Below are 57,671 nucleotides of genomic sequence, written 5' to 3' on the forward strand. Positions count from 1 at the left end.
CGGTCGATGGTTAGCCAACCATCCGAACAGCCATCCTCCTCACCCCAGCCCAAATGGCGTTCTATATCTTCAACTTCGGGGTCGGTGCCATAGGTCACCACCAATACTTTTGGCTTGACTGTCCTGCTCATGAACTCCGAACGTAAAGCTGAATTTACTGGTTCATCGCGGAAAGAATATCCAACGATGACCCAATGATCGGATTCCTTGAGCCCTTTTGAAAACATGCTATACGCTAAACTGAATGGAAACTCAGCGGCGTCTTTAGTTTTTTGGTTGCTGCTCGCAAGGACCACTGTAGGGAGCGCACTTGACTTTTTGTGAGAAGCGGAGAGGCTTCTAAATGACTCCCACGCGGAACCATCTTTTAGTAGATCTTTTGGTACCTTGAAATATGCGCCGCTTTCAGTGCTTTTCCAATAGGTGAGAGAACCATGAAGATGCAAGAGTCGAACGCGGCGGTCATCCGGGAAATCACTGGTTGACCGGCGCAATTCGGACATGTCCCTTTCGCGACCACAAAAATCAACTTTAGTGGTTCTCCAGCCATGACCCATATCAGCAAATTCTGTTTTGCAGCTGTCAATCATCGCGGCGAGTAGGACGGTGTCGTAGTTGAGATTTCCAAATGTGACGTTTCCTTGAAATGCACTCTTCGCTGCATTGACCAGTGCATTTGGCACAGTCAAATTGTGTGGACGCGCAATTGATCGTTCTGCAATAACTTCAAGCACATAAGAGGTTCCGGTATCTCTGATTTGGCGCGCGAACTGTCTAGTAAGTTTAATTGCTTTCTGGATTTCTAAATTGTCCGGATCGGCCAACTTCGCGAGCGAGTTTAAGTACTCTAATGTTGCTGTTTGGGTCCCAAAGGCGCCTACGAGTTTCTCGAAGTCTTCATCACTCTTGTTTCCGTCTGGAAGCGTGTTAGTTGCAATATTCTTGATTGCTTTTACAATCTCACCGCCAGAAGCATCCTCGATTCTCTGAAGGACTTCATTGGTGATATTGGATAGATTCAGATCCAAATCTGAGGCGATCGACAGTCCATTACCAACTAGTAAAGCTGCATTTCTCTTTTTCATAGGTAGATAGCCTCGTTGAAACGTAGATTTCCGTTTCATATTTTTACAACTCGGTTCTGAATGCCATGCTAGCTGCATAAATATGAAGTAAGCGTAGTTTACCGATTGAGTGTATCAGAGATGAAGCATACGGGTGTCTTGTTACGGGGGTAAGAGCTCCCGCTGTGAGTTCTGGCTATCAGCGACTTGAATTCAGGCGAATTTCGTTGGAACGCCGAGCCATAACAGCAACAAGCAATAAAAAATGGCCAATGACTGTCGCACGGACAATCACTGGCCTGGCACCATTACTTGGCCGGGTGCCATCGCCCACCCCGTCGGCGGGCGTCACCGACAAGCAGCCATCACGACTTAGCAGTCGTAGTACAGCTCAAACTCCAGTGGGGTAGGGCGCTCACGCACCGGCGCGATTTCGTTGTCCCACTTGTACTTCAGGTAAGTGTCCAGCAGGTCCTCGGTGAAGACGCCGCCTTCCTGCAGGAAGTCATTGTCTTCCTCCAGCGCGTGCAGTGCCTCATCCAGGGTGACCGGTGCCGATGGGATGCCTTCAGCTTCCTCTGGTGGCAGTTCGTACAGGTCCTTATCAATCGGCGCCAGTGGCTCGATGCGGTTCTTCACACCGTCCAAGCCAGCCATCATCATGGCGGCGAAGCCCAGGTATGGGTTACCCGTTGGGTCCGGCGCACGGAACTCAATGCGCTTAGCCTTCGGGTTAGAACCGGTGATAGGAATACGCACCGCAGCGGAGCGGTTACGCTGCGAGTACACGAGGTTAATCGGTGCTTCGTAGCCCTTAATCAGACGGCGGTAAGAGTTCAGCGTTGGGTTGGTGAATGCCAACACTGCGCCGGCGTGCTCCAGGATGCCGCCGATGTACCAGCGCGCCACATCCGACAGGCCGCCGTAGCCAGCTTCGTCGTGGAAGAGTGGTTCGCCGTCCTTCCACAGTGACTGGTGCGCGTGCATACCGGAACCAGCCTCACCGACCAGCGGCTTAGCCATGAAGGTGGCGGACTTGCCGTTGCGCCATGCCACATTCTTCACGATGTACTTGAAGTTCTGCAGGTCATCGGCTGCAGCAAGCAGGGTGTTGAAGCGGTAGTTAATCTCCTGCTGACCACCGGCACCGACCTCAGAGTGGGCGCGTTCCAGGGCGAATCCTGCTCCGGCGAGCTCCTGGCACATTTCATCGCGCAGGCCCTGCAGGTGGTCGTATGGCGCTACTGGGAAGTAGCCGCCCTTCGGACGAACCTTGTAGCCACGGTTACGCTGCTCACCGTCGAGCTCAAATTCCTTGTCGCTGTTCCACCATGCGCCGTTGGAGTCGACTTTGAAGAAGCTGTGGTCCATGCGGGAGCCGTACTGCACCTCGTCGAAGACGAAGAATTCAGCTTCTGCACCGAAGAAGCAGGTGTCGGCAATGCCGGTGGACTGCAGGTATTCCTCAGCCTTGCGGGCGACGTTGCGTGGGTCGCGGGAGAACGGCTCGTAGGTGAACGGGTCGTGGACGAAGAACTTCAGGTTCAGCGTCTTGGCCTTGCGGAACGGGTCCACCATGGCGGTCGACAGGTCCGGCAGCAGGTTCATGTCGGACTCTTCGATGGTGGTGAAGCCCTTGATGGACGAACCATCGAATGCGAGGCCTTCCTGCATCGCATCCTCGTCGAACATGGACGCTGGAATGGTGATGTGGTGTTCCCGTCCTGGCAAATCGGTGAATCGGACGTCCACGAATTCAATGTTTTCGTCCTTGATGTACTTTTCGATTTGCTCTGGGGTTTCGAATCCCACGGTTTCTCCCGGTATTTCGATGACAAATGAGTAGTGCTACCGATCAATTGTAACGAAAACTGCAGCAGCAGGTGTACACCCGTTACGGCTTTGCGCCAACACCCGTTGCGGTTGCGCGCCGCCGCCGCATTAGGCTAGACGCATGAGTCAAAAGAGCAGCTGGCTTGATGGGCCGCAAATCCCCGGGCAAAACACCGATCCGAACCGCCCGGATAACTACCCCGGCCAAACTCTGGGCCTTCCGCAGCGCGGCCCCGGTTCCATTGTCACGGTGCTCCGCCGCGTCGGCGGCCTCGCCATCGACTGGATCATCAGCCTCGGTATCGCCGCGGTTCTCTTCCCGTTCTTTGGTCACACCCCGGAAGAAATGGAAGCGCTGGGCCTGAGCCCGCTGACCACATGGGGTTCCTTCGCCTCATCGTGGGCGATCGTCGTCTTTGTGCTGGTGGGGACGGTGTCCGTGTGGGCAATGGGCCGCACCCCCGGTCAAGCCGCATTGGGTATGGGCGTTGCGCGTATTGACGAACCGGGCGTCGGCGTCGGGCTGTGGCGGGCGTTTCTACGGAGCATTTTGACGGCGTGCCTCTTCCCGCCGGTTATCCAAGACTCTGACGCCCGCGGCCTACATGACCGCATCACGAACACTGCCGTGATCCGAGGCTAACAAGCCGCGGTCCAACCTGCGCTGTCGCGGCTAGATCAGCGCCACGATGAGTAGCTGCGCGAGGATGATTTTCGCAATCATCGCCATCGGGTACACCGTGGTGTAGCCAATACTTGGCAGCTCATTTTTCGAGGTGTCGTTGACGAAGGTCAGTACCGCTGGGTGGGTTTGCAGGCCAGCCAAAATGCCGGAAACCTGACCAAACGGAATCTTCAGGACCTTGTGGCCAATAAACAGGGTGAGGAATGCGGAGGCCACTGCGATAACTGCGGCTAGGCCCAGCACGGTCAGGGACTCCGGGTCAGACAGCGCGGCTTTAAAGCCTGCACCGGCAGTGGTACCAATACCAGCCAGGAAGAGCGCCAACCCAAGTTCGCGGAACGCCAGGTTCGCCGAATACGGCATCTGCCACACCACTGGGCCCGTGCGACCCAACGCGCCCAGAATCAGCGCCACGACCAGCGGACCACCAGCGGAACCCAGCTTCAGTGCGGTGCCGCCAGGCATTGGGATTTCAATCATGCCGATCAGCACACCGATGGCCATGCCCAAAATGAAAGTCGCCAGGTTCACGTCCGCTAGGCGCTTGTAGGAGTCACCGAAGAACGCGGATACTTCCGGTAGCTGTCCTTGACGAACCACGACACGCACACGGTCACCGAGCCGTAGCGTCATTTCTGGGGAAGCAACCTCATCGCGGTCACCGCGACGGATACGCGTAATCACCATGCCCGGGTGGCGCTGGTACAGCTGCTGCAGCGGAATGCCGACCACATCCGGGTTCGACACGAAAATGCGGCGGAACTCTAGCCGGGCATCTTCAGTTGGGTCACCGGCGAGCAGCTCACCGATCTGCTCAGCAGCATGATCGATTTCCTCATCGGTGCCGACCACGGCCAGTACATCGCCGCGTTCGATTTCATCGCCAAGTTCTGGCACGAATAGGCGGCCGTGGTGTTCAATTCGGCTGATGGTGATGTCCAACCCGAGCTGATGTGGCAGCTCCGACACAACCGGCAAATCATCGCGGTCCACCCGAATCCGCTGCGTCGACAGCGGTAGCGACGCCACTCCGGCTTCAAGTGCTTCTTTGTCGTGGTCGACTTTGAAAATCTTGTTCATCACGGCAATCACCAAAATGACTGCCAGCACACCAATCGGGTAGGCCAGCGAGTAGCCAATCACCGGCATCTGCTGCGCTTTAGACAGGGCCTCCGGATCGTCAAAAAGCCCAGGTAGGGACTCAACCACCGCGGACAGCGCCGGGGTGTTGGTCAGCGCACCGGTGAACATACCGGCGCCTTCTGGGCGGTTGATGCCGGTGGCGGTGATGACGAGGAAGCCGAGTCCTGCCAGCGCGGAGAGCATCAGCAAACCGAAAATGTTGTGTTTGATGCCGGTGGACTTCAGCGACCGGAAGAAGCCTGGGCCCGATTCCAGCCCAATGGTGTACACGAAGATGGCAAGGCCAATGATGTACACAATGTGCGGCAGTTCAATTGCCGGTTCCAGGGTCGCCAACCCAAGGCCGACGAATAGCACCGCGGCGACGCCCAGCTTAAAGCCGCCGATTTTGATTTGGCCGAGGACCATACCGACGGCCATGATGACCAATAAGGCTAACAGGGGAGTGTCAACAAGAATTTGCACTCCTCCATGATCGCACGAGAATAAGAAAGCCGCTACTAGCCCAAAAGTGGGTCAGCAGCGGCTAAGTGAGGCAAGTGAGCCTCACGTGGCGGGGAAGGCTGTCTTAGTTCTTCTTCCCGCGTTCAGAAGCGCGGCGCGCACGACGGTTCATACCGCCCATATTCTGTGGATTCTTCGGCAGCGGACCACCCGGCAGGCCAGCGCGGCGCCGCAGCTGGTCCATCGACTCAATCCGGTTCGCCAGTGCTTGCGCCTGGCCCTTGTCCATATTGCGTGGCAGCTTCGTAATTTCGCGCTGTAGGTGCTTCGCCGGCACCTGACCTTCGCCCTCACCGACGAAGAATTCGTAAATTGGGGCGGTACCAGCAATTCGGCTCATCTTCTGCTTCGTCTGACGCATCATGGGCTTGGTGCGGGACAAATCGCCCTCAGCCACCAGCACCACACCAGGGTTACCCACTAGGCGGTGCACCGCGTCCATATTCTGGTTCGATGCCACCGCAGCTTCATAAGCCCAGTACATGCCTGGCACCTTACGGTCAGCGAGCTGCTCCAAGGTCCACGCACCGGCACCTGGCTGGTCACCGATCTCGTCATACATGGAGTTCTTCAGGCGGGAGGTAAACAGCCACATCGCCAGCAGCAGACCCACCGCAACACCCACCGGCAGCAGGAACCACTGAATATTCCAAATCAGCCCCAGCAGGAAGAACAGCAGTGCGGGCACCAGCACCGCGGCCACCATAATCGGGATCAACATCTTGTCCCGCTTGCGCTGCATATTAAATGCCTGCACAAACTGACCGCGCGTTTGCTTACGCTGTGCCTTCTTCGCTGCGCGCTCGGCCTTCTTCTGAGTCTTATCCTGATCCTTCGCCATAGGGTTAAGAATAGGCTATTGCTCAGACAAGGCGTGCATTTGCCTTAGTGTGCGCCAGTTAACGTGCCACCGGGGTTTCCACCGACTGGCCATACTTTTCCAGCAGTGACTTCGCTTCCTGCGCCGTCGAGCCCTGGTCAGCTTCACCGAGGTGTGCCAGGTTCTCCGGCAGCTCACGGCCCTTTGCCTTCATGGTCTGCGCGTACAGGCGACCCGCACGGTAGGACGAGCGCACCAGTGGGCCAGCCATAACACCGCTAAACCCAATCTCGTAGGCCGCATCGGACAGTTCCACGAACTCTTCCGGACGCACCCACCGGTCAATCGGGTGGTGCAGGTTCGACGGCCGCAGGTACTGCGTGATCGTCAAAATGTCGGTGCCTGCGTCATGCAGGTCACGCATGGTGTCCAGGATTTCTTCCTTGGTTTCACCCATCCCGAGAATCAGGTTCGATTTCGTCAACAAGCCTGCTTTTTGGGCGGCAGAAATGACTTCCAGGGAGCGGTCGTAGCGGAACGCTGGGCGGATGCGCTTGAAAATACGCGGAACCGTCTCAACATTGTGCGCGAACACTTCCGGCTTGGAATCGAAGACGGCCTGTAGGGCATCCGGGTCGCCGCGGAAGTCATCCACCAGCAGTTCCACACCAGTGTGTGGGTTGAGCTGGTGAATTTGGCGGCACGTTTCAGCGTAAATCCAAGAGGCGCCATCGGGCAGGTCATCGCGGGCGACACCAGTGACGGTGGCGTAGCGCAGCCCCATTTCCTGCACCGACTCGGCGACACGTCGTGGTTCGTCGCGGTCCAAGGCGGTTGGCTTACCGGTAGCAATCTGGCAGAAGTCGCAGCGGCGGGTGCATTCGTCACCACCGACAAGGAAGGTCGCCTCGCGGTCCTCCCAGCATTCGTGCATATTTGGGCATCCGGCCTCTTGGCACACCGTGTGCAGGCTGGCGCCGGACACGCGCTGTTTCATCGCGCGGTATTCCGGACCAACTTTGGCGGTGGTGCGAATCCACTTCGGCTTATGCTCAATCGGGGTTTCCGCATTGCGCGCCTCGACTCGCAGCAGCTTGCGTCCTTCAGGTGCGATAGTCATAGTCAATACCCTACTCGGAAAGTAAGAATCAGTGCTTTTCGACGTTTATGCTGCCGTCAAGTGCAGCAAATAACGCGTCGACCACGGGATTTTCCATCTCTTTCACCGTCACATCGCGGCCGAGCTCTTCGGACAGCGTGGTGGTGCCGGCATCGGCAATCCCGCACGGAACAATGTGGTCGTAGTACTCCAAGGTGTTGTCGCAGTTCAGGGCGAAGCCGTGCATGGCAACACCGCGAGTGATGCGCAACCCAATGGCGGCGATTTTGCGTTCTGGTTTTGGGGTGCCATCGAACCAGCCGGCAGGCAGCCACACTCCGGAGCGGCCGTCGACACGGTCAGCAGGCAGGCCAAGGTCGCGACATACTTTAATGAGCGCATCTTCAATGCGGCGAACGTAGTCAATGACGTCGATGGGGTCAGCCAGTTTGATGATGGGGTAGCCGACTAGTTGGCCCGGTCCGTGCCAAGTGATGCGGCCGCCGCGGTCAACATCGACAACCGGCAGACCGTTGGTGGGGCGGTCTTCGGGTTGGGTGCGTTTGCCGGCGGTGTAGGTCGATGGGTGTTCCAGCAGCAGCAGGCGGTCGCCAATGGCGTCGTCGGCGCGTTGGTTCGCGAGGTCTGCCTGCAGATGCCATGTGTCGGTGTAGTCGACAGTGCCGAGGTCGTGGACTTCGACAGGGGTGGGGTAGCTGGCGCGGATAGATTGACCGGATTGCATGCTATCCAGGCTAGCGCTGTTGCTGAATAAGCGATCACTTTGGTCGAAGAAACAAAAAACTGCCCTGGTGCCCAACCACTTTCGTGGCGGGAGACCAGGGCAGCTAAACGCGGTGCCTAGTGCGCGCTAACCGGGTTTACAGTCCCAGTTCGTCGTCGAAGGCGACCTGCTCCAGGCGAGCCCGGATGGTGGTCAGGAAGCGACCTGCATCTGCGCCGTCGACCAGGCGGTGGTCGTAGGTCAGTGCCAGGTAAGCCATGTCGCGGATAGCGATAGCAGCATCGTCGCCACGGCCAGTGACCACTGGACGCTTCTCGATGATGCCGGTACCCAGGATGCCGGACTGTGGTGGAGTCAGGATTGGGGTGTCGAACAGTGCACCGTTGGAGCCCAGGTTGGTGACGGTGAAGGTGGCACCAAACAGGTCGTTTGGCTTCAGCTTGTTGTCACGGGCGCGTGTTGCCAGCTCGTCGATTTCCTGAGCCAGTTCCGCAATGGACTTGTCCTGTGCCTTGTGGATGACTGGGGTCAGCAGACCGCGTTCGGTGTCCACAGCAATCGCCAGGTTGACGTCCTCGTGGTAGGTGATTTCGCCCTTGTCTTCGTCGATGGACGCGTTGACGTTCGGGTGCAGCACCAGTGCTTCGATGATGGCCTTGACGAAGAATGGCAGGAAGGTCAGCTTCACGCCGTGCTTGTCCTGGAAGTTCTGCTTGACCTTGCCGCGCAGTTCCCACACGGTGGTCATGTCGACTTCGTGGACCTGGGTCAGCTGTGCAGAGGTCTGCAGCGCTTCGCGGGTCTTCGCAGCGGTGACCTTGCGGATGCGGTTGACCTTCTGAGTGGTGCCGCGCAGCTCTGCGAGCTCTGGGCGCACACCTGGCAGGGCAGGCTTGTCGGCAGCCTTCTCTGCCTGTGGCTCGGCCATTGGGCCGGTGCCAGATTCGCCCTTAGCTGCAGCCATGACATCCTGCTTGCGGATGCGGCCGCCGATGCCGGTGCCGGTGACCTTGGACAGGTCAACGCCGTGCTTCTCAGCGAGCTTGCGCACCAGCGGGGTGACGTACGGCAGGTTGTCGCCGGTGTTCACTGGCTCCGACTTGTCTGCCTTTGGCTCTTCCTTAGCTTCAGCCTTTGGAGCAGCCTTCGGCTCTTCCTTCGGCTCTTCCTTCTTTTCGGCCTTAGGTTCAGCCTTTTCTTCTGCCTGTGGTTCTTCCTTGGCTGGTGCTTCGGATGGGGCTGCGTCTGCGTCGCCAATGCGGGCGATGACTGCGCCGACGTCGACGGTGTCGTCTACTTCAGCCAGGATTTCTACCAGGGTGCCAGCTACTGGAGATGGGATTTCGGTGTCGACCTTGTCGGTGGATACTTCCAGCAGTGGTTCGTCGACCTCGACGGTGTCGCCGACTTCCTTCAGCCAGGTGGTGATGGTGCCTTCGGTGACGGATTCGCCGAGTTCTGGCATTTCCACGTCGGTGGCGTCGCCGGAAGCAGTAGGCTTGGATTCCTGCTTGGCCTCAGCCTTTGGCTCTTCCTTCTTTTCAGCCTTAGGCTCAGCCTTTTCTTCTGCCTGTGGTTCTTCCTTGGCTGGTGCTTCGGATGGGGCTGCGTCTGCGTCGCCAATGCGGGCGATGACTGCGCCGACGTCGACGGTGTCGTCTACTTCAGCCAGGATTTCTACCAGGGTGCCAGCTACTGGAGATGGGATTTCGGTGTCGACCTTGTCGGTGGATACTTCCAGCAGTGGTTCGTCGACCTCGACGGTGTCGCCGACTTCCTTCAGCCAGGTGGTGATGGTGCCTTCGGTGACGGATTCGCCGAGTTCTGGCATTTCCACATCGGTGGCGTCGCCGGAAGCAGTAGGCTTGGATTCCTGCTTGGCCTCAGCCTTTGGCTCATCCTTAGCTTCTTCTTCCAGCTCTTCTTCGGCAGCTTCATCTTCTGCCTTGTCGTCACCGGAGTCGCCTGCTGGTTCTTCGCCCTCTTCGCCAATGACTGCGATGACTGCACCGACGTCGACGGTGTCGTCAACTTCCGCCTTGATTTCCAGCAGCACACCTGCGACTGGGGATGGGATCTCAGTATCTACCTTGTCGGTGGACACTTCGAGCAGCGGCTCGTCTACCTCGATCTTGTCGCCGACTTCCTTAAGCCAGGTGGTAATAGTGCCCTCGGTGACAGATTCGCCCAGTTCGGGCATCTCAACGGAGATCGCCATGTGATTGACTCCTAGACAGTTGAATAATGAGAGAAATCGTTACCTACGACACTACCGCGTCCCACACGGCAATGCTGTTGTCTCCCCCCCCAAATCATTGCGTTTAGGCAACAAATCATCTTCACCGGGGGCTTCGCTACACTCGATCGCGTGTGGAAGCTGTTTGGACGAGGCAAAAAAGGATCAACCGGCGGCGGAGGTCTGACCGGTCGGAAAGGTCGCGTCCCTCGGGCGCCCCGCAGCCCCGACGGTACCATCCGAGCCGAAGACCGCGCCTACCTGACCGCTTGGGCCGCCGAGCGCGCCATGGTTGAGGCCTACATTGAGCCGGAAACGTTGGTGAATGAGATGTCCGTAGTGCTTGTTGACGAAACGGGGGACTGGACTCGGAGGCGCATCGGCGGGCCAAAGGGAATTGCGGACGTCCAGCATCTGCTGGCAGTACCAACCTTCTTCGTCGAAGATGCCGGATATCCGCAGCGGATGCGCGACCGGATCGAACACGACACCAAGATGCGCAAACGCGAAGAGCAGGCGCAGCGACGCAAAGAACGCGCCGCACAACGCCTGCTCTCCGAACTGGAGTCGGAACTCGAATCAGACCTCGACGATAAGCCTGGAAACTAGTTCGGCCTCCCGGCTACTGCTCCGCTAGGTCCGTCAATACCTTCGCAATGGTGCGCACTGGCACACCGGACGCCTTCGCTGGGGTGTATCCCCACGGCTTGGACGTGTTGTAGGACGGGCCAGCGATATCGACGTGCGCCCACTGGACATCGTCGCCGACGAATTCGCGCAGGTATGCCGCCGCAACCATCATGCCGCCAGCGCGGTCATTAGACACGTTCCGGATATCAGCCACTGGAGTCTTCAACCCCTCGGCCAGCTCTGCTGGGATTGGCACAGCCCATGCGTCTTCGCCGACAGCCTGGCCAGCTTCAGCGACCTGGTCGCGGAACTCATCAGTGCCCATAACACCAGAGGTGCGGTTACCCAGCGCCACAATCTGCGCGCCGGTCAGGGTAGCGGTGTCGATCAGGTAGCTCGGGTTGTCTTCACAAGCGCGAACAATCGCATCGGCCAGTACCAGTCGGCCTTCCGCATCGGTGTTCAGCACTTCGCAGGTCTTGCCACCGTACTGGGTGATCACATCGCCCGGACGGTAGGAGGTTGCCGATGGCATGTTTTCTGCCATTGGGATGGTCGCCGTGACATTCAGTGGCAGCTGCAGAGCTGCAACCAGCTGCATCGAGGCAATAATCGACGCGGCGCCACCCATATCGGAAATCATGTTTTCCATGTGGGCTGGTGGCTTCAGGCTAATTCCGCCGGTGTCGAAAGTGATGCCCTTGCCGACCAATGCCACATCCACAGCATCGGAGTCTGGCTTACCGCGGTAGTGCATCCGCACCAGACGTGGGCCGCGAGCCGAACCACCGCCGACGGCCGTCAGACCGCCGTAGCCGCTCTCGGCCAATTCGTCGTCACGCAGCACTTCGGTGCTCAACCCACTGGCATCCGCAACGGAGGCAGCGACCTCCGCAAAACGTGCCGGGTAGAGGTGCGACGACGGCGTGTTGACCAAGTCGCGGGCCAGCGCCACAGCAGAGACAGTGGCCACAGCGCGGTCAAAGTCAGCCTGTGCGTCATCGCCGCCGACAACGGTCAGCTTGCCCAGTGGCTGCTTATTCGCTGGCACCTCGTCGGACTTCAGACCGCGGTAGCTGTAGCCGCCCAGGCCGAAACCTTCGATTGATTCAGCTAGGCCGAAAACTCCCACGGTGGTGGCAGCGTGTTCCACGCCGGTTAGGGCGCGGGCAGCAGTTCCGCAGGCCTGACGGACCTGGTCAGCGGTGGTTTCGTCGCTGTCGCCCAAACCAACTGCCAGCACGGACGCTGCTTCGATGGCCTGCGGTGCTGGTACGCGGGTCAGCTCGCCGTGTGCACCGGTCGCGCCGACCAGTTCCAGGGCTGCGAGCAGTGGTTCGGCAACGTCGGCGGTCAAACTGTCGGTTGGCAGTTCCAAACCGTCCTCACCAGTGAAAACCGGTACCACGAGCACGTCTACGTCCTCCGGCAGGGCGGTAGCCAATTCGAAGGCTGGAATGTGGCCAATGGCCGGAAGTAGCTTAGCTACTGTCACGTCAATAGTCCTTTCTAGGTGAAAACTAAAACCAGTTGTTCATTTTTTACCCTAGCCGTGGCGAATGAGTCATGGTGTCGGGCGCGTCAACTAAGCTGCCTACCATGGCTACTCTCGATTTTTCCGTCACCCCCAATCCCAACCCGGTTTCCGACGCGAAACGCGCCGAGATTCTTAGCAACCCCGGCTTCGGTGACTACTTCACCGACCACATGGTCACCATCCAGTACACCGAAGGCCAAGGCTGGCACGACGCCGCGGTGGTGCCATACGGTCCGCTGAGCATGGACCCAGCATCGATGGTCTTCCACTACGGCCAGGCGATTTTCGAAGGCATCAAGGCCTACCGCCACCCAGATGGTTCCGTCGCAACCTTCCGCCCGGGCGCTAACGCGGAACGTTTCCAGCGTTCGGCAGAACGCTTGGCCATGGCGCAACTGCCAGTGGAACTTTTCGAAGAGTCGCTCAAGCAGCTACTTGCCGTTGACGAAAAGTGGGTGCCGGCCGCCGGCTCCGAGGCATCCCTCTACCTGCGTCCATTCATGATTGCCCGCGAGGTTGGCCTGGGTATTTCCGCATCGGATACCTACACCTACCTGCTCATTGCTTCGCCAGCTGGCAACTACTTCGCCTCCAACAAGACCGTGTCGGTGTGGCTGGGCCAGGAGTACGTCCGCGCCGCCCCAGGTGGTACCGGCGCTGCCAAGTGCGCCGGTAACTACGCAGCGTCTTTGGTTGCCGATGCCGAAGCTCGCGCTAATGGTTGCGACCAGATTGTGTGGCTGGATGCGGTGGACCGCGAACACATCGAAGAGATGGGCGGGATGAACCTGTTCTTCGTCTACGGCAATTCCGATGACGCCTCCGACATCACCCTGGTCACCCCATCGCTGTCTGGCTCACTGCTGCCGGGCATCACCCGTGACAGCTTGCTGCAGGTTGCGCAGGACCTCGGCATGAAGATTGAAGAGCGCCGCATCACCTGGCAGGAATGGCGCGATGATGTGGCTGCCGGCAAGATGACCGAGACTTTCGCCTGCGGTACTGCCGCGGTCATCACCCCAGTTGGCCAGCTGAAGTGGGATGGTGGCAGCTTCGCCATTAATGACGAAAAGCCAGGGCAGTGGACCGTGAAGCTGCGCGAGACCCTCACTGGTATTCAGCGCGGCATCGTGGAGGACAAGCACGGCTGGACTTTCCAGCTCACCGCAGCGAAGTAAACCAGCGCTGGTGTGGGGTTCCGGCCCCACAAAAGGTTGCGCCCCGCTGTTGTCGATTGTGCTTTTCGACGATAGCGGCGCGTTTCCTTATTTAATACTGCTCACGAGCACTACTTATCAGTGGCGCCTGGTTCCGACGTGAACTTATTGTGGGCACCCGAAACGAACGACTGCAGCTTTTCGGTTGCAGCCTGCAGCACATTGCTGCCTTCTTCATTTGGGTATTCCGAGGCATCGCCTTCAGGCTTGTATTCCTTGTACGCCGTTGGGTTCGATGTTGGATCATCGTCGTCGTCAGCTGCGGTGAAACCACGCTTCTTCGCATCGGCGTACTTGTAGGCCGTCGGGTTGGAGGTTGGGTGGTCGTCATCGTCAGCTGGAGTAAATCCACGCTTCTTTGGTTGTGGCGTTTCGTCGGCAGTCGGTTCGAATGGGGTCTGGTTCATGGCTGTTACTGCGCCTTTCAACGGGCAAAACTGCAGGTACCAGCATTAGTTTAATCCGCAAACCTAGTTTGCGCTGGTTAAGAATCTGCAGCATCCGGCGCTGCAGTCAAATCGTCGGCAAGCTCTTCGCCCTGTGGTTCAGCCGGCTGGCCACATAGCGCCACTGCTGTTTTCACCAACTGCAATGCCACCGTCGCCCCGACGCCCTCGCTGCCGCTGCTTGCCAGATCCAGCACCGGCTGCAGCTCCAACTGGTCTAGTGCAACCCGCTGTGCTCGGTGCGCGGAAGAGCTGCCCGCCCGCCACCAGGCTTTCGTTTTCGGTTCCAGCTCATGCGCCAGCATCGCCGCCGCCACCGTCACTGGGCCATCAAGGAGCAGCGGGGTGCGGGTAGTGGCCGCTTCCATCAACATGGCGGTCAGCGCCGCGATATCTGGGGTGCCGATAGTTCGCAGCAAACCCAGTGGGTCATGCCGCAGTCGGCGTCCGTGGAACATTGCATTTCGAGTGGCGACGGTGCTGCGTTTCCATTCATCAACATCGACATCAGCTGGACTGTCCACGAGCAGCACCGGCTCGGTGCGGGTAAGTACGCCAATAATCGCAAGCGCCGCAATCTCGCTGGTCGACGTACCGCCAGCTACCACTAGACAGTCGGCGCCTTCAGCGACCGCGTTTTGTACCGCGGTTGTGCCCGCATTCATAGCTTGGGTCAGCTGCAGACCAGTCATCGGTTCAGTCGCCTCACCCACAGCAATGCGGCGCACCTGAGCGCCGGATGCGTCCGCAGCGACCGATAGTGGTTCCAATCCGTCACTAAGTACTGGGTCCGGGGCGGAGGACACCGCAAGGATGTCGCATTGCGCCAGTGGCCGCGGCGGGAATACTCCCTGGCAGGCGGCGACCCACGCGGCAAGTTCGCGGAGCGACCCTAAAGATGCAGGTAGGGAAGCTAAGGCTTGCTCGCGGATTGGCTCCGATGGGGAAGTCAGTGCGGAGGGGGTCACGCCGGTCATGCGCAAGCCTTTCAGGTCGTCGGACAGGTGCATCCGAAAGTCTAATCTAGACCGCGCCGACCGGCCGAGAATGGCGGCCGAGACCACCGGTGGCCTTAAATGCGGCCTTCCACACGGCCTTAAACGTTCGCGCCGACCTCAACCTGTGGTCGGGGTGCCCGCAGCCGACGCAACTGCGCCGCCCGCTGGTAGGCGTAGAAACCGGTGCCAAAACCGATGCGCTCCTTGGTATCTGGGAACTTCGCCCGGACAGCCTTATTCGCCCGACGCGCCAGCACCACACCTTCGATGAAAATCACGACCAGCACCACCATGGTGATGGACGACAAAATCGCCGCGACCTGCGGCCACGCCTGCCCAATAATCAGAGTGAGTAGCAGCACCAGCGCAAACGGCATAAACAGGTTGTTAATGAAGCGGCGCGAGTCAATCCAGTCGCGGATATAGCGACGTTCCGCGCCGCGGTCACGCTCCAGCAGGTAACGCTCGTCGCCTTCCATCATCCGCTTTTCAGCTTCCTGACGGGCCTGCTTCTTCGCGCTCTTCTCCCGAATCTTCGCAGCCTTAATTTCCGCCTTCGACATGGACGATTCCATCTCTTTGCGCTTGGCTTTGGCCTCCTTGCGGGTCAGTGGTGCGGACACTGGGCCCTTCAGCGTGCCCTGCGCGCGCTCCACGTCGGCACGTTTCGGGGTTGGGCGGCCCTTCTTCGGGGTGTAGCCCTTCGGCAGCGGCTTGTCCTGGGCGGCCGACTGCTCGGCAGCAGGCGCATCAGCAGCCGACGGCGCAGAGGCGTTCGCGTCGGTGTTGTCAGAGTTTTTCCACGGCATCTTCACAGTGCTTAGGCTATTGAATAACGCGCAGGAGGGGAAATTTGCCCCCACCTAACGCCCTACCTCGCCGCCGACTTAGCGACCCTTGAACTCCGGCGCCCGCTTCATCGCCAACGCCATGAGCGCTTCGTGCAGGTCCTCCGACGGCAAGAACGCCGAATTCCACACCGCCACATACGCATTCGACGCATCCACTGACGGCTGCCGCACATGATTGAGCACATCCTTGACCCCGCGCGCCACCAACGGCGGTTGCGCCGCGACTTCCGCCGCCAGTTCTAGGGCCGCCGCCAGGAGGTCCGCGCCGGGCTCTTCGGGCTTAGTGACGGTTACCTGCCGACTGATCAGACCCAACCGCAACGCTTCTTCGGCGGTGAAGTCGCGCCCAGTCAGTGCCAGTTCTCGGGTAGCGGCGTCCCCAATGATGTGTGGCAGTCGGGCCAGGGAACCCATGTCGGCAACAATGCCGAGGCGGATTTCGCGGACGGAGAACTTCGCGGTGTCATCTGCGATGCGGATATCGGCGGCGGATACAAGATCGACGCCGCCGCCAATGCACCAGCCGTGCACAGCCGCAATGACCGGGGTGCTTGCCTTTTCTAGGGCAGTGGCGGCCTGCTGCATCTGCCGGATGAGGTCCAGCAAAGCAGTGCGTTCGGCGGCGAGTCCGGCTGCGGCAGCATCACCGGACGCAGCGCCCATAATCATTTTCGGCGGATCCATAATGTCCAGCCCGAAAGTGAAGTTCTTATCCGAGCCCGACACCACAATCGCGCGAACGTCGGGGTTATTGTCCAGCTGCGCGATTGCTTCGGGGATTTCACGCCACATGGCCACACCCATTGCGTTGCCCTTGCCGGGGCCGGTCAACAGAATGTGGCCTACATGGTTGGCTGGGAAGGAAATTTCGAGGGACTCAAAAGTTTTCATGTCCCAACCATTCCAGAATTATTACTGAATTTTGGCGGTTTTCGACGACCAGGCTTCGTCACGAAGCACATTCTTTTTCACCTTGCCGGTGGAGGTCCGCGGCAAGTCATCAACCACCACAATGTCCCGCGGCACCTTATAGCCCGCAATATGCGTGCGGCAGTGCGCAATGATCGCTTCGGTGAGCAGGGCAGGGTCCACGTCACCTTGCACCTCGGTGCGCAACACCACATAAGCGCGGACGCGTTCGCCCCACTTATCGTCTGGCACACCGATGACGGCGCAGTCGGACACATCTGGGTAGGAGACCACAGTCTGTTCCACTTCCACGGTGGAGATGTTTTCGCCACCGGAGACAACAATGTCTTTTGCGCGGTCGAGCAGCTGAATGTAGCCGTCTGGGTGCATGACGCCAAGGTCTCCGGTGTGGAACCAACCGCCGCGGAAGGCCACCTCAGTGGCTTCTGGGTTGCGGTAGTAGCCCTGCATGACGCCATTACCGGTGAGCACAATCTCACCCATGGTCTTGCCGTCGGCAGGCACATCAACGAGGGAATCGTCATCATCGTCGGTCAGCTGCACAATGCGCACATCTTCATTGGTGAGCATGGCAACGCCCTGCCGGGCTTTGAGCACCGCGCGGCGGCGAATCGTCATGTCATGCCAGTCTGGCTTTGGCTCGCAGACCGTGAACGGCCCATAGGGCTCAGTCAGGCCATAGACGTGGGTGACCTCCACACCGATGTTTTCGCAACGAGTAATAATCGTTGGGCTTGGCGGGGCGCCAGCCACCACTGCCGACAGATTGGTGACGCGGCGCTTAGCTTCCGACTCCACCATGGTGGTGAGCACCGCTGGGGCGCCGCACATTGCGTTGACACCTTCATCTTCAATGAGCTGCCACATTTCATCGCCACGCACCGCTCGCAAACACACCTGGGTACCGGTCGCTGCCATCACAGCCCAGCCTGTGCACCAGCCGTTGCAGTGGAACATCGGCAGAGTCCAGAGGTAGACCGTGTCGCGGGAGAAGTTCTGCGTTGAAATCGCGCCGAGAGCATTCAGGTAGGCACCGCGGTGGGAATACACCACGCCCTTCGGCTGGCCCGTTGTGCCCGAGGTGTAGTTAATCGAAATCGGGTCATTTTCGTCGGCCACGGTAAACGGCAGCGGTTCATCCGAGCCATCGGTGAGGAAATCACTGAAGGTGCGAGTGTTTTCTTGACCGGACACATCAGGCTCGAGGCCGTCGCTTTCAGCGCCCACAATGTACTGGGTGACAACGCCGGAACTATCCAGAGTTGGGCGGACGCCCGCGAGGAGGTGATCGTCACCAAGCAGAAAGTGGATGTCGGCATGCCGCACAATGAAGTCGACCTCGGCTGGGGCCAACCTGGAGTTAATTGCCACCAACACGCCACCAGCGAGCGGTACCGCGAATTGGCTGAGCAGTGCCTCGTAACTGTTGGTTGCGAGCACACCGACACGGTCCCCGGGAGCGAGCCCATTGGCGCGCAAAGCTTGTGCGAAGCGGGTCGCATCGGTGCGGAAGCGAGCGAAACTAATGCGGCGTGGCCCATCAACGCAGGCCAACATGTCCGGATGGACGTTGGCACTGCGTTCTAGAAAGCGGAGCGGAGTGAGGGGGACGTTGAGGCCAGTGCGCATATTTCCTCTCAGAGGTGGGATCGACGGCTGGAGCTGTAATCCAGATAACAGTGATTAACTTAGCGATGTGTTTGCCATAGAAAGTAGGTTTCGGAAAAATTGCGCCCACAGATGACGAAAAGTCCCACCGGCGGAGTTAGGCAGACCTATGTTGATAGGTGTACATTGGCGGCTAATCGGGTTGACAACATTGCGGGAATAGAACCCGCCAAGTAGTTGTTTTCCGGAGTAACCACGCTTATACGAGGAGACAAAATGACTACAGCCCAGACCAGTGGCGTAACCATGACCGATGCCGCAGCTGCGAAGGCTAAGGCACTGCTGGAGCAGGAAGGCGAAACCGACTTGGCGCTGCGTATCGCCGTGCAGCCAGGTGGTTGTGCCGGTCTGCGCTACCAGCTCTACTTCGACGACCGCAGCCTCGACGGCGACGTTGTCACCGAATTCAGTGGCGTCAAGCTGGTGGTTGACCGGATGTCCGCCCCATACCTGATGGGCGCGAAGATCGACTTCGCCGACACCATCCAGCAGCAGGGCTTCACCATCGACAACCCGAACGCTGGCGGCTCCTGCGCCTGCGGTGACAGCTTCAACTAACCGTGGAGCTTCACTAGCTGCGGAAATGTGGCCGTTTCTGCATGGACACCGACAGCTAAAAGACCCAATCACCTGTGACCATGACGGTCATGATGATTGGGTCTTTTTGTGTGTCTAGTTACAGTTCGACTGGGTAGTCTTTGCGCTCAATCTGCGGATCAATGCGCTTTTCGACGAAAATGCCATGCCACACCATAAAGGCCAACACGGTCCAGAGGCGACGAGAATTGTCCTTCTCCGTCGGATGATGCTCTGCCAGCATCTTTTCCACTACCTGCTTGTCGAAGAGGTGATCCGTTTCGGACTCGGCAATAATCTTCGCGGCCCAATCATGGAGCTCGTCACCAGCAAGCCAGTGACGAATTGGCACTGGGAAGCCGAGTTTGCGGCGGTGCAACACATGCGGCGGCACAATCTGCTCCAGCGCGCGGCGCAGCGCATACTTCGTCGTGCCGTGCGAGACCTTCAGTTCCGTCGGCAGCGTCTGCGCAACTTCGAAGACGGCCTTATCCAGGAATGGCACCCGCAGCTCCAGCGAGTTCGCCATGGTGATTTTGTCTGCTTTGACCAGAATGTCCCCGCGCAGCCAAGTGAACAGGTCCAGGTGCTGCATGCGAGCCACTGGATCCCAGCCCTTCGACTCAGCGTAAATTGGGGCGGTCACCTCGCGGTGGTCCATGTCGGCGCTCGCCCACGGCAGCACTTCGAGCAACTGCTCAGTATTAAAGGAACGGGCGTTGCCGTAGTAGCGGTCCTCGATCGGGGTGGTGCCACGGAGTAGCAGCGACTTGCCGCGCATCCCTTCCGGCAGCGCTTTGCCCACCGCGTGCAGACCCTTCAGCAGTGGAGACGGCACCTTCTCAAACGGTGCCAACGAAATTGGCTCCTTATAAATGGTGTAGCCGCCGAAAAGCTCATCGGCACCTTCGCCGGACAGCACCACCTTGACATGCTTGCGGGCCTCCGCGGCGACGAAGTACAACGGCACCAACGCTGGGTCGGCGACTGGGTCGTCGAGGTACCACATGATGCGGGGTACGGCTTCGGCGAACTCATCTGGGTTCACAACTTTGACGATGTGCTCCGCGTCAATTGCTTCAGCGGACTCAGCTGCGACATCGATTTCACTGAAACCGTCGCGTTCAAACCCCGTGGTGAAGGTCATCAGATCCGGGTTGAAGCGCTTGGCTAGTGCCGCAATGGCTGTGGAGTCAATGCCGCCGGAGAGGAAAGACCCGACAGTGACGTCCGCGCGCATATGCTTGGCGACGGAATCAGTCAGCGTGTCGGCAATTTTGTTGTAGACGGCCTGTTCATCGCTGACCGGCTTGATAGGGAAAGTCGGGGTGAACCAGCGGGTTACCTTGAGCTCATTGCCCGGAGTGAGCGTGGCGTAGCAGCCCGACTCGAGACGACGAATCGACGCATGCAGCGATTCTGGTTCCGGCACATACTGCAAATCCACATAGTGGGCGACGGCGCGGCGATCCAATCCGTCATCAAGCCCTAATTCCGGCTGCAACTCCAGCACACACTTCTTCTCGGAGGAAAACGCGGTGCCGGCGGCGGTGGTGGCGTAAAAGAGTGGCTTAATTCCGAACTGGTCGCGGGCGAGGAATAGCTGCTTGGTGACGGAATCCCAGATGGCGATGCCGAACATGCCGCGCAGATGCTTGACGGCATCTGGCCCCCAGTGATGGAAACCAACGACAATTGGTTCGCCGTCGCCTTCAGTATTAAATGTGTAGCCAAGAGCGGTGAGCTCTTCGCGCAGTTCCACATAGTTGTAGATTTCGCCGTTGAACGTCATGGTGTAACGCTCTGGCTCATCCGCCGGGCCCCACGTCAGCGGTTGCGCGGAGTGGGAAATGTCAATGACGGACAGGCGGTTGAAGCCGAACACCATCTGGTCGTCATGCCACGTTCCGGAATCGTCAGGGCCGCGGTGGTGCATAAATGGCAATGCACGTTCGATGGCCGGGACTAGCGTCGCTGCAGTTGCTTCGGAGGGCAGCATGCCGAGAAGACCGCACATACGGTGAAAACCTCTTTCTGGCGGAAACTTTGTTACCCCGCCACTCTACTTGTCGACCCAGATGCAACACAGTTCAGCGATGCAAAACGGTTCGGCGGCAGTTCGTGCGTCGCGCTTGTGCCCCCTGTCTAGGGGTTTAATGGGGGAGAGGCTTCTAAGGCTTCTATTAGGGTGTTTATAATTCGGCTAACCCCGTGGACCATGTCGCGTATGGCTTCCGCGGAGAAATCAGCTACTCTTCAGCAGTAGTAAAAACCAAGAGTTCTTAGGTTTTAGAGAATCAGGAAGGCTTATTCACGTGGATCAGCGTAAAAAGCGTGGTCTTGCTCGCAAAGTCGGCATTCTCGGCACCCTGGCTGCCAGCGGTGCACTTCTTGCCGGTTGCGATGTGAACCCACCAGAAAACGGTTTCTTCAAGCTGCTGCGCTTCGGTTGGCCAGAAGGCATTACTCCGGAAGCTACTGCCATGGGTAACTTCTGGGTATGGACCTGGGTTGTCGCTTGGATCATCGGTATCATCATGTGGTTCCTGATGATCTTCTCGATGATTGCGTTCAGCGCTAAGCGTGCTGAAAAGGCAGGTAAGGGCCCTTACCCACGCCAGACCGCATACAACGTTCCACTGGAACTGATTCTGACCGCTGTCCCAATTCTGATCGTCATGGTGCTGTTCTTCTTCACCGTGCAGACCCAGGACAAGGTCACCGCAATGGACAAGGACCCACAGGTCAAGGTCGACGTGACCGCATACCAGTGGAACTGGAAGTTCGGTTACGACTACGTCTCCGGTGACGTGATGGGCGGCTCCGACTACAACGGTCGCCAGGATGATCGTAAGCAGCAGGACACCCTGGAAGGTGCCTTCGACAACGTTGAAGAGCAGAAGCCAGGCCCAGTCCACGGTCGTTCTCAGACTGACCTGTCCTTCCTGAACTACGACGAGATTGAAACCGTCGGTACTTCTGAAGAGGTTCCAGTTCTGGTTCTGCCAACCAACACTGCTATCCAGTTCGACTTGGCTGCAGCTGACGTCGTGCACTCCTTCTGGGTGCCAGAGTTCCTGTTCAAGCGTGACGCGTTCCCACACCCAGAGGCGAACAAGTCGCAGCGCACCTTCCAGATTGAAAAGATTGAGCAGGAAGGCGCCTTCGTCGGTCGCTGTGCAGAAATGTGCGGTACCTACCACGCGATGATGAACTTCGAAATCCGTGCGGTTTCCCCAGAAAAGTTCAAGCAGTACATCGAGTTCCGCAAGAACAACCCAGAAGCAACCAACGCGCAGGCTCTGGAAAAGATTGGTGAAGCTGGCTACGCTACCTCCACCAGCCCATTCCTGACCGGCCGTAAGGACACTCGGGGCGACGTGAACACCGTCGACCTGAATGCGAAGTAAGCAGCTCGAGTAGGAAATCAGAGGATAAGAAATGAAATCCGCAGCAAAGATGTTCTACGGTCTGACCGCGTTCTTCGTGTTCATTACTGTGGCGTACATCTACCTGACCATTAACCTTTCCGACACCGGTAACGTCCGGGCGCTGGAGTGGGCGGGCGGCACCGCACTGGTGATGGCCACCCTGATGACCCTGATGCTCGCTGGTTACCTGCACATCACTGAGCGCAGCGCTGACATTGCGCCAGCTGACTGGGAAGAAGCAGAAGTTTCGGATGCAGCAGGCACCCTGGGCTTCTTCTCCCCGAACTCCATCTGGCCATTCTGGATGACCGTGGCCATCCTGTTCATGGGCTTCGCTATCGCCTTCTGGCAGCTGTGGCTGCTGGTTCTGGCTGCAGTCGGCTTGATTTTCGCCACCGTGATGCTGTCCATGCAGTACTACTGGGGTCCTGAGAAGCACTAAAACCCCTCCGGTGATGGGCCGGTTAACTCATCGCAATAAGAACTCTTGAAACCGCTGTTACCGAAAGGTGACGGCGGTTTTTCTCTTTGGTGCGGCTTTTGTGCAAGAAAGTGACGGGGGTGTCATTCCTGCAGCCACGGGGGACATAGGTAAGGCTACCCTTACCAATGGCGGCCTTTTTCACTAACGTGAACACGTCCATTCATCCGTGATCAAGGAGAAAAGTTGAACCGCCTTAAGGCTCTAACCCTCGGCTGCGCCACCGCAGCCGCCCTCATGCTGTCCGCCTGCAGCGCCCCGTCCGACACCGGAAGCGGAGACCCCGCCAAAAATGGCGCCACAAACGCCTCCAGCGGGTTGACAGTCACCGACGTGAAGGACCGCACCGTCGAGTTCGACAAAGCCCCAGAACGCATCGTGCTCGGCGAAGGGCGCGGTATCTTCGCCACCGCCATCTTGAACAAGGACAAGCCAGCCGACAAAGTTGTCGCAATGGGCACCGACCTCGCGAAAGCAGCTCCGAGCTACTACGAGAAGATCACCACAACCAACCCAGAGCTCGAATCCATCCCACAAATCGGCCACATCGGTAAAGGTGACGTCACCATCGAAGAAATCGTCTCCTTCAAACCAGATGTCATGGTCATCTCCGCCGACCAGTATGACGACATCAGCACCACCGGCATGAAGGACAAGCTGGAAGCCGCTGACATCAAGTACGTGGTCACCGACTTCCGGCAGCATCCGATGGAAAACACCACCAAGTCCGTCGACATCCTCGGCCAGCTCACCGGCCAAACCGAGTCCGCGGCGGACTTCAATAAGGAATGGACCGAGACCGTCGACCTGGTCCGTGACCGTGCCAGCAAGGCGAAAGACCGACCAAAAACCTTCCTCTGGCGCGCTGCTGGCCTGAAAGACTGCTGCGCCACCGTCAAGGAATCGAACCTCGGCGAAATGGTCAACCTAGCCGGCGGCGATAACCTCGCCGATCACGTCCTCGCCACCGAGGAAGGCTCCATGACCCCCGAAAAGCTCATCGCTGACCAGCCAGACGTCATCATTGCCACGGGCGGTTCCTGGGCACCAGACCCAAAGAAAAAGCAGCCGCTGCCACACACCACCCTCGGCTACAAGTCCGAATCCGCTGACGCCGCCCGCACCCTCACCGGCCTGCTCAAGACCCCAGGCTTCGACCAGCTCAAAGCCCCTAAGGACGGAAAGTTCTACGGCGTCTGGCACCAGTTCTACGACTCCCCATTCAACTACGTAGCCCTGCTGCAGTTCGGCAAATGGCTCCACCCAGAGCTTTTTGACGACATCAATGTCGATCAGAAGTGGAAAGAGGCGCATGAAAAGTTCACTCCATTCGACGCCTCCGGTACCTTCTTCACAGCTCAGAAGTAGTCCCCGCAGACAAATGGCAGTTTCAACATCTTTGGCAACAGCAACTCTGGATTCAACTCCGCCGCCTGAGCCAACAGCCGCCGATGTCTTGCGTAGCCACCGGCGTGTGGTCATTCGGCGCATCGCCATCATCGGGGTGCTGACTGTCGGGGCCCTCGGTGCCTTCATCTGGTCTGCTGCAGTCGGTGCCCTTGACCTCAGTTTGACTGAAGTCCTTCGCGGGATGCTCTCTCCCAACAGTGTTGACGAGCAAACCCGAACCGTGCTGTGGAAACTTCGGCTGCCGATGTCCGTGATGGCACTGCTTGTCGGTGTCGCACTGTCACTGGCAGGCGCCCAAATGCAGACCATCCTCGGCAATCCGCTGGCAGAACCATTTACCTTGGGTATCTCCGCTGCGGCAGCCTTTGGCGGCGCGGTCACCATCGTGCTCGGCACCACAATTTTCCCGGTGTCCCAGTTCAATCTGGCCGCGATGGCTTGGCTATTTGCCATGCTCGCCACTGCCATCATCGTCGGGGCTGCTCTCCTCCGCGGTGCTACCTCGGAAACCATGATTCTGCTGGGCATCGGATTGGTGTTCTTCTTCCAGGCGATGCTGGCTCTTGTGCAGTACATCGCCACCACGGAAGCGCTGCAACAGATCGTGTTTTGGTCCATGGGCTCGATGACCCGGGCCACCTGGACTGGAAACCTCGTCATCGCCTTGTCACTTGCGGTGTGCATTCCAGTGTTCATCGGCCTAGCGTGGCGCTTGACGGCGCTGCGTCTTGGCGATGACCGCGCGCTAGCCATGGGGATCAATGTCTCCCGGCTCCGGATTGTGGTGCTGGTTTTGGTTTCCATGCTTGCCGCTACCGCTGTGGCCTTCGCAGGCATCATTGGCTTCATCGGACTAGTTGGTCCACATGTGGCCCGGATGCTGGTGGGGGAGGACCAGAAATTCTTCATTCCCGCGTCCATGGCCGCCGGTGCGCTGACTATGTGCACCGCTCATGCACTCAGCATGATTATCGTGCCGGGTGTTGCTATTCCAATCGGCATCATCACCGCGTTTGTTGGGGTGCCATTCTTCCTCGTCATCGTCATGACAAATCGGAGGGCGTTGTGGTGACACATTCCAACGAACTAGAAACCACTTTGGACATCACCGGTCTGCAAGTGCGCTACGGGCGACGCAACGTGCTCGGGAACTACACCCTGCAGCCGCTGCGTGGTGGGAGACTAACCGCGCTCCTCGGTCCGAACGCGTCGGGAAAATCGACGCTGATTAAGAGTGTGGCGGGTGTCGTCAAAAAGCACAATGGGACGGTAACCGGCCACCTCGCCGGCCGCGAACTGACCGGCAAAGCTCTGCGCATCCGAACCGGCTACATGCCGCAGGACTTGCCGCATAGTGCCGCACTGTCGGCATTCGAAGCGATTGTTGTGGCGACTAAGCAGGGGCGCGCGGCATCGGCACGGGAAACAGCAGCCAACGTGATGGAGCAACTTGGCATCACTGGGTTGGCTCAGCGCTACCTCGCGGAGCTGTCCGGTGGGCAACGGCAACTGGTGGCATGCGCCCAGATGCTCGCCACGAATCCGGACTTTTTGCTTTTGGACGAACCGACCTCCGCGCTGGATCTGCGGCGGCAAATGTTTCTGCTTAAAGTCGTGCGACAGCATGTTCAGCAACGCGGCGCAGTCGCGCTGATTGCAATCCACGACATCAACTTGGCAGCACGGATGTGTGACGACATGGTGTTGATGCGCAATGGGAAACCGCTTGCGCAGGGCACGCCTAACGATGTGCTGACGCCGGAACTCATTCGCGAAATCTATGGCATTGACGCTGAAGTGCTGACCCACAATGGTGTGCCAGTGGTATCACCAGTGGGGTAGGGGAGCGCGACTCCGTTCAGTAAATAGGCAACGAAAAACCGCCTCGGGGAGAATCCCTCGAGGCGGTTTTTGTGAGCGCGTGAAAACTAGCGGCTAGGAACTAGGAACCTAGTCCTTCTTGTTTTCGATCTCTGCGCGGTTTGCGCGCTGCAGCTCGTTGAACATTGCCTTCTGCTCAGAGTGGTTCTGCTCATCGATTTCAGCTGCACGCTGTGCGATGGACTCATCGTCAGCGGAGAAGAAACCACCGCGGCCTGGTTCACCGGCGTAGCCCAGCGAAGCCATGTTCTTAGGAACCTTGGCACCCTGGTAAGCCAGTGGGATGGCGTGGCCGTGCTCGTCGACTGGGCCCAGCGGCTGGTGGACCTCAATGAAGGCACCGTTTGGCAGCTGCTTGATGATACCGGTTTCGATACCGTGCTCCAGGATTTCGTGGTCTGCACGCTGCAGGCCAACGCAAATCCGGTAGGTCACGAAGTATGCGATTGGAGGCAGAATCAGGAAGCCGATGCGGCCAACCCAGGTCATTGCGTTCAGCGAGATGTCGAAGTGGAACGCAATGAGGTCGTTACCACCAGACAGGGTCAGCAGAGCGTAGGTGACCAGAGCCATGGCGCCCAGACCGGAGCGGACTGGAACGTCACGTGGACGCTGCAGAATGTTGTGGTTCTCGTCGTCGCCGGTGATCTTCTTTTCAATCCATGGGTAAGCGAAGACCAGGACAACCAGGACACCCAGCAGGATAGCTACCCAGAACACTGCAGGGATGGTGTAGTTACCGAGGTACAGCTCCCATGCAGGCATGATACGAGCAGCACCGTCAGTCCACAGCATGTAGATGTCCGGCTGGGAACCAGCGGAAACCTGCGATGGGTTGTATGGACCAATGTTCCAAATACCGTTGATCTGGAAGACACCTGCCAGGAAGAACAGGAAGCCGAAGACCACGAACATCAGGGAGATGGCCTTGGTTGCGAAGACCGGCACAATGCGGACACCGACAACGTTGTTCTCGGTGCGACCAGCGCCAGGCATCTGGGTGTGCTTCTGGAACCAAACCAGCGCCAAGTGAACGGCGATGAGACCCAGAATCAGAGCTGGCAGCAACAGCACGTGCATGATGTACAGGCGGTCAATAATCAGGCCACCTGGGAAGTCGCCACCGAACATGATCCAGTGCAACCAGGTACCAACAACTGGCAGGCCGACCACAATCGCGGACATGATTCGCAGACCCACACCGGACAGAACGTCGTCTGGCAGGGAGTAGCCCATGAAACCTTCAGCAATGGACAGCACCATCAGCAGGGAACCGATGATCCAGTTTGCTTCGCGTGGGCGACGGAATGCACCGGTGAAGAAAATACGCATCATGTGCGCCAGGATGGACACAGCGAACAGCAGTGCTGCCCAGTGGTGGACCTGGCGGATGAACAGACCACCGCGCACCTCGAAGGAGATGTTCAGAGCGGTCTCGTATGCGCGGGACATTTCCACGCCGTTCAGTGGTGCGTAAGCACCGTCATAAATGACCTTGGACATCGATGGGTCGAAGAACAGGGTCAGGTAGATACCCGAGAACAGCAACACGACGAAGCTGTACAGGGCGATTTCACCCAGCAGGAAGGACCAGTGGGTAGGGAACACCTTGTTCAGCTGCTCACGCAGGAAGCCTGCTCCGCCGAGGCGGGAGTCAGCTTGGTGTCCCATCTGTGCAAGACGTGATGGCTTAGTTTGAGTAGACATTAGGACTTACGCTCCCAGAAGGCTGGGCCGACTGGCTCAATGAAGTTGCCCTTGGCAACCAAGTAGCCTTCTTCGTCGACGGTGATTGGCAGTTCTGGCAGTGCACGTGCGGCTGGGCCGAAGATTGGCTTACCGTACTGCAGCGCGTCGAACTGCGACTGGTGGCATGGGCACAGAATGCGGTTGGTCTGAGCCTCGTAGAGCGAGGTAGGGCAACCAATGTGGGTGCAAATCTTGGAGTATGCGAAGTAGTCACCGTAGTGGAACTCTTCCTGGCCCTTACGCAGCACGGCGCGCTTTGCGTCAGCGGTACGCAGACGGATGAGCATCACCGAGTTACGGGAACCATGAATCGAGTGCATGTGCTGCTCGTAAACTTCGCGGTTCTTGTCGTACTTGTCGCCGTCGTTCACCACGTTCTCCAGCAGTGGGAACACGGTTTCCATGGAACCTGCGGACAGGTCTTCTGGACGCAGGCGAACCAGACGAGAAACACCCTGAGTGGTCATGTGACCGTCGTGCTTTTGTGCAACTGCACCAGTGTCGCGGCCGAGGTAAATCTTGCCCTTGTACTCCGGGTTGTCGAAGTTCGACCAACCGGTGGTCCACAGGGTGCCGTCACCGGTGACGTCCATCTTGTACTCGCGCCATGGGTTCTTCACGATGCCGCCCAGTGGCAGCAGCATAGCTACGCCACCGAGGACTGCGGAGGTGCCCAGCAGGCCACCGAGGACCTTGCGGCGACCCAGGGTAGAGGTTTCCCAAGAGTCGGTCAGCAGGGCGCCGATGGTCTTCTGGTCAACTTCGGAAGATGGGCCGTCGTGACGGACCTGAACCGCGATTTCTTCTGGCACGAAGCGCTTGATGTACTTCACAGCGCCGATACCCAGAGAAAGCACGGACAGACCCATGGTCACACCCAGCAGTGGGGTGTAGAAGATGTACCACCACAGGCCATCTTCACCGAGGTACTTGTACTCCCATGGCCAGAAAATGTAGATGGCCACGAATGCCAGCGCCAGAACGATGGACAGGGTCCACCAGAATCCGACATCCAGCACAGCACGCTTTTCCGCTGGGTCATCTTCGATAGGGAAGCGTTCCTTGCGGTAAGCAATAGTCACGCCGTCGAGTTCAGCACCCAGGCGCGCCAGTTCCTCGTTGCTCATTGCAGCGAGTTCCTGGGAGGAGTAGTTCTTCTTATCACTCATGAGCGAGATCCAATCCACATAGCAGCGCCAACCAGAGACAGAATGCCGACAGTCCACATTGCGAGACCCTCAGCAACTGGGCCGATACCGCCCAGTGCGTAGCCGCCAGGGCCAGGGGTTTCCTTAGTGGACTTGATGAAAGCGATGATGTCCTTCTTCTCGTCAGCAGTCAGCTGACGGTCAGAGAACTTCGGCATGTTCTGTGGACCGGTGAGCATTGCCTGGTAGATTTCCTGCTCGTTTGCAGGGTCCAGAGCCGGTGCGTACTTACCGGAGGACAGTGCGCCACCACGACCGGTGAAGTTGTGGCAGGATGCGCAGTTCAAGCGGAACAGGTCGGAGCCACGAGCAACGTCCTTCGGGTCAATCTGACCGTCGAAGTTTGAGCCGCGCAGCGAATCCATGGCGATTTCGCCATTGTCGTCGCGGACGATGCCTGGGCCACCGCCGTTAGCCTGAACGTAAGCAGCAATCGCGAGGGTCTGTTCCTCGGAGTAGCGAGGTTTCTTACGGCTAGCCTGAGCTTCGTTACGGAGCATAGGCATACGACCGGAGTGCACCTGGAAGTACACTGCACCTTCGCCGACACCAACCAGGGAAGGACCGCGGTCCTTAACGCCCTGCAGGTTAGCGCCGTGGCAGGTGATACAAGCGACATCGTAGATGTCCTTGCCTTCCTGAACCAGGGCAGCGGTGTCCTTGTCTGCGGTTGCTACTTGAGCATCTGGGGTGAGGGCGCTGGCCAGCAGGCCGGCGCCGGTAAGGCTCAATGCCAAGGCTGCGCCGCCAGCAAGGGTGCGTTGCACCTTGCGGCGAGTCTTAGCGTTCTTTGGGGTTGAAACCATCATTTTCCCTTAATCGAAATTGCGGAAAGTGAAGGGCTGTAGGCCGCGCGGCGCGTTCACCAAGCGGCGGCTACGGCCTACTGGATGAAGTAGATCGTGATGAACAGGCCGATCCAGACAACGTCAACGAAGTGCCAGTAGTAAGACACAACGATGGCTGCGGTGGCCTGAGCTGGGGTGAACTTTGCCTTGGAGATGCGGAGGATAACCACCACGAATGCCAAGACACCTGCCAGAACGTGTGCGGCGTGGAAGCCGGTGGTGATGAAGAACACCGAGCCGTACACCGAGTTCTGGATGGTCAGACCGTGACCGACCAGGGTGAAGTACTCATAGCCCTGGCCGATCAGGAAGATCGCGCCCATCAAAGTGGAGAGGGCGTACCAGCGGCGCAGACCGTAAAGGTCACCACGCTCCGCTGCGAAAACGCCCATCTGTGCGGTAAAAGACGACAGCACCAGGATGGTGGTAATCGTCAAAGCAAAGGGAACGTTGAGGTGGGAAGTGCCCCACTCCCAAGAACCCTGCTGGCCATTCGCTCGTGACACGAAGTACATAGCGAAGAGTCCAGCGAAGAACATCAATTCCTGAGACAGGAACACGATGGTTCCCACACTGACCATGTTTGGTCGGTTCAGTGTGGCAACTCGTGGTGCCCCTGCCATACCTGTGTTTCCAACTGCGCTCGTCACAGGGAACAGTATGGCCTTTATCTAAGAAATAGTCATCTATTGACCCCCGTAATGGGCGTGTCAAAATGCAAAACCCCAGGTCAGTGACAGGCGAACCTGAGAATGGGGGAAGAATGCGGGGTTACCGGGAACTTTTTCCGATCAAATCCGACGGTCGGATAATTTTCGGGATTTTGTGGCTTCTTTTCGCTCGAGGCGGGGACTGCGTGCAACCGCTCCGTCGGCGTATGGCGCCCACCATGCCGTCAATAAGCAAAATGCTAGCCCATTTTGGCCACGTTGCGGGAGTTGGGTGCGCGCAGGGGGTAACTGCCGTACTAAGCTTCGGTCAATCCCTGTCGATAGTTTCGGAACCTGAAAGGAGTGCGCATGAGCGACCACCACAACCACACACTTCCGGAGATTATCGACTGGCAATGGACCCTGAACACCCTCGGTGCCGGTGCGGAACTGCCACCGGAAGCAATGGCCTTCGCCATGGACTCCATCATGGCTGGGGAAGCGAGCGACGCACGCATTGCCGCATTTATATATGGCATCTACATCAAAGGCATCACCCCGGCCGAACTCGATGCTGCTGCCGACGCAATGCTTAGCTTCGCTACCCGACCGCACCTTACTGGCACCCGCCAAGCCCTCGACCTTGTCGGCACCGGCGGCGATGGGCACCACACTGTCAATATCTCTACGATGTCCTCCGTCGTCGTTGGCGCCACAGGTGTGCACGTGATGAAGCATGGCAACCGGGCGGCCTCCTCGAAGTCTGGTGGCGCCGACATGCTCGAGGCCCTTGGCGTGGACCTAGGTGACGGTCGCCTCCGCGTGCCGGAATACCCGGAGTTCAAGCTGACCTTCTTATTCGCCAGGAACTACCACCCGGCAATGAAGTTCGCGGGTCCAGTCCGCTCGCAGCTCGCCGCGCCCACCCTGTTCAATTTGCTGGGCCCACTGACCAACCCAGCCCAGCCCGGCTCTAGCCTGATTGGCTGCGCCTTCCAGAGCCAGATGGAGACCATGGCGCACACCTATGCGCGGCGTGGGCAGCAGGTGTTGGTGGTCCGTGGCTGCGACGGGGTCGACGAAATCACTATTGCCGGCCCATCTGATGTTTACGTCGTTGCCGACGGTGAGGTCCGCCATGAAGTGCTCGACCCGCGCGATTTCGGCTTCACTATCGGTCAAACCTCCGATCTGCGGGGCGGTGACCCAGCCTTCAACGCTGATGTGGCGCGGCGCGTGTGGTCGAATGAACTGCACGGCCCAATTCGCGACGCCGTTGTGCTGAACTCCGCCGCCGCGTTGGTTGCGCACCGCGGCCTCGGCGGGCAGTCGCTTATTGACGCAATGACCGCAACGGTTGCTGAAACTGATCAGATTCTGGCCAGCGGGGTGTGCTCCGACATTATTTCGGCAGCAGTGAGCCAGTAGCGCCCATAGTTTATCGGTCGCGCTCGCCATCTATTTGCCGGTGGCGGCACGGGCTTGCGCTGCCCAGGCGGTATGCCGCCCAGCAATGAGCGGCTCCGACCAAGTGCCGTCCACAGGGCCGATGCGTACACCGTCGCGGCCAAGCCACTTCGCAATGGTGACCAGTTCATCTTGGTTGGCGCCGTGGAAAGGCCCGCCCTCATCTATTACTGTCGCCGCGCTCGCTTCCACCAGCGATGCCATATGTGCCGCGCCGGCACCTCGGGGCGAGTGCCCAGCCCCGGCGAGCCGTCCATAGCGAATCACCGCTAGGTTCCAGCCGCCATTGCCGTCGGGTGCTGCTGCTTGAAGCTGCGCAAGTCGGGCTAGAGAAGTGAGTCGGTGGAACCGCGAGACTACTTCAATGAGGGTGGCGGTCGCGTCGCGGAGCATGGCGGCGCGTTTGAAACGCGAGTGGGCGGCTAGGTCAGTGATGTGCGCGATGATGCGCTCGATGGGGTCGGCTCCAGAGGCCAAGCCAAGCAAGTGCCCGATGGTGGCGTCGTAGCTATCTGTGGTCAATTGCAGCGCTTGGAAAATGACGTCGGCATCGGTGCGGTTGCGGAATGGTCCTAAAGAGCGGCCTGCTCCTGCGGCGATTCCGGGACTGCGCGCGACCTTAGGCCCGGCCTGACCAACGGGCGGCACAATCCACCACCCGCGGTTCGGTTCGGTGCTGCGCCGGTTGTAGGGCGGTCGGTGGGCGGCGATGAGTTTTGCTTCCCGTACTTCAGCATCAAATCCGTGGACGCACGGTACGGTCTCCACTCTTTCGGTCAGCAGCACCATTTGGTGCATGCGGGTGCGTTTTTCAGACTGCGTGAAGTAGCTGCGCACTCGGCGTCGAATATTTACCGCTGTCCCTATATATAGAGCCTCGTTTCGTGCGCCACGGAAGATATAGACCCCGGGTCCGTCGGACAGGTCATCTGCCAGGTGTGCTTTGGCGCGAACCTTTGGGTCCACTTTCGGTGAATAGGCGGTGAGTTCATCGAGAGTGCTGACGTCTGCGGTGCCTAGCCGGGCAATGAGTTCGTAGAGGACTTCGGCTGTTGCTGCGGCGTCGTCTAGTGCGCGGTGATTCGGGGTGACTTCGGTGCCGATGAGCCGGGCAAGCTCGCCCAGTCGGTAGCTGCGCGCTTCTGATGGCGCAATGACGCGGCGGGCAAGGGCGAGGGTGTCGAGGACAGTGGGTTCTGGCCACCGCAGGCCTGTGTCGGTGCAGGCGGCGCGCAGGAAGCTGATGTCGAACTTCGCATTGTGCGCGACTAGGACGGCGCCTCGGGCGAATTGCAGGAAATCGGCTAGGGCAGTGGCGATTTGGGGTGCGCCGATGAGGTCGTTGTCAGTTATATGGGTGATTTTGGTAATCACTGCTGGCAACGGCACACCGGGGTCGACGAGTGTGTGAAAACGGCCGAGCTCTTCACCGCCGCGGGTTTTGACGGCGCCAATTTCAATGATGTGGCAGTTCGCTGGACTCAGTCCGGTTGTTTCCAGGTCAACCACCACAAAAGTTGTATTCCGCAGCGACGTGTCCGCCGCTCCGCTGTCGGCGGCAAGCGAATCGAGACTGAGTTGGGGATCGGTGGGGTTCATATCACTGCGATGGTGTCATACCGGTCAGACAAGGACGGTGCTTATTGACGGTTACGGGGAACCGAATGGCGAGAATTTGTTGTCATCTCACGAAAAAACTGGCCGAAAAACGTCAATGTGATGAACGTCACAGTAAGACTTTCTGGCTAAGTTTGAACCTGTCTGTCTAGTGGAGTGTGTGTCAATGTGTCACTAACTGGAAAATGGGGTCTATATGCGAAAACTATGTGAAGTTATCAGGAAGGCTGCAAAACCGTCTCGAAGATAACGGGAAGATAACGGAACGAAATCAAAGTTGATAACAGGATGATTACGGCTTGGTTTCGGCGCGTCATCTGGACAACGGACCGTTACCTTTCGTAATCTCCTTGTGACATTGAAACGAGGGCAACGTTCCCGAGTTCCAACGAATGAAAAACAGCCTAATCCTTTTCGCCAACGAAAAGGAGTCGGGGACCCAGTTACTTTGGGGTGAATCCTTCGCAAGAAGGTAGGGGAGCTTCCGCACTCGAACCCGTCAGCTAACCCGGCCGGCATAACAGGAAGACATTTGGAGATTTTCAATCGTGGGTAAGCACACCGCTCGCAAGACCAACACCGCCACCAAGCTCGCTGCAGGTACCGCTGCAGTTGCCGCACTGACCGTCGCAATGCCAGCAACCGCTGCTGCAGACACCATCACCATTGGTGGCCACAAGGTTCACGTGGACGGCAAGATTATGGACCAGGCACGCAGCCTGGGCATCAACCCAGAAGCTGCCGGTGGCAACGTCACCCAGCAGGCCACCATCAAGCCAGCTTCCTCCGCTAAGCAGGCTCCTTCCAACAAGGGTCAGGCAATCGTGGACGCTGCTATGTCCAAGATTGGCTCCCCATACGTGTGGGGTGCAGCTGGTCCTAACTCCTTCGACTGCTCTGGTCTGACCACTTGGGCACACCAGCAGGCTGGCATTTCCATCCCACGCACCTCCGGTGCGCAGGCATCCGCTGGTAAGCCAGTGTCCCGTGGCAACCTGCAGCCAGGTGACGTTATCTCCTACTACGGCGGTAACTCCCACGTTGCTATCTACATCGGCAACAACAAAGTTGTGCACGCTATCAACTCTGGCACCCCTGTGAAGGTCACTTCCATGGACTACATGCCATACACCACCGCAGTGCGCTTCTTCTAAGTCCGCATAGCTTTCTCGACGAGACCCGCAGCTTCCTGCTGCGGGTCTTGTTGTTTTGATGGGCACGCGCGGCTGCAATTTCGGCGTGAAAACTAATTTCTACACAATTCGCAACGCTACAAATTTCACTTGTGTCACACCCGACACAAATGGTCTCAAAGTCTTTTCCGTTTGATTACGATCTGATATAACTGCTTCAGTATCGTTATCTAAAAGCAGGTATTTTTCTGTGAACGCACGTTCTCTCCACCGCACCCGTATTGCAGCGGCCACCACCGCATTTGCAGTCCTTGCGGCCATCGCAAGTCCACTGCCAGCACAGGCCCAGGACGACCCAGCCAAGCCCGCAGCTGACACCGCCATCAGCGACATCAAACTAACTGATGACATGTCCACTGAAGAGCTCATCAGCACCTTGGAGAAGGTCTCCAAGAAAGCTGAAGCACATTCCGAGGCTGTCAACAAGCTAGAAGTTGACATTAAGGCACAGAAGAAGACGCTCAAGTCCGCCCAGAAGAACGCTGCGGACACGAAAAAGGCAGCTGAAACAGCTCGCGAAGCTGCCGACGGGAAGCGGGAAGCTGCCACCCCGATTTACCGCGCATCGCTGAACAATGTGCAGACCGACCCGCTGACCGCTGTGCTCGGCGCCACCGATCCGCAACAGGCAATCGACCGTACCGCCTACTTGAACTCCATCAACCGCGGTAACACTCAAAATTTGAAGGCAGTCAGCGAGACCACGTCGAAAGCCGGTGAACTGCACGCCCAGGCCGCTGCGCACGAAGCAACCGCTAAGTTTGAGCTGTCGAAGCTGACCATCCAAGAGAACAAACTCAAGGATGAGCGCAAGAGCCTCGACAAGCTCATCGACACCATCAAAAAGCGCATCGACGAACTGGAACCAGCAGAACTCGCCCAGTGGCGCGACCGGTTGGGGAGCATCGACCCGAAGCTCATTAAAGCTGACGCCTCGAACGTCCTAGCTGCAGGTATGACGAAGATCGGTTCGCCTTACTCGTGGGGCGCCATTGGTCCGAACGAATTCGACTGCTCCGGCCTCGTCATGTGGTCCTACCAGCAGACTGGCAAAACGATTCCACGTACTGCTGCTGCGCAGGTAGCCGGCGGCACTCCAGTTTCCCGCGCAGATTTGCAGCCAGGTGACGTGGTTGGGTTCTACTCGCCAGTGAGCCACGTCGGTATTTACGCCGGTGACGGCATGGTGCTGCACGCCTCTGACTACGGCATTCCGGTGCAGGTCGCGCCGCTGGATTCCATGCCATTTACTGGCGCCTCTCGCTACTAAAGCAACACATCCGCTACCGAAGCACTGCGGCCGCTACTCAAGTGCTACCGCACGACTAGCTGTCCGATTGGCGACGTCGCAGTCGCTACCATGAAAGCATGCGACGTACCCTGTTGGTCACCAACGACTTTCCACCGCGAATCGGCGGCATCCAGTCGTATCTCCGTGGCTTGTGCGCCTTACTGCCGCCAGACCGCATCGTGGTCCTCGCCTCCAGCTTCCCCGGCGACCTCGACTACGACCGCACCCTGCCGTACCCGGTGGTCCGGATGCCGACCGAGACCTTGCTGCCAACCCCCGGTGTGTTGGCCAAAATCAATGGGCTTATTGACGAATATGGCATCAGCTCCGTCTGGTTCGGTGCCGCGGCGCCGCTCGCTATGCTCGCGAAACCGTTGCGCGCGCAGCATCCGCATCTGAAGCTGGTGGCGTCGACCCACGGCCATGAAGTGGGGTGGTCGATGCTGCCAGGTGCGCGGCAGATTTTGGGTCGCATTGGCCGCTATTGCGACACCGTGACCTACGTGTCGCGCTATGCCCGCAACCGGTTCGCCAGTGCCTTTGGCGCTCATGTTGCGCTGGAGCCGCTGCCAGGCGCAGTGGATACGGATGTATTCGCCCCGCAGCCAATTGCACAGCCAATCACAGCAGAACCATCCGATTCGAAACCGCCGACTGTCATTTGCGTGTCCCGGCTGGTGGCCCGAAAAGGCCAAGACATCCTGATTCAGGCGTGGCCGCAGGTGTGCGCCGCCATTGCTGACGCTCGCCTGCTCATTGTGGGGCAGGGCCCCGATGAATCTCGGCTTCAGTCGTTGGTCGCTGCAAGCGGGGTAGCAGAGCAGATTGACTTCGCTGGCCGCGTGCCTGACGGCCAGCTGCCACAATTACTTTCGGACGCGGATCTGTTTGCTATGCCGGTTCGCACGCACGGTTGGGGCCTAGACGTGGAAGGCCTAGGAATTGTGTACCTAGAGGCGCAGGCGTGCGGCACTCCCGCGATTGTCGGCAATGCCGGAGGAGCTCCGGAAACCGTGCGCGATGGTGTCACCGGTTGTGTCGTCGATGGCGCTGATGTGGATTCCGTCGCCGCCACACTCATTGAGCTGCTTTCCGACCCAGAGCGCCTAGACGCCATGAGTCACGCTGCTCGGCAGTGGGCACTGGAGAAGTGGACATGGTCGGCACGGGCGAGTGCCTTGCGCCGCGTCCTGGGCCTCGAGCTAGGGCCAAACAATGACTGACGCACTGACCATCGGGTTCGACATCGGCGGCACCAATCTCCGCGCAGCGGTCGTCCGCGCCGACGGCAGCATCATTGACCGCCGCGCGACTCCCACGCCAACCACACCGAGTGGCCTAGAAGCTGGCATCGATGACATTGTCACCGACCTGCGCAATCACCACGAAATCAAGGCTGTCGGCTTGTCCGTGGCGGGTTTTCTCGACGAAAACCGGCACATCCTCCGCTTCGCACCGCACCTGCCGTGGCGCACGATTGCGCTAGCCGATCACCTTCAGCATCGGCTCGGCCTGCCAGTCGAAATGGAGCATGACGCGAACTCTGCCGGCTGGGCAGAACACCTCTACGGCGCTGCCCGCGGCGCTGACGATTGGGTTTTGCTGGCCATTGGCACCGGCATCGGCGTGGCCCACATAGCCGACGGCCGTATTCAGCGCGGCGCATTCGGTACCGCCCCGGAACTGGGCCACCTCACGGTAGTGCCGGGTGGTCGTCCATGCCCCTGCGGCAAACGCGGCTGCTTGGAGCGCTACTGCTCCGGAACGGCGCTCATCACCACCGAAGTGGAGTTATTCGGAGACAATCAGTACGCGGATGGTGCCGAAATCTTCCGCGCTGCTCGGAGGGAAGAACGCCGGGCGGTAACCGTCATCAAGCATTTTTCTACCTGGTGTGCGCAGGCGTTGGGGATGGTGTCGGACATTTTCGACCCGGAGCTCATTGTGCTGGGCGGCGGGGTAGGGGCCCAGGCCGACCTTTACCTTGACCAGGCACTTTCCTTACGGCCGCAGTATGTCACCGGTGCTGCTTATCGACGATTACCAGATGTTGTTCCTGCGACACTAGGCCCGGATGCTGGGATGATCGGCGCGGCAGCAGTGGCGGCAGGTAGTCTTGACCTGTGAACAACCGCTGGTACAAATTCTTCAAACACATCCTCATCGGGCCATTCCTTCGCCTGTGGAATCGCCCCGTGTACGTCGGTGCAGAGAACATTCCGGCTACCGGATCGGCCATCATGGCATCCAACCACCTCGCCGTGATGGACAGTTTCTACTTCCCACTGGTCTGCGACCGCCAGCTCACCTTCCTGGCGAAACAGGAGTACTTCACCACGCCAGGGTTCGTTGGGGCAGTGCAGAAGTTTTTCTTCACCTCTGTCGGCCAAGTGCCAATTGACCGCACCTCGAAGGACGCTTCCGCAGATGCGCTGCGTGCCGGGCTGAAAGTATTGGAACGCGGCGACCTACTAGGCATGTACCCAGAAGGCACCCGCAGCCCAGATGGCCGCTTGTACCGCGGAAAGACCGGCGTTGCTCGGGTCGCGCTGGCATCCGGCGCGGACCTCATTCCAGTGGCGATGGTTAACACCGACAAAGCTAATCCAATCGGCTCGTGGATTCCGCGGCCAGCGAAAGTCGGCATCATTGTGGGCAAACCAATCAAGGTAGACCCGTACCTAGCTATCGGCGACACCCGAAAAGCTGCCCGCGCACTGACTGACCGTCTCATGCTGGAACTGCAGCAGCTGTCCGGGCAAGACTACGTCGACCAGTACGCCGCCGACGTGAAGAAGGCACAAGCCGACGATGTCCCACTGCCACCTACCGACCGGCCAGGTAGCGGAAACCCGCTGGGCATCTAAAAATCCAGGCACGCTAGAGTAAAGACCGTGAAATACTTCTACGACACCGAATTCATCGAAGATGGCAGCACCATCGACCTGATTTCCATTGGTGTCGTAGCTGAAGACGGCCGCGAATTCTATGCGGTATCCACTGAATTTGATGCGTCGAGAGCTGGCAGTTGGGTGCGCACCCACGTGCTGAACCAACTGCCACCGATTTCCTCCCCCCTGTGGATGGATCGCCGCACCATCCGAGAACAGTTAACAAACTTTCTGGCGCCCACTGGCCAAGAGCGACCAGAACTGTGGGCTTGGGTCGGCGCCTACGACCATGTCGCTTTCGCCCAGCTGTGGGGCAGCATGGTGAAACTGCCGAAGTGCATGCCGCGGTGGACCCACGAACTGAAACAGCACTGGGTTGCCGCGGGTAAACCACCGCTGCCGAACGCGCCGGGCAACGCCCATGATGCCTTGGCAGATGCGCGACACAATTTGGCGAAGTATCGGGCGATTGAATCAGCGCGGCTGCAATCTATGGGCAACCACGGCCTTTAGTTGACCAACCCTCTATGCTCATAGGGGTGAGTTGGACGATTGATGTACCCGTAGATGATTTGCCAGATTTGCCACCAATGCCCGAGGGCGTGCAGGCGCAATTTGATGACGTAATTTCCCGCCCCGCGCTGCAACAGCCGAGCTGGGACCCAGAGCATGCCGCAAAGGTACGCCGAGTCCTCGAATCCGTGCCGCCGATTGTGGTGGCGTCCGAGATTCAGCGCCTGCAGTCCGAGCTGGCAGACGTGGCGAACGGCCGCGCCTTCCTGCTGCAAGGCGGTGACTGTGCGGAGACCTTCGAATCCAATACGGAGCCGCATATTCGTGCCAACATTAAAACGCTGCTGCAGATGGCGTTGGTGCTGACCTACGGCGCATCCACCCCAGTGGTGAAAATGGCCCGCATCGCCGGCCAGTACGCCAAGCCACGCTCCAAGGACATTGATGGCGACGGTCTGCTGAGCTACCGCGGCGACATTGTCAACGGTGTTGAAGCCACCGAAGCTGCTCGCGTCCACGACCCGAACCGGATGGTCCGCGCCTACGCAAACGCCGGTGCCGCGATGAACTTGGTGCGGGCATTGACCTCCTCCGGCACTGCGGACCTGCACCGCCTGCATGAGTGGAACCGCGAGTTCGTGCAGAACTCGCCTGCTGGCGCCCGCTACGAAGCGCTCGGCCGTGAAATCGACACTGGTCTGCGCTTCATGTCTGCTTGTGGTGTGGATGACCACAGCCTGAAGACCGCCAATATTTACTCCTCCCACGAAGCTCTCGTGGTGGACTACGAACGCGCGATGCTGCGCCTAGCGGACAATGAGTTCGGCGAAACCACCATGTACAACCTGTCCGGCCACTACCTGTGGGTCGGCGAGCGTACCCGCGGCCTGGAAGATTTCCACATCAACTTCATGGCCATGATTGGTAACCCGATTGGTGTGAAGATTGGCCCGACGACCACTCCAGAAGAGGCGGTCGCTTACGTCAATAAGCTTGACCCATTCAACCAACCGGGCCGACTGACGCTGACCACCCGCATGGGTAACGACAAGATTCGCCAGGCGCTACCACCAATCGTGGAAGCCGTGGAGGCTACCGGCCACAAGGTGATTTGGCAGTGCGACCCGATGCACGGCAACACCCACAACTCCTCGAATGGCTACAAGACCCGCCACTTTGACCGCATTGTCGACGAAGTGCAGGGCTTCTTTGAGGTGCACCGTGAGCAGGGATCCCACCCAGGTGGTATCCACATTGAGCTCACCGGTGAGGATGTCACCGAATGCCTCGGTGGCGCGCAGGACATTATGGATGTGGACCTGCCGGGCCGCTACGCGTCGGCATGCGACCCTCGTCTGAACACCTCGCAGTCGTTGGAGCTGGCGTTCCTCGTTGCAGAAATGCTGCGCAAGTAGAACGCTGCGTAAGTAGCTAGAACGTTGACAGGCTGACGGTATCGCCCTTGCGGACCGTCCGCCCCGACAGCGGCGACTGGAAAAACACAATCCCAGCGTCATCGGAACCAGCGCTGAGCTCAACCTTCAGCCCCAGCGCTTCGAGTTCCTTAGTGGCATCGGGCACCGACTTACCGATTAGCCACGGCACCTTCACCCGGTTCGTGACCACCAGGTCCACCCGCGGGGAATCCGGATCCACCAACTCACCGGATTCCGGGGAGGTCGCCACCACCGCGCCATCGACCAGCTTGGTTTCGGAGGTTTCCGTCACCGCGGTCACCGTCAGCCCGGCTTCCGTCAGAGTGCGCCGCGCGTCAGCTTCAGACATTCCGGCCACATCCGGCACTTCGATGGCGTTATTCACAATGACCTCCACTGGGCTGTCGTTTTCCAGGCCGGTGCCCGCCGGCGGCTCCGTTCGAATCACCTGCCCGGCAGCGACGTCTTTATCAAAGCTTTTTGACGTTTTGCCAGGGGTAAGTCCGGCTTTTTTAATGATGTCCCGAGCTGCTTCTGGTGTCGCCCCAGCCACATCAGGCACTTTTGTTGGGGCAGGTCCCTTGGACGCATGCACAGTAACCACCGACCCGACCTTCACTTCGGAGCCCGGTGGCGGAACCGCCTGCGCAATTTCCCCTTCGGGAACGGTATCGGAGTACACCGGCTCCCCGGAGCCGAGTTCTAGGCTCCGGTCAGCCAGCAGGATACGGTAGCGCTCGTGGTCGGCGCCGTCTGGGATGGTCGGAACAGTAGGTTTTCCTTTGGACACGAGCACCGACACTTCCGACCCGCGCGGTGCCCGGTCACCAAAAGGGGGATCAGTCCCCGCTACCTGGTGTTGCGCCACCGTGTCATGCCAGACATGCTTTTCGGAACCAACAAACCCAGCGGTTTCTACGCGCTGGATCGCTTGTTCACTGCTCAGGCCATAGACCTGGGGGACTTCGCCGTAGCGACCCGAACCGACCCACCATGCGCCCGTGCTAACCAGCATCGCCAGAATCAGAGCGATGACCAGCCACATCGCGCAGCCGATTTGAGTACGGGACCGAGCCGGGCGAGCTGGGGCCGGCGCCAGTTCCGTGTCGTAGCCAGGCACCTTGGGCTCATTGCCATGATCGGCGTAGGGGATAGGCGCGGCCGGACCGGGTGGTACCGCTGGCGCGATTTGGGTTTCAAACGCGCCAGTCGCTGGCTCTGCCCATTCCGCGAAGTCATCGCGGACGAGCTTTGTCGTCGCCCCAGCTGCATCGCCTGCCCCAGCTGCATCACCGGCCGCTTCTTCCGCCCGTCCTGCCGCAGTGTCCCGTGGGGTTGGCACCCGGAAATGCGGCAACTGTAGGTCCGTTGCCACATCACGGAGTGCTTCGGCGAATTCTTCCGCGTCGGCGAATCGTTCCTGCGGATCCTTCACGGTTGCTCGGCCGACCAATGCGTCAACAAGCGAAGGGACACCGGGCATCACTGACGACGGTGACGGTACATCCTGCTGTAGCCGCTGCAGGGCGATGGCGAGAGACGTGTCGCCGGAAAATGGGGTGGAGTCGGTGAGCAGCTCGAAGAGGACAATGCCGGCGGAATACACGTCGGTGGCGGAGGAAATTGCGCCACCATCGACCTGCTCGGGTGCCAAATATGCGGCGGTGCCCAAAATGACGGAGTCTTGGGTTAGGCCGGATTCGGCGCGGGCGCGCACCAGACCAAAGTCCGTGAGCTTCACCTCGCCGCGGGAGTTAATCAGAATGTTCTCCGGCTTAATATCGCGGTGCACCAACCCGGCGCGGTGGGCAGTGGCCAGCGCCGACAGCACCGGTTCCATCACCGCAAACGCAGCATGCGGCGGCATCGGGCCGCGCTCAGTGAGCAGCTCCCGCAAGGTGCCGCCGTCGACCAGTTCCATAATCAGGAAAACGTGCTCACCGTCGTCATCCTGGTCGTAGACGTTGACAATATTCGGGCCGTGCAACCGGGCGGCGGCATGCGCTTCGCGTTCCAGGCGGGCACGGAATCCCTGGTCATTGTTGTACTTCGGGTCCATGACCTTCGCAGCAACATCCCGACCCAGGCGGGTATCGGTGGCGCGGTACACAGTAGACATGCCGCCGCGGGCAATAACCGGGCCGATGCGGTAGCGGCCATTGAGCATGTCGCCGGGGCGCAACGTGGACATGGTGGCCTCCTGGAAAATGAAACTAACGCCGTCAAGTATGACCCGAAACGGCAAAGCGATGCCAACTGGGTCGAGGAAGGCGCGCTACATTGTGAGTGTGAGTAATGTACCTGCACCAGAAGAAATCCTGTCCGCCGACGAGCCGCTGCTGACCATTCCGGAAGTCGCCGACCGCCTAGGCGTCCTGGTCACCCGAGTCCATGCACTGCTACGCGAACAGCAGTTGCTGGAGGTACGAGTCGATGGCGTGCGTAAAGTTCCCGCCCGGTTGCTTAATGACGATGGCACCATCAACCGGTTCGTGCCTGGCGTGATTGCGCTGCTGTCGGACGGGGGTTTCCAGGACTGGGAAATCCTCCAGTACCTGTTTACGCCGGATGAGTCGCTTCCTGGTCGGCCAGTGGACGCGCTGCATGGGCATCTTGCCCGCGAGGTGATGCGCCGCGCTCAAGCCATGGCGCTGTAAGACCAGCAACCCGGGTCATCCAGTAGGTCAATGCCAGCGCACCGAGCGTCCATGGGATGTTGTATAGCCGGTTGTTGCCGTCGCCGGTAAAACTCAGCGTCAGGAACGCTGAGAAGGCGAAGACACACCAGATGACCCACTTGGGTGGCTTGACCGCGCCGATAAGCGTCAGCGGCGAAATGTAGTACCACGGCAATGTCACCGCATTAAATACGGTGGTGACCCCGTAGGCAGCGGAAATACCGGCAACATTGTGGCGGGTGGTGCGCTGGAATAGCAGCCACGTCACCACTAGGCCCACCATCATGAGCCCCATGGAGATTGGCCGCAGGAAGTCCACCAGCACATTGAAGGACACCGCATCGGTGAACATGCCCGCAATGGCACTGATAGTAGAAGCAACTGCCGATGGGAACGCCAGCGGGTTAATCACCTTGGTGTTGCCGGAGATTTCCGACAGCCAGCCCCAGCTGGTCCCAGAAAGTTCCGTCACGGCGGCCAGCGCCGCAATGCACACCGCAAGGTGCAGCAGCCCGTAGCCAACTAGCTCCGGCAGTCGGCGCGCAAAACCTGGCCAAGTCCAGCGCACCTCGTGGCGACGGGTCAGTGCAATCCACACAAGGAACGGCAGCGCAATAATGCCGGTGGCTTTCATCGACACCGCAAGACCAACTAGGAAAGCGCCGACAACGGCACCGCGCAACACTGGCATCCGCAGCGCCGCGAGCACCCCAAAGTTCACCAAGGCGACCATGATGGCCTCATTGTGCAGACCGCCGACAAGGTGCAGCAACACCACCGGGTTCAGCACCCCAAGCCACAGTGCCATCGCCGGATTGCCACCGACCGCGGTTGCGATCCGTGGGGTAGCCCAAGCAATACCGGCGTATCCGACCGCCGCAACAATGCTGTACACCATCACACCGAGGGTGACATTATTGCCCACCAGCGACGTAATGCCATCGCCAAGCCACAGATGCAGCGGCCCGTACGGAGTGGTTGTGTTGCGCCAGTCCATAGACACTTCAAACAGGTATGGTCCCGGCAGCACGGAGGCACCTTCGGTGTACGGGTCGAAACCTTCCCGAACCATGGCGCCTTGCATGAGGTAGGAGTACACGTCGCGGCTAAACAGCGGCGCGGCGAACACTAGCGGCACAGCCCAGTGCCACAGGCAGCGCCGAACATTGTCCAGGGTCAGTTCCCGGCCGAGCCGTGCCCATGCGTACACCATCAACACAATGCCGACGAGGACGAACATTTGGCTCAGCGCAGAGCCGTGGCCGTAGCTGAGGAAGGACAAACCGAGGCCTTCGAGCACACCGCCGCGGGCGCGGGTAGCGCCGGCGCCGTAGGACCCCACTGCCAACAACAGCCCAGCGATGAGGCCGAGTCGGGCAGGTGACGACAAGGTGTTCACAACATCAGTCCTTTGGGTCCTTAGTCTTTCGGCAGCGGCTCAAACCGGGCGGCAGCATGCGCACCGGACATCATCACCGTCGGTACCCCAATGCCTGGGGTGGTGGTCGCTCCGGCTAGCACCAGGTTCTCTGGCCGCTTCGGATGCATATTGCGTGGCCTAAATGGTCCGGTTTGCGTAACTGTATGCGCCAACGCGAATGGAGACCCGGCCCCCATGCCAGCTTGCGCCCAAGTAGCTGGGGTATCAATCCGGGCGATAGACAGCTCGGACATGTCGGAAAAACCGCGGATTTCCAGAACTTTCGCAAGATCTGCGACGTATGGTCCGGTCAGGGTGGACCAATGTAGCGCTGCCGATTCCAGATTCGGGCATGGCGCTAGGAAGGAGATCGGCTCGTGGGTTTCGCCGTCTGGGCCGGTGACAATGAACTCCGGGTTGGTGGCCGCTGGCCGTGTCACCAGCAGTGATGGGTCGGACATCAGCTGCGCGTTTTTCGGGGCAGCGATTTCCTGGAAAGTTTCTGACCACTTGGCCCCAAAGGAAATTGTGTGGTGTCGCAGCGGCTTCGCCCACGTGCTTGTCACTGCGGTCGGCAGCGTGCCATGAACAACCACAGCCGACGGCGACCAGCGGTAGCCAGCCCGGCGATGCGGCGGCGTGAACCCACCGGCATCCAACCACCGGTCCACGAGCGGTAGGTCAACGGTACTGACCACCGCGTCACACGGGAGGCTGCCCTGGTCAGTGTGCACCGCCGCGACCCGATTGCCGACGGTATCCAGGCCCGTCACGGTATGTTCCAAAAGTACTTCGCCACCGAGCTTTTTGACGGCAGCAGCCAGCAATCCGGGAATGGCTCCCATACCAGGGCCGGTGGCTGACACCGTCGGGTAATAGACACCCATCGAGGTATCCATATGCGCAATCATCGCGTACACCGCACGGGCATCATGCGGGGAGACCCCGGCGTACAGGGATTGAAAACTAAAGACTCGGGCAAGATCGGGGTCTTTAATGAACCGACCAATTTGCCGTTCCAAGGAGCTCAGCCCGCCGAGCTGCAGCAGCTCGCCCATTCCCGACTTCAGGGCAGTGGTTTGCCACATATCCGACAGCTTGTCGAAGTCGGAATTCATGAACGGGAATGCTGTGGAGTACATCTGCTTGAGCCACTTGCGTAGGGCGAGGTAGCGCCGGGCAGCCGCCGGACCGTCGCCATTGCGGCTGGTGGTAAACCGAGCGATTTCCTCGGCCATCCGGTGCGGGTCTGCCATGACGTCAATGTGGTCACCGCTGTGGTGGCCGCCCGCGAATTCGGCGTAGTAAGTCGGGGAGATGCGGCGGAGCTCAAAATCTGGGTCGACATCGTCAATCCGCAGGCCCGCGGAAGCCAAAGTGGATTCCAGCAGGGTCGGCAACGTCAGCACCGTGGCGCCGGTGTCGAAGCGTGCCTTAATGTGCGGCATGCCAGTGTCCGAACCACCAGCGGTCCGGCAGGTGGTGGCGAGCAGTTCCGTTTGGCAGCGGCCGCCGACCTGGCTGCCTCGGTCCACGACGGTGACGTGGTGGCCGGTAGCGAGCAGTCGGACAGCGGCAGTCAGACCGGATAGGCCTGCGCCGATGACAACGACCGTGCCGGTCGGGTAGGGAACTTGACGACGTAGTGACATAAGTGGGTTCTCCGACTTATTTGGTGCGGTGTCCCGTAGCCTGCTCGGCAAGGTCAGCCAGCTGGGCGCGGATATCAGGGTTAATCGGGGCAGATGCTAGAGCTGCAACACCGGATTCGGTGAGCTCTGTGATGCGCCGCTCCACAATATCGGCTGCACCAGAGTGGTGGATAATCTCGCGGAGCTCGTCAACGTCCGCCTGTGCGCGAACGGTCCCAATGCCGGCGCGAAGCTTCGCGGCGGCCGCCGGGTCGTGCTCGTCACAAAGCTTCAATGCTGTACCAAAAAGAACGGTGCGCTTACCTTCCCGCAGATCGTCCCCGGAACCTTTACCCGTCGCGGCGGGATCGCCGAAGATGTCGAGGTGGTCGTCACGAAGCTGGAAAGCGATCCCCACATCGTGGCCAAAAGTGCGGTACGCGCGGACAATATCCTCCGAGGCATCAGCCACCGCGGCGCCCAAATGCAGCGGGCGTTCGACGGTATAGGCGGCAGTTTTGAAACGATATACCCGCTCAGTGTCCGTCGTCTTCTCCGATGCGGCGGCCTCCAACGCAATGTCCAGCAGCTGACCGCCCAGCACCTCAGTGCGCATCGCCGACCACGGGCCGATCGCGCGGCCGAAAGCGTCGGGGGACAACCCAGCGGTCATCAGCATGTCATCAGCCCACGCCAACGCGATATCGCCCACCAGGATGGCCACCGATTCACCGTACTCGTCGGAACTGCCTGCCCAACCGTGCTCAGCGTGGGCGGCAGCAAAGCGCCGGTGAACCGTGGGGAAACCGCGACGAGTTTCCGACGCGTCAATAATGTCATCGTGGATCAGCGCACAGGACTGGATCAGCTCGAGCGCAGAAAACGCAGCCACGACCGCCGACTCCGACTCGGTGGACGTATCCGAATCGACTGCACCGAGGTAACCGAGCCACGCGAACATCGGACGCAGGCGTTTGCCACCGGTCATTGTGAAATCGCGGAGCGCACCGACCGCCTCCGTGAACTTCGGATCGATGCTTTCGACATGGTTGGCACGCGAATCGAAAAACTCAGATAAAGCGGTGTCAACAGCAGTGCGCATTGATATCACGGTTGATGAAGCTCCATTCGTAGACGGGGGCGAACTGTTAAACGAGCTCACCCCACTAAGATACCTATCCATGAACAGCGACTCGACCCCGGTAGCACCGAAACAGCGCGGCATTTGTGATGTTCTGTCCTTGCCGTCGCCTGGAAAAGTGCCTTTCTCAGTGGAATTCATGCCCCCTCGCGATGAGGCCGCAGCTAACCGGCTCCATGAAATGGCCATCGGTATGCACGACTTGGGCGCCGCATTCGTCGCTGTAACCTACGGCGCCGGCGGATCGACCCAAGACCTGACCATGGATGCTGCGGTGCGGATGAAAGACCAACCGCTCACCACGCTGTTGCACCTGACCCTGGTCGACCACACCGTAGAAGAACTACAAGAAGCACTCCGCAACCATGCCCGCCGCGGCCTGACCAACTTGTTGGTACTGCGCGGTGACCCACCGGGAGACCCAATGGGCGAGTGGACGACCACCCCGGGCGGCCTGACCTACGCCTCGGAACTGATCGAACTGATTAAGTCGATGCCGGAATGCCAAGACTTTGAGGTGGGTATCGCCAGCTTCCCAGAAGGGCACTACCGAGCCGCTGACTTAGAAGCCGACACGAAGTGGACGCTGCATAAACTGCGCTGCGGCGCGGAGTACTCCGTCACCCAAATGTTCTTTGATGTTGACCACTACCTGCGGCTGCGGGACCGACTGGTGGCTGCCGACGCTGAACAGGGCGCCAAGCCGATTATTCCGGGCATTATGCCGATTACGTCGCTGCGGTCGGTTCGTCGCCAGATGGAACTATCCGGCGCGGAACTGCCGAAGCACCTAGAGAAGCGGTTGGTGTCCGCCGCTGCCGGCGATGAAGTGGCCAACCGGGAAGCAATTCGGGAAGTGGGCATTGAAGTGTCCACTGAGATTGTCGAACGCCTCATCTCGGAGGGGGTGCCAGACCTGCACTTCATGACCATGAACCATCCGCGGGCGACGCAGGAAGTGCTACACAACGTGGGCATGGCACCGGCCTGGGGTGGCGCCGGGCACGATATGGTCCGCGGCGGCTTCTAGCGCGGCGACCGCCGTTTCAGCGCTTACTCGCTTACAGTGCCCAGTCGTCGACGGTTGGCTTCTTCGGCTCCTCGGTGCTTTCGCCCGGTGGCAGGGCCAGTGGTTCGGCTGGGTCCTGCGTTGCAGTTGCTGGACGGCCAACGAGTTTTGTGTGGGTCATGCGGGAGTTCCGTACGGTCCACACGGCGACGCCCGCTGCCGTCAATAAGCCCACGAGCATGGTGATGAACGTCCACTGTTGCATTTTGGTGCGGGAGTCTGGGGTGGAGGCGGCTTCGGCGGTAACGTCTAAGACTTTGCCGGGCTGACCTGCCCATTGTGCGGCGGTGTCGGAGCCTTGCTGCCCGTTGGTGGCGCTCAGCGGGCCGGGGAATTCGACGTTGAGGGCTAGGTCGGCTTTGTCGGCTTTGACCTTGGTGAAGTCGAACATGCCGTTGAGTTCCATCGTGTTGGCTGAGGTGCGCTCGAAGTGGATATTCGTGCCGGCTTCGTCGCTGATGGAGTCGATGAGGCTATTGAACTCTTCGAAGCTGAGGTCGTCTAGCGTGAACTTTTTGCCGATGTAGCCGTCTTGGTCGTAGTCACTGGCGGTGATTTTGTCGTCGAGGGTGCTTGGGATTTGCCAGTCGACGATTTTCGGGTGCGCCTTTTTCGGGGTTGCCACGATGACGTTGCCAGAAACCCGGTCATTGCGGTCTGCGGTGAGCTCGGTGTGCAGCCGCATGCAGCCGGTCAGGGGCAGCAGGACGGTCATGAGCGCTGTGGCGGCGGTGGCGCGCAGCCAATTCCGGTTGCGAAAGGTCATGGGTCTACTGTGCCACGTCGGCTGTGCTGGTCAGCGGAAGCTTGGCGCCAAGGATGGCGAAGGGGCGGTCGTCGCCGGGGAAGTAGAAGTCGCGGAGGATATCGACGAATCCGAGGCTGCGGTAGAGCTGCCAAGCGCGATTGGCTTCAGCCGGAACTTCTGGGGTGGAGAGCAGTACTCGTTGGTCGGGGCGGTCCCGCATTAGTTCTTGAAGGAGTGTGCGGCCGATGCCGTGGCCTTGGTAGTTCGGGCTGACGTGGATTTCGGTTAGTTCGCAGTAGTTGCTCAGGACTGCGGCGGTGGCTTGCACCTTCCATCCGTGCTGAGCCATTCCGGCGCGTACTTGCTGGCTCCACCATTGATTGGATTGGCCGGTGTAGCAATAGGCAACGCCGACTAGGGGATTGGTGAGGTCTGCGAGTGCTTCCGTGGGGTCGACGTCGTCGGGGTGGGCGATGGCCATGGCTCCGCACCAGTTGGGGTTGCGCATGTGGCGTGCCCAGGCATGGGTGCGAGCGTCGATGAGCGTCCGTGCGTAGCCCATGGCGTCAACGTAAATTTCCACGGCTGGGCGTAGGCGGGCCTGGAAGATGGAGGCTGGGGTTTGCAGGACGCTAATCATCACGCTTCGATTATTCCCTTTTTTGCTTGTTGACGTTGGGATTGCCCCCAAAAAGCCGATAGAACATGTGTTCTATGTCTGGTGAGGGTGCTGTCTGAGCTCGGCGCTATCGTTCGGGTATCGAACAAAGGAATGATGCCATGACTTTTCCAGCTAATCCAGAAACCTTTCTTGAAGATGCCCAGCACTTGTTGACTGCATCCGAACACTGCAGCGAGGCTGACGACGCAGTGGAATTTGCCTACCAGGCCGCACTGCGGGTTGCTGGCGCGGCACTTGCGACATTGCCGCGCAAGCGTGGTGGACCCACCGGAGCGTGGGCCCAGTTGCGACACCGGATCCCAGAGCTTGCCGACTGGGCTGCCAAATTTGAGGCGTATTCGCGGCTTCGCAGCCGATTGCTCATGGGGCTGGAGCGTGATGTGGATCCGGCGGTGCCTGAACAGCTCCGGCTGCTGGCGCGCAGCTTTATGACTGATGTACACCAGACGCTGGGACATGTGCCGCTGGCCGCCTAGTTTTGGTAACGGATTAGCTACCACTTTCTGGGGTGGTGGCATAATGCTTTCCGTTGTCTAGCTTTGCTGGCTACAATGACAATTACTAACGCAGAAGCCTGCTGTTTGGGGGAACAATATCGGGCCCCCGTTCGTTGGACAGGGTAAGAGGACTTTGTTTCCGACGGTGAGCAGGCAGCTGCTGATTGTCACGAAAAAGCGGAGGAATGATGGCGCTTTCAGAACACGAGCAGCGAACGCTCGACGAGATCGAGAGCGCGCTGTACGCGGACGACCCGAACTTTGGGTCCTCTGTCCGGAAGAACTTCGGTAGTACAGGCGAGCCTGGTTCGTTTGCGCTTAATGCGCGTGGCGTCGCTATTTTGCTGATCGGCATTTTGCTGCTGCTTGGCGGAATGATGGCAAGCCAAATTAGCGTCTGGTTTGTCGCCCTGACTGTCCTTGGCTTCGTGGCCATTGTGGCAGCGGGTGTCATGATGTTCAGCTCTGAAAAGAAGAAGCCGAACGTCGTAAGCATCACGGATGTCCCACGTCGCGGCCCGGCTGCACCAGGCAAAAAATCTGGCAACAACGGCTTCGGTGACCGGATGGAAGACAGCTTCCGCCGTCGCTTCGAAGACCCAGGCTCGATGTAAAAAGCAGATGTAAAAGCCCTAGCACCTAAAAGCCGACCGGCTGCGTCATTATGCTGCGCAGCCGGTCGGCTTTCTTATGCCCAAAGTGGGGAGAAATAGGGAATGCCTAAGCCGCTGGCGGCAGTGAATTATCCACCATGCAGTACAAATCCGTCCGAAGAGTGGCCGGATCCGTGTCTGGCGTTGGCATTGTGTAATAGAACTCCCACGATGGCATCAATGGCGTCCACCCCTGGGCCATAAAGTCCGACACCATCTGCTGCCATGCGCTGGCCAGGCCTTCATATGGGCCGAAGTACGACACACGCGCCAACTTGCCCATCGGCAGCTCAGTCGAATCGATGCTGAGCCCCTCTGAGATCAGTCCTGCTGGAATGGGGCCAGCGACCGGGAAACCAACTTCAACATCGACCGGTGCAGTCGGGTCATCGCTGATGTTGTTGTATTTGGCGACTGCAGGTCCAACCGGTGAGATCTCGCCGCGCTCAATTGCTGCGCCCAAGGCGCTGAACGCAGGGTCCATAATCTGGCCCAAGTCCTTCATGGCGTACTCGGTGTAGGCAATAGCGGCTAGGGGGACAAGTGGGGCGTCAATAATCTCGACTTTGGAGATGGGCTCGGAGAGAAAGTATGGCTGCGTCATAACACCGAGGATAGTGCGATTTCCGCCGCGCCACTTGTCAACTTCAGCGATTGTGTAGCCCACACTGTGCCGCCCCGCTTCTGTGCGCCTGCCAAGGTCGCCCACTTCGCCCCACCCCAACCACCCACTTCGCCCCACCGTCCAACTTGGGCTGCGCATGACTGGTGAAATCCACTGCAATGGGCCGCTTTTCACCTGCTCAATAGTTTCATTTAGTCACAACAATCACTGTGTTCACGTCGAATCGGGGTGGGGTGCGGAAAATTGTGGGGAGGGCGGCCCACCGCCTCCCACCTCTGCATACTGCGGAAACACTCGATTTTCTCAGGATTCTTGACCGTTCTGAGCTTGATTGTGGGCGAAAGTGGGGTAGTGTGGGGCATGTTGGCGCTTCAGGTAGGGCGTTGACGCAAGGAAATGACAACTGAATACCAACAACCACATGCGTAACGCGGTTCCAGTCACGGGAAATGGAAGGGGTCTGGGCGAATGTTCCTCGGCACCTACCACCCAAAGATGGATGACAAGGGGCGCCTGACGTTGCCAGCAAAGTTCCGTGCGGACCTTGCCGGCGGTTTGATGATTACCAAGGGCCAAGACCACTCATTGGCGGTCTATCCCAAGGAAGAATTCACCAAACTTGCTCGTCGAGCAGCTTCAGCATCCCGAACTGACCCGCAGGCACGTGCCTTCGTTCGTAGTTTGGCCGCTAGCACTGATGAGCAGATGCCAGACGGTTCCGGGCGAATCACGCTGTCGCAGGATCACCGCCGCTACGCGAACCTCACTAAGGCTTGCGTGGTTATTGGTTCGGTGGATTTCCTTGAAATCTGGGATGAAGAATCCTGGGCCAACTACCAGGCAGAACACGAGGAGGCCTACTCCTTGGGCGAACATGATTCGCTCGACGGTGTGTTCTGACCGACTGGAGCGGTGCCTGCAGGCCCCCGCCCGGCGAGCTGGTGTACTTCCCCGACATCAGGTCACCGGGTAGGGCCCTGTAAGTACCGCGCACGATGCCAGCAGTACAGCCCAGGGAGGGAGGGAACTTTGACCACACAACACCCAGAAACCAACGACGTGTACTCCAGTGGACATGTTCCCGTGCTGCTGCACCGCGTTACCGAACTTCTAGACCCCGCCGAGGGTGTCATTGTCGATGGCACCCTCGGTGCTGGCGGACACAGTGAGTATCTGCTGGAAAACTTCCCGAACATTGCCATCATCGGCGTCGACCGCGACCCCCAGGCACTCGCCGGGGCGTCCCGTCGGCTTGCCCGTTTCGGTGATCGCTTCGTCACTGTCCATTCGCGTTTCGACGGAGTGGGGGACGCGATTGATGAAACACCAGGTCCCGTATTTGAGCGAGCGCGCCGCGGCTTAGCCGGGGCGCTTTTTGACCTTGGTGTTTCCTCCATGCAGCTCGATGAAACGGACCGTGGCTTCGCCTACCGCGTCGACGCGCCGCTTGATATGCGCATGGACCCAACCTCGGGTCTTACGGCCGCCGACATCCTCAATACATATGAGCATGGCCAACTAGCGCGCATTCTGAAGGACTACGGCGACGAGCGCTTCGCCGGGAAGATCGCCTCTGCGGTGCTGCGCGAGCGCGAAAAGGAACCCTTCACCACGTCGGCGCGGCTAGTGGAACTGCTCTACGCCACCATCCCAGCAGCGACCCGCCGTACCGGCGGCCACCCAGCAAAGCGCACCTTCCAGGCGCTGCGCGTGGAAGTCAACCATGAACTGGACGCGCTCAAGAACGTCATTCCAGTCATCACCCGCCGCCTCGCGGTCGGTGGTCGGGCAGTGTTCATGTCCTACCAGTCGCTGGAAGACAAAATTGTCAAACGCCAACTCGCAGAACTGACCAAGTCCAAGACCCCAGCTGGACTGCCAATGGAACTACCAGGCACCGCGCCGAAGTTCCGCCTCATCACTCGGGGTGCCGAACAGGCCACCGAATCCGAAATTGAAGACAACCCTCGGGCCGCACCAGTGCGAGTCCGTGCCATTGAACGAATCGCACCTGACTCGAATCCGGGAGAATGACAATGACCACCACGCTGAACAAGACTGCCAACGGTCGGTCGCGTACGCGTCTGGGCACTGCCACCGGCCTAGACACTGGTCGCCGACCAGATCGGGACGCCGGCCGACGGTTACCACCACAGACCGCCCGAGGACGCCGCACCGCCGGATTCAAATCCGATGGTGCACCAGAACGGCAACGTCGTCGCCGAATCGCCAGCCGCACCGGTTCGAAACAAATCCTCAGCATCCGTGGCCGCCGCATTGCGCCGGAAACCGCGGACCCGTCAATGATCCGATTCGTCATCGCGATCTTGCTGGTGGGCACCATCGGCATTGCATTGGCGATGGCGCTATCGGCTATCTCTACTGAGCAGTCCTTCCGACTCAGCGATGCCCGTTCTAAAGGGCAGCTGATTTCTGACGAAATCGAAACACTGCAGCGTGACGTCGAACACGCCCGCTCCACCGCCGAAATCTCCCGACGCGCCGGCGAAATGGGAATGGTGCAGATCAAGCAACCCGGAGTCCTAGAAGTCCGGAAAGATGGCAAAGTCGTTGAGAAACGGCCCGCTGACGTCGAAAAGCAAGGAAAACTAGCCGACATCAACGGCGAGAAAATTCGGCCGAAAAACCCAACGTCAGACCCGAAGGAAACCGACAACGTCCCAGGTATGACACCGCCAGGACCTCCGGAATCGCGGCACAACCAACCAGCGCCGAACTCTGGACTGGCTCCATACACCCCGGGCATGCAGAATGATGTGCAAGCCCAAGGTAATTCCAACACGCCGGATAATGCTCACGCACCGAACCGGGAAAACCAGGCACACTCAGAGAATGATCGACCTGAGGTTGGTGGACAACAGCCGTGACCCGCACTCCTAGCTCCGGGTCCCGGGGCGGGAACGCACGTCCTGGGGCACGACGACACATACCCCAAGACCGGCAACGGCCAGCATCAAGCGTGCCGCGCGACCATCGTGACCAGCGCGACCCGCGTGATGCACACATCCGGCGCGCCCCTCGCAGCGCTGGCGGACTGACCCCCAACGCGTGGAACTCCATTGACACCTCTACTGGGGCATTGACGCAACGCATTCGCGTCGCGCAGATCATCGGCCTCGTCATCATCTGCATGATTGTCGGCCGCCTGTTCTGGATCCAAGTGTGGGCAGGCCCAGGCCTTGCCGATAAAGCCGCATCGCAGCGGACCGTTGAAGTCATCGACGCTGCCCGCCGCGGCGAAATCGTCGACCGCAATGGCTCCTCCCTCGCCTTCACCATGGAAGCCCGCAGTCTGACCGTGCACCCAAACCGGCTGCGCGCCCTGCTTGACGAACGCCACCGACTGTGGCCGGAGGATTACCCAGACGCTGACACCCGCATGGAACAAATCGCCGACGAACTACCAAAAATGCTCGGCAAAGACTCCGGCGGCAAAAACCCCGACCGGCCAGACTCCTCGCAGATCAAATCCAAAGACATTCTGAATAAACTCCGCGACGAAGAGTCGACCTACGAGGTCCTCGTCCGCAACGTCGACCCCGTCACCGCCCGAACCATCACCGACAAGTTCAGTGAAATCACCTCCGAGCGGCAAGACATCCGCGAGTACCCAAATGGGGCAGTCGGTTCGAATGTCATCGGCAAAATTGGCATGGATGGTGTCGGCCAATACGGCTTTGAGGCTTCCCGCGACGCCTACCTGCAGGGCATCAACGGCGGCCGCGTGGTTGACATTGCCCAAAATGGCATTGCAATTCCTGGCTCCACCCGCGACCAGCGTGACCCGATTGATGGCACCAGCTACGAACTGACCATCGACGTCGATATGCAGTACTACGTGCAGCAACAGCTGGAGCAAGCGAAGGCAAACTCTGGGGCGAAGAACGCCTCGGCGGTGGTGCTTGACGCCAAGACCGGCCAGATTCTGTCGATGGCCCAGTCCGACTCAGTCAACCCGAACAATGACATTGGTAAGCAGGTCAAAAAGGGCAAAGACATCTCCAACCTGTCGGTGTCCAGCCCGTTTGAACCAGGCTCGGTAGCCAAGCTGATTACCGCCGCTGGTGCCATTGAACACGGCCTGACCACCCCGGATGAAGTGCATACCGTACCCGGCGCCATCGAAATGTCCGGCGTGACGGTGAAAGATGCGTGGGACCACGGCGATGTGCAGTACACCACCACCGGTATTTTCGGTAAGTCCTCCAACGTCGGCACCCTGATGCTTGCGCAGAAACTCGGCGAAGACCGCTTCGCGGACCTGCTACGCAAATTCGGCATTGGCCAGCTGACCGGTGTGGAACTGCCGGGCGAGTCCCAAGGTTTGCTGCCTGCCCGCGAGCAGTGGTCCGGTGGTACTTTCGCTAACCTGCCCATCGGCCAAGGTATGTCCCTGTCCCTGTTGCAGATGACCAGCATTTTCCAGGCGATGGCCAATGACGGCGAACGAATCCCGCCGCGCCTTATTGCCTCGCACACTGGCCCAGATGGGGTAAAGGTTCCTGCGGAGCAGCCTGAGGCAGTGCGGGTGGTCAGCCCGGAGACCGCGAAGATTATGAACCAGATGTTCCAGTCGGTGACGCAGTCCGCGCCAGGGCAGTCCGGCACCGGCCCAGAAGCATCCGTGGAGGGCTACCAGGTAGCCGGCAAAACCGGTACCGCCCAGAAAGTCGACCCGAAAACGGGCGCTTACTCCAACGACAAGTACTGGATCACCTTCGCAGGTATCGCCCCAGCTGACGACCCACGTTTCGTCATCGGCATCATGCTCGACGAACCAAAACGCGGCACTGACGGTGGCGGTGGCCAGTCCGCGGCGCCACTGTTTAGCGACCTGGCGGGCTGGGCGCTGAACCGCTACAACGTTTCGCCATCACCACCAGCTGAAGGCACGTTGATGCTTGAAGTAAACTAGCCTGCTTTCCCGCCAAAATACACACCCACAAGGAGTTACCCATGGCGACTACGCTGCACACCCTCGCAGAACTTGTCGACGCACAACTGGTACCTGCGGTCGGCCAAACCGCAGCCGCTGCAAACGACATTCCGGTTGCCAGCATTTCGCTGAACTCCAAGGAACTGGGGGAGCAGGCCCTGTTTGCCGCACTGCCAGGCACCCGCGCACACGGCGCGAAGTATGCCAACGATGCGGCGGCTGTAGCAGTGGTCACCGATCCGGCTGGGTTGGACATTATGGTGCAGGCCGGTGGTCCGCAGCGCCCCGTAGTGCTTGTTGACGATGCCCGCGCCGCACTTGGCGCTCTTTCTGCCGAGATTTACGGCCACCCAGCTGATGACCTCACCATGATTGGCGTGACTGGCACCTCCGGCAAAACCACAACCACCTATCTGATGGAAGCCGGTCTGATGGCCGCCGACCTTCGGGTTGGCCTGATTGGCACCACCGGCACCCGGATTAACGGCGAAAAAGTACCGAGCCATCTGACCACCCCGGAAG

52 protein-coding genes and 1 riboswitch (2 of these 53 running past the window's edge) are annotated in these 57,671 nt (G+C 59.3%); of the genes, 26 read left to right on the forward strand and 26 right to left on the reverse strand.

The window, feature by feature from the left end; all coding sequences use genetic code 11:
• On the reverse strand, positions 1–1,085 hold the 5' portion of the coding sequence (locus tag A3EC_RS0107490) for an SIR2 family protein (RefSeq protein WP_018024561.1). Its footprint begins 55 nt before the window's first position; the window shows 1,085 of its 1,140 coding nt (coding positions 1–1,085); the start codon lies at positions 1,083–1,085; its stop codon lies off the left edge, out of view.
• Positions 1,086–1,436: 351 nt separating this feature from the next.
• Positions 1,437–2,876, reverse strand: coding sequence for a type I glutamate--ammonia ligase (gene glnA / locus A3EC_RS0107495; protein WP_018024562.1), 1,440 nt, complete (start codon positions 2,874–2,876; stop codon positions 1,437–1,439).
• Positions 2,877–3,018: 142 nt separating this feature from the next.
• Here glnA and A3EC_RS0107500 point away from each other — a divergent pair, with 142 nt between their 5' ends.
• Positions 3,019–3,540, forward strand: coding sequence for an RDD family protein (locus tag A3EC_RS0107500; RefSeq protein WP_018024563.1), 522 nt, complete (start codon positions 3,019–3,021; stop codon positions 3,538–3,540).
• 30 nt (positions 3,541–3,570) lie between these two features.
• Here the strand turns inward: A3EC_RS0107500 and A3EC_RS0107505 are convergent, their stop codons facing one another.
• The 5 genes from A3EC_RS0107505 to sucB form a co-directional block, all read right to left on the reverse strand.
• The gene (locus A3EC_RS0107505; RefSeq protein ID WP_018024564.1) at positions 3,571–5,190 is read right to left on the reverse strand and encodes an aspartate:alanine exchanger family transporter; all 1,620 of its coding nucleotides are present in this window, start codon (positions 5,188–5,190) and stop codon (positions 3,571–3,573) included.
• A gap of 103 nt (positions 5,191–5,293) precedes the next feature.
• Positions 5,294–6,070, reverse strand: coding sequence for a DUF4191 domain-containing protein (locus tag A3EC_RS0107510; RefSeq protein ID WP_018024565.1), 777 nt, complete (start codon positions 6,068–6,070; stop codon positions 5,294–5,296).
• Between the two features lie 58 nt (positions 6,071–6,128).
• Complete coding sequence (gene lipA, locus A3EC_RS0107515; protein WP_018024566.1) at positions 6,129–7,169, reverse strand: lipoyl synthase; 1,041 nt, start codon at positions 7,167–7,169, stop codon at positions 6,129–6,131.
• Positions 7,170–7,197: 28 nt separating this feature from the next.
• Complete coding sequence (gene lipB, locus A3EC_RS0107520; protein ID WP_018024567.1) at positions 7,198–7,893, reverse strand: lipoyl(octanoyl) transferase LipB; 696 nt, start codon at positions 7,891–7,893, stop codon at positions 7,198–7,200.
• Positions 7,894–8,029: 136 nt separating this feature from the next.
• Positions 8,030–10,111: a 2-oxoglutarate dehydrogenase, E2 component, dihydrolipoamide succinyltransferase gene (gene sucB / locus A3EC_RS0107525; RefSeq protein ID WP_018024568.1), complete on the reverse strand. Its 2,082-nt coding sequence runs from the start codon at positions 10,109–10,111 to the stop codon at positions 8,030–8,032.
• A gap of 150 nt (positions 10,112–10,261) precedes the next feature.
• On the opposite strand from sucB, the gene A3EC_RS11775 reads away from it, so the two are divergent.
• Entirely contained in the window at positions 10,262–10,738 is a 477-nt protein-coding gene (locus A3EC_RS11775) for a hypothetical protein (protein WP_018024569.1), read from the forward strand.
• A 13-nt stretch (positions 10,739–10,751) separates the two neighbouring features.
• Here A3EC_RS11775 and A3EC_RS0107535 read toward each other — a convergent pair whose 3' ends face one another.
• Positions 10,752–12,254: a leucyl aminopeptidase gene (locus A3EC_RS0107535; protein ID WP_018024570.1), complete on the reverse strand. Its 1,503-nt coding sequence runs from the start codon at positions 12,252–12,254 to the stop codon at positions 10,752–10,754.
• Positions 12,255–12,358: 104 nt separating this feature from the next.
• Here A3EC_RS0107535 and A3EC_RS0107540 point away from each other — a divergent pair, with 104 nt between their 5' ends.
• On the forward strand, positions 12,359–13,474 hold the full coding sequence (locus A3EC_RS0107540; protein ID WP_026162301.1) for a branched-chain amino acid aminotransferase: 1,116 nt from the start codon (positions 12,359–12,361) through the stop codon (positions 13,472–13,474).
• A 110-nt stretch (positions 13,475–13,584) separates the two neighbouring features.
• On the opposite strand, the gene A3EC_RS0107545 is transcribed toward A3EC_RS0107540, so the two are convergent.
• From A3EC_RS0107545 to A3EC_RS0107565, 5 genes are all read right to left on the reverse strand, one after another.
• The gene (locus A3EC_RS0107545) at positions 13,585–13,920 is read right to left on the reverse strand and encodes a hypothetical protein (protein WP_018024572.1); all 336 of its coding nucleotides are present in this window, start codon (positions 13,918–13,920) and stop codon (positions 13,585–13,587) included.
• 77 nt (positions 13,921–13,997) lie between these two features.
• Positions 13,998–14,936: a nicotinate-nucleotide--dimethylbenzimidazole phosphoribosyltransferase gene (locus A3EC_RS0107550; protein ID WP_169331400.1), complete on the reverse strand. Its 939-nt coding sequence runs from the start codon at positions 14,934–14,936 to the stop codon at positions 13,998–14,000.
• Positions 14,937–15,055: 119 nt separating this feature from the next.
• Positions 15,056–15,766 (reverse strand): DUF3043 domain-containing protein, encoded by a 711-nt coding sequence (locus tag A3EC_RS0107555; RefSeq protein ID WP_245532974.1) that lies wholly within the window; start codon positions 15,764–15,766, stop codon positions 15,056–15,058.
• Between the two features lie 78 nt (positions 15,767–15,844).
• Positions 15,845–16,699 carry a crotonase/enoyl-CoA hydratase family protein gene (locus A3EC_RS0107560; protein ID WP_018024575.1) on the reverse strand — a complete coding sequence of 285 codons (855 nt, stop codon included), beginning with the start codon at positions 16,697–16,699 and terminating at the stop codon, positions 15,845–15,847.
• Between the two features lie 21 nt (positions 16,700–16,720).
• The gene (locus A3EC_RS0107565) at positions 16,721–18,367 is read right to left on the reverse strand and encodes an AMP-binding protein (protein ID WP_018024576.1); all 1,647 of its coding nucleotides are present in this window, start codon (positions 18,365–18,367) and stop codon (positions 16,721–16,723) included.
• 255 nt (positions 18,368–18,622) lie between these two features.
• Here A3EC_RS0107565 and erpA point away from each other — a divergent pair, with 255 nt between their 5' ends.
• A complete protein-coding gene (gene erpA / locus A3EC_RS0107570; RefSeq protein WP_018024577.1) occupies positions 18,623–18,964 on the forward strand; it encodes an iron-sulfur cluster insertion protein ErpA in 342 nt (113 codons plus the stop codon).
• A gap of 118 nt (positions 18,965–19,082) precedes the next feature.
• Here the strand turns inward: erpA and asnB are convergent, their stop codons facing one another.
• A complete protein-coding gene (asnB, locus tag A3EC_RS0107575; protein ID WP_026162303.1) occupies positions 19,083–20,999 on the reverse strand; it encodes an asparagine synthase (glutamine-hydrolyzing) in 1,917 nt (638 codons plus the stop codon).
• A 298-nt stretch (positions 21,000–21,297) separates the two neighbouring features.
• On the opposite strand from asnB, the gene ctaC reads away from it, so the two are divergent.
• The 5 genes from ctaC to A3EC_RS0107600 all read left to right on the forward strand — a co-directional run bounded on the left by ctaC (position 21,298) and on the right by A3EC_RS0107600 (position 26,146).
• The gene (ctaC, locus tag A3EC_RS0107580) at positions 21,298–22,392 is read left to right on the forward strand and encodes an aa3-type cytochrome oxidase subunit II (protein WP_018024579.1); all 1,095 of its coding nucleotides are present in this window, start codon (positions 21,298–21,300) and stop codon (positions 22,390–22,392) included.
• 31 nt (positions 22,393–22,423) lie between these two features.
• Positions 22,424–22,855 carry an aa3-type cytochrome oxidase subunit IV gene (gene ctaF / locus A3EC_RS0107585; protein ID WP_018024580.1) on the forward strand — a complete coding sequence of 144 codons (432 nt, stop codon included), beginning with the start codon at positions 22,424–22,426 and terminating at the stop codon, positions 22,853–22,855.
• A gap of 276 nt (positions 22,856–23,131) precedes the next feature.
• Positions 23,132–24,262 carry an ABC transporter substrate-binding protein gene (locus tag A3EC_RS0107590; protein WP_051061048.1) on the forward strand — a complete coding sequence of 377 codons (1,131 nt, stop codon included), beginning with the start codon at positions 23,132–23,134 and terminating at the stop codon, positions 24,260–24,262.
• 13 nt (positions 24,263–24,275) lie between these two features.
• Positions 24,276–25,376, forward strand: a complete 1,101-nt coding sequence (locus A3EC_RS0107595) for a FecCD family ABC transporter permease (RefSeq protein ID WP_018024582.1) — start codon at positions 24,276–24,278, stop codon at positions 25,374–25,376.
• Positions 25,373–26,146 (forward strand): ABC transporter ATP-binding protein, encoded by a 774-nt coding sequence (locus A3EC_RS0107600; protein ID WP_245532960.1) that lies wholly within the window; start codon positions 25,373–25,375, stop codon positions 26,144–26,146. The genes A3EC_RS0107595 and A3EC_RS0107600 overlap by 4 nt, the downstream gene beginning before the upstream one ends.
• A 108-nt stretch (positions 26,147–26,254) precedes the next feature.
• Here A3EC_RS0107600 and qcrB read toward each other — a convergent pair whose 3' ends face one another.
• From qcrB to ctaE, 4 genes are all read right to left on the reverse strand, one after another.
• Positions 26,255–27,856: a cytochrome bc1 complex cytochrome b subunit gene (qcrB, locus tag A3EC_RS0107605; RefSeq protein WP_018024584.1), complete on the reverse strand. Its 1,602-nt coding sequence runs from the start codon at positions 27,854–27,856 to the stop codon at positions 26,255–26,257.
• A gap of 35 nt (positions 27,857–27,891) precedes the next feature.
• On the reverse strand, positions 27,892–29,103 hold the full coding sequence (gene qcrA, locus A3EC_RS0107610; RefSeq protein ID WP_018024585.1) for a cytochrome bc1 complex Rieske iron-sulfur subunit: 1,212 nt from the start codon (positions 29,101–29,103) through the stop codon (positions 27,892–27,894).
• Complete coding sequence (qcrC, locus tag A3EC_RS0107615) at positions 29,100–29,948, reverse strand: cytochrome bc1 complex diheme cytochrome c subunit (protein ID WP_040428273.1); 849 nt, start codon at positions 29,946–29,948, stop codon at positions 29,100–29,102. The genes qcrA and qcrC overlap by 4 nt, the downstream gene beginning before the upstream one ends.
• Positions 29,949–30,025: 77 nt before the next feature.
• On the reverse strand, positions 30,026–30,640 hold the full coding sequence (gene ctaE / locus A3EC_RS0107620; protein WP_156812884.1) for an aa3-type cytochrome oxidase subunit III: 615 nt from the start codon (positions 30,638–30,640) through the stop codon (positions 30,026–30,028).
• Positions 30,641–31,009: 369 nt separating this feature from the next.
• Here ctaE and trpD point away from each other — a divergent pair, with 369 nt between their 5' ends.
• Positions 31,010–32,068: an anthranilate phosphoribosyltransferase gene (gene trpD, locus A3EC_RS0107625; RefSeq protein WP_018024588.1), complete on the forward strand. Its 1,059-nt coding sequence runs from the start codon at positions 31,010–31,012 to the stop codon at positions 32,066–32,068.
• A 30-nt stretch (positions 32,069–32,098) separates the two neighbouring features.
• Here trpD and A3EC_RS11780 read toward each other — a convergent pair whose 3' ends face one another.
• A complete protein-coding gene (locus A3EC_RS11780) occupies positions 32,099–33,706 on the reverse strand; it encodes a DEDD exonuclease domain-containing protein (protein ID WP_051061026.1) in 1,608 nt (535 codons plus the stop codon).
• Between the two features lie 409 nt (positions 33,707–34,115).
• Positions 34,116–34,257, forward strand: a riboswitch (cyclic di-AMP (ydaO/yuaA leader).
• A gap of 15 nt (positions 34,258–34,272) precedes the next feature.
• Here A3EC_RS11780 and A3EC_RS0107635 point away from each other — a divergent pair.
• The 7 genes from A3EC_RS0107635 to A3EC_RS0107665 all read left to right on the forward strand — a co-directional run bounded on the left by A3EC_RS0107635 (position 34,273) and on the right by A3EC_RS0107665 (position 41,027).
• A complete protein-coding gene (locus tag A3EC_RS0107635) occupies positions 34,273–34,878 on the forward strand; it encodes a C40 family peptidase (protein ID WP_018024590.1) in 606 nt (201 codons plus the stop codon).
• Positions 34,879–35,107: 229 nt separating this feature from the next.
• Complete coding sequence (locus tag A3EC_RS0107640) at positions 35,108–36,187, forward strand: NlpC/P60 family protein (protein ID WP_018024591.1); 1,080 nt, start codon at positions 35,108–35,110, stop codon at positions 36,185–36,187.
• Between the two features lie 98 nt (positions 36,188–36,285).
• Positions 36,286–37,431 (forward strand): glycosyltransferase family 4 protein, encoded by a 1,146-nt coding sequence (locus A3EC_RS0107645; protein WP_018024592.1) that lies wholly within the window; start codon positions 36,286–36,288, stop codon positions 37,429–37,431.
• Positions 37,424–38,335: an ROK family protein gene (locus A3EC_RS0107650; protein WP_018024593.1), complete on the forward strand. Its 912-nt coding sequence runs from the start codon at positions 37,424–37,426 to the stop codon at positions 38,333–38,335. The genes A3EC_RS0107645 and A3EC_RS0107650 overlap by 8 nt, the downstream gene beginning before the upstream one ends.
• Complete coding sequence (locus A3EC_RS0107655) at positions 38,332–39,075, forward strand: lysophospholipid acyltransferase family protein (protein ID WP_018024594.1); 744 nt, start codon at positions 38,332–38,334, stop codon at positions 39,073–39,075. The genes A3EC_RS0107650 and A3EC_RS0107655 overlap by 4 nt, the downstream gene beginning before the upstream one ends.
• 27 nt (positions 39,076–39,102) lie before the next feature.
• Positions 39,103–39,612, forward strand: a complete 510-nt coding sequence (locus tag A3EC_RS0107660; RefSeq protein ID WP_018024595.1) for a polyadenylate-specific 3'-exoribonuclease AS — start codon at positions 39,103–39,105, stop codon at positions 39,610–39,612.
• A gap of 26 nt (positions 39,613–39,638) precedes the next feature.
• Positions 39,639–41,027 carry a class II 3-deoxy-7-phosphoheptulonate synthase gene (locus A3EC_RS0107665; protein WP_026162307.1) on the forward strand — a complete coding sequence of 463 codons (1,389 nt, stop codon included), beginning with the start codon at positions 39,639–39,641 and terminating at the stop codon, positions 41,025–41,027.
• 16 nt (positions 41,028–41,043) lie between these two features.
• Here A3EC_RS0107665 and pknB read toward each other — a convergent pair whose 3' ends face one another.
• Positions 41,044–43,239 carry a Stk1 family PASTA domain-containing Ser/Thr kinase gene (pknB, locus tag A3EC_RS0107670; protein ID WP_018024597.1) on the reverse strand — a complete coding sequence of 732 codons (2,196 nt, stop codon included), beginning with the start codon at positions 43,237–43,239 and terminating at the stop codon, positions 41,044–41,046.
• Positions 43,240–43,336: 97 nt separating this feature from the next.
• Between pknB and A3EC_RS0107675 the strand changes: the two genes are divergently transcribed.
• Complete coding sequence (locus tag A3EC_RS0107675) at positions 43,337–43,705, forward strand: Rv2175c family DNA-binding protein (protein ID WP_156812886.1); 369 nt, start codon at positions 43,337–43,339, stop codon at positions 43,703–43,705.
• Here the strand turns inward: A3EC_RS0107675 and A3EC_RS0107680 are convergent.
• Genes A3EC_RS0107680 through A3EC_RS0107690 form a run of 3 tightly spaced genes read right to left on the reverse strand, consistent with a single transcriptional unit; the run spans position 43,608 to position 47,879 of the window.
• Positions 43,608–45,125: an alpha-(1->6)-mannopyranosyltransferase A gene (locus A3EC_RS0107680; protein ID WP_018024598.1), complete on the reverse strand. Its 1,518-nt coding sequence runs from the start codon at positions 45,123–45,125 to the stop codon at positions 43,608–43,610. The genes A3EC_RS0107675 and A3EC_RS0107680 overlap by 98 nt on opposite strands.
• A 20-nt stretch (positions 45,126–45,145) precedes the next feature.
• Complete coding sequence (crtI, locus tag A3EC_RS0107685; protein WP_018024599.1) at positions 45,146–46,798, reverse strand: phytoene desaturase family protein; 1,653 nt, start codon at positions 46,796–46,798, stop codon at positions 45,146–45,148.
• A gap of 16 nt (positions 46,799–46,814) precedes the next feature.
• Positions 46,815–47,879 (reverse strand): polyprenyl synthetase family protein, encoded by a 1,065-nt coding sequence (locus tag A3EC_RS0107690; protein WP_018024600.1) that lies wholly within the window; start codon positions 47,877–47,879, stop codon positions 46,815–46,817.
• Between the two features lie 79 nt (positions 47,880–47,958).
• Here A3EC_RS0107690 and A3EC_RS0107695 point away from each other — a divergent pair, with 79 nt between their 5' ends.
• The gene (locus A3EC_RS0107695; protein ID WP_051061049.1) at positions 47,959–48,948 is read left to right on the forward strand and encodes a methylenetetrahydrofolate reductase; all 990 of its coding nucleotides are present in this window, start codon (positions 47,959–47,961) and stop codon (positions 48,946–48,948) included.
• Between the two features lie 31 nt (positions 48,949–48,979).
• Here the strand turns inward: A3EC_RS0107695 and A3EC_RS0107700 are convergent, their stop codons facing one another.
• On the reverse strand, positions 48,980–49,753 hold the full coding sequence (locus tag A3EC_RS0107700; RefSeq protein WP_018024602.1) for an LppM family (lipo)protein: 774 nt from the start codon (positions 49,751–49,753) through the stop codon (positions 48,980–48,982).
• 4 nt (positions 49,754–49,757) lie between these two features.
• Positions 49,758–50,375, reverse strand: a complete 618-nt coding sequence (locus tag A3EC_RS0107705; RefSeq protein WP_018024603.1) for a GNAT family N-acetyltransferase — start codon at positions 50,373–50,375, stop codon at positions 49,758–49,760.
• Between the two features lie 140 nt (positions 50,376–50,515).
• Between A3EC_RS0107705 and A3EC_RS11785 the strand changes: the two genes are divergently transcribed.
• Positions 50,516–50,893, forward strand: coding sequence for an SAV_6107 family HEPN domain-containing protein (locus A3EC_RS11785; RefSeq protein WP_018024604.1), 378 nt, complete (start codon positions 50,516–50,518; stop codon positions 50,891–50,893).
• 209 nt (positions 50,894–51,102) lie between these two features.
• The gene (locus tag A3EC_RS0107715; protein WP_026162311.1) at positions 51,103–51,528 is read left to right on the forward strand and encodes a DUF3040 domain-containing protein; all 426 of its coding nucleotides are present in this window, start codon (positions 51,103–51,105) and stop codon (positions 51,526–51,528) included.
• A 106-nt stretch (positions 51,529–51,634) separates the two neighbouring features.
• Here A3EC_RS0107715 and A3EC_RS12495 read toward each other — a convergent pair whose 3' ends face one another.
• Positions 51,635–52,171, reverse strand: coding sequence for a GyrI-like domain-containing protein (locus tag A3EC_RS12495; RefSeq protein WP_156812887.1), 537 nt, complete (start codon positions 52,169–52,171; stop codon positions 51,635–51,637).
• Between the two features lie 489 nt (positions 52,172–52,660).
• On the opposite strand from A3EC_RS12495, the gene mraZ reads away from it, so the two are divergent.
• The 5 genes from mraZ to A3EC_RS11800 all read left to right on the forward strand — a co-directional run.
• Positions 52,661–53,092 (forward strand): division/cell wall cluster transcriptional repressor MraZ, encoded by a 432-nt coding sequence (gene mraZ / locus A3EC_RS0107725; RefSeq protein WP_018024607.1) that lies wholly within the window; start codon positions 52,661–52,663, stop codon positions 53,090–53,092.
• Between the two features lie 129 nt (positions 53,093–53,221).
• The gene (gene rsmH, locus A3EC_RS0107730; RefSeq protein WP_051061027.1) at positions 53,222–54,226 is read left to right on the forward strand and encodes a 16S rRNA (cytosine(1402)-N(4))-methyltransferase RsmH; all 1,005 of its coding nucleotides are present in this window, start codon (positions 53,222–53,224) and stop codon (positions 54,224–54,226) included.
• A 2-nt stretch (positions 54,227–54,228) separates the two neighbouring features.
• Positions 54,229–55,080 (forward strand): cell division protein FtsL, encoded by an 852-nt coding sequence (ftsL, locus tag A3EC_RS12500; RefSeq protein WP_018024609.1) that lies wholly within the window; start codon positions 54,229–54,231, stop codon positions 55,078–55,080.
• A 92-nt stretch (positions 55,081–55,172) separates the two neighbouring features.
• Positions 55,173–57,128 carry a peptidoglycan D,D-transpeptidase FtsI family protein gene (locus A3EC_RS0107740; protein ID WP_018024610.1) on the forward strand — a complete coding sequence of 652 codons (1,956 nt, stop codon included), beginning with the start codon at positions 55,173–55,175 and terminating at the stop codon, positions 57,126–57,128.
• Between the two features lie 41 nt (positions 57,129–57,169).
• Positions 57,170–57,671: the start of a UDP-N-acetylmuramoyl-L-alanyl-D-glutamate--2,6-diaminopimelate ligase gene (locus tag A3EC_RS11800; RefSeq protein ID WP_018024611.1), read on the forward strand. The gene runs 1,106 nt beyond the window's last position; the window shows 502 of its 1,608 coding nt (coding positions 1–502); it begins with the start codon at positions 57,170–57,172; the stop codon falls past the right edge of the window.

It is taken from the genome of Corynebacterium ulceribovis DSM 45146 (genome assembly GCF_000372445.1).
Taxonomy (GTDB): Bacteria; Actinomycetota; Actinomycetes; order Mycobacteriales; family Mycobacteriaceae; genus Corynebacterium; species Corynebacterium ulceribovis.

Coding starts and splice junctions, on each gene's coding strand:
- A3EC_RS0107500 (WP_018024563.1), top strand. CDS start 3,019: ATGAGTCAAAAGAGCAGCTGGCTTGATGGGCCGCAAATCCCCGGGCAA.
- A3EC_RS0107510 (WP_018024565.1), bottom strand. CDS start 6,070: ATGGCGAAGGATCAGGATAAGACTCAGAAGAAGGCCGAGCGCGCAGCG.
- lipA (WP_018024566.1), bottom strand. CDS start 7,169: ATGACTATCGCACCTGAAGGACGCAAGCTGCTGCGAGTCGAGGCGCGC.
- lipB (WP_018024567.1), bottom strand. CDS start 7,893: ATGCAATCCGGTCAATCTATCCGCGCCAGCTACCCCACCCCTGTCGAA.
- sucB (WP_018024568.1), bottom strand. CDS start 10,111: ATGGCGATCTCCGTTGAGATGCCCGAACTGGGCGAATCTGTCACCGAG.
- A3EC_RS0107540 (WP_026162301.1), top strand. CDS start 12,359: ATGGCTACTCTCGATTTTTCCGTCACCCCCAATCCCAACCCGGTTTCC.
- A3EC_RS0107545 (WP_018024572.1), bottom strand. CDS start 13,920: ATGAACCAGACCCCATTCGAACCGACTGCCGACGAAACGCCACAACCA.
- A3EC_RS0107550 (WP_169331400.1), bottom strand. CDS start 14,936: ATGACCGGCGTGACCCCCTCCGCACTGACTTCCCCATCGGAGCCAATC.
- A3EC_RS0107555 (WP_245532974.1), bottom strand. CDS start 15,766: ATGCCGTGGAAAAACTCTGACAACACCGACGCGAACGCCTCTGCGCCG.
- A3EC_RS0107560 (WP_018024575.1), bottom strand. CDS start 16,699: ATGAAAACTTTTGAGTCCCTCGAAATTTCCTTCCCAGCCAACCATGTA.
- A3EC_RS0107565 (WP_018024576.1), bottom strand. CDS start 18,367: ATGCGCACTGGCCTCAACGTCCCCCTCACTCCGCTCCGCTTTCTAGAA.
- erpA (WP_018024577.1), top strand. CDS start 18,623: ATGACTACAGCCCAGACCAGTGGCGTAACCATGACCGATGCCGCAGCT.
- asnB (WP_026162303.1), bottom strand. CDS start 20,999: ATGTGCGGTCTTCTCGGCATGCTGCCCTCCGAAGCAACTGCAGCGACG.
- ctaF (WP_018024580.1), top strand. CDS start 22,424: ATGAAATCCGCAGCAAAGATGTTCTACGGTCTGACCGCGTTCTTCGTG.
- A3EC_RS0107590 (WP_051061048.1), top strand. CDS start 23,132: ATGCTGTCCGCCTGCAGCGCCCCGTCCGACACCGGAAGCGGAGACCCC.
- A3EC_RS0107595 (WP_018024582.1), top strand. CDS start 24,276: ATGGCAGTTTCAACATCTTTGGCAACAGCAACTCTGGATTCAACTCCG.
- qcrB (WP_018024584.1), bottom strand. CDS start 27,856: ATGGGACACCAAGCTGACTCCCGCCTCGGCGGAGCAGGCTTCCTGCGT.
- qcrA (WP_018024585.1), bottom strand. CDS start 29,103: ATGAGTGATAAGAAGAACTACTCCTCCCAGGAACTCGCTGCAATGAGC.
- qcrC (WP_040428273.1), bottom strand. CDS start 29,948: ATGGTTTCAACCCCAAAGAACGCTAAGACTCGCCGCAAGGTGCAACGC.
- trpD (WP_018024588.1), top strand. CDS start 31,010: ATGAGCGACCACCACAACCACACACTTCCGGAGATTATCGACTGGCAA.
- A3EC_RS11780 (WP_051061026.1), bottom strand. CDS start 33,706: ATGAACCCCACCGATCCCCAACTCAGTCTCGATTCGCTTGCCGCCGAC.
- A3EC_RS0107645 (WP_018024592.1), top strand. CDS start 36,286: ATGCGACGTACCCTGTTGGTCACCAACGACTTTCCACCGCGAATCGGC.
- A3EC_RS0107650 (WP_018024593.1), top strand. CDS start 37,424: ATGACTGACGCACTGACCATCGGGTTCGACATCGGCGGCACCAATCTC.
- pknB (WP_018024597.1), bottom strand. CDS start 43,239: ATGTCCACGTTGCGCCCCGGCGACATGCTCAATGGCCGCTACCGCATC.
- crtI (WP_018024599.1), bottom strand. CDS start 46,798: ATGTCACTACGTCGTCAAGTTCCCTACCCGACCGGCACGGTCGTTGTC.
- A3EC_RS0107690 (WP_018024600.1), bottom strand. CDS start 47,879: ATGCGCACTGCTGTTGACACCGCTTTATCTGAGTTTTTCGATTCGCGT.
- A3EC_RS0107695 (WP_051061049.1), top strand. CDS start 47,959: ATGAACAGCGACTCGACCCCGGTAGCACCGAAACAGCGCGGCATTTGT.
- A3EC_RS0107700 (WP_018024602.1), bottom strand. CDS start 49,753: ATGACCTTTCGCAACCGGAATTGGCTGCGCGCCACCGCCGCCACAGCG.
- A3EC_RS0107705 (WP_018024603.1), bottom strand. CDS start 50,375: ATGATTAGCGTCCTGCAAACCCCAGCCTCCATCTTCCAGGCCCGCCTA.
- A3EC_RS11785 (WP_018024604.1), top strand. CDS start 50,516: ATGACTTTTCCAGCTAATCCAGAAACCTTTCTTGAAGATGCCCAGCAC.
- A3EC_RS0107715 (WP_026162311.1), top strand. CDS start 51,103: ATGGCGCTTTCAGAACACGAGCAGCGAACGCTCGACGAGATCGAGAGC.
- A3EC_RS12495 (WP_156812887.1), bottom strand. CDS start 52,171: ATGACGCAGCCATACTTTCTCTCCGAGCCCATCTCCAAAGTCGAGATT.
- mraZ (WP_018024607.1), top strand. CDS start 52,661: ATGTTCCTCGGCACCTACCACCCAAAGATGGATGACAAGGGGCGCCTG.
- ftsL (WP_018024609.1), top strand. CDS start 54,229: ATGACCACCACGCTGAACAAGACTGCCAACGGTCGGTCGCGTACGCGT.